The organism is Winogradskyella aurantia, assembly GCF_002266855.1.
GTDB lineage: Bacteria > Bacteroidota > Bacteroidia > Flavobacteriales > Flavobacteriaceae > Winogradskyella > Winogradskyella aurantia.
Window position 1 is genome coordinate 403,701 of the sequence record NZ_NGJN01000002.1, and the last position, 57,671, is coordinate 461,371.

Consider the following 57,671-nt stretch of genomic DNA (forward strand, 5'->3'; position numbering starts at 1 on the left):
TGTACTTACTGAATTTTTTGCCAATGCACTATCTAGACTTTTATTCAGAGCCGTTGGTGTAATGTTGTTGGCGATGTTATAGGCAATTTGTTTTTCCCGTCTGTAATTTGTTTCGTCAATCGTACGTTGCATACTTTTTGTAATCGTATCCGCATACATAATGGCTTTACCATTTAAGTTCCTTGCTGCTCGTCCTACAGTCTGTGTTAAGGACCTATTCGATCTTAAGAAGCCTTCTTTGTCGGCGTCTAAAATCGCAACTAAGGATACTTCAGGAAGGTCTAGTCCTTCACGCAACAAATTGACACCCACAAGAACATCAAAAATACCTTTTCGGAGATCCTGCATAATTTCTACGCGTTCCAAAGTATCAACATCACTGTGTATATAGCGGCAACGGATGGCAATGCGAGTCAAATATTTAACTAATTCCTCTGCCATTCTTTTTGTTAGAGTAGTCACAAGTGTGCGTTCATCTTTTTCTACCCTGTTTTGTATTTCCTCAATAAGGTCGTCTATTTGATTAAGACTTGGTCTGACCTCTATAACTGGATCAAGAAGGCCTGTAGGGCGAATGACCTGCTCAACATAAACGCCACCTGTTTTTTCCATTTCATAATCCGCTGGAGTTGCACTGACATAAATCACCTGATTTTGCAGGGCCTCAAACTCTTCAAACTTTAAGGGCCTATTATCCATGGCGGCAGGTAGTCTAAAGCCATATTCTACTAAATTCTCCTTACGACTACGGTCACCACCATACATAGCGTGGACTTGGGAAATGGTGACATGGCTCTCATCTACTACCATTAAGTAATCATCAGGAAAATAATCTAATAAACAGAATGGTCTTGTACCTGGCGATCTGCCGTCTAAATAGCGCGAATAGTTTTCAATACCAGAGCAGTAACCCAATTCGCGAATCATTTCTAGGTCAAACTCCGTGCGTTCCTTAAGGCGTTTGGCTTCGAGGTGTTTTCCAATATCCTTAAAGTAGTCGTGTTGCTTTACTAAATCATCTTGAATATCCTTAATAGCATTTTGAAGAACCTCAGGTGAGGTAACAAACATATTTGCTGGATATATATTCAGCCGATCGTAACGTTCCAATATTTCATTAGTCTGAACATCAAAGGCTTCAATTTCTTCGATTTCATCGCCAAAAAAATGTATTCTAAAAGCATTGTTTGAATAACCAGGAAACACATCTACTGTGTCCCCTTTGATTCTGAAATTACCATTCTTAAAATCCGCTTCAGTTCTAGAATAAAGGCTTTGTACGAGTTTATGCAGTAAAGCAGTCCTTGATATGACCTGGTCACGCTCCAGACTAATGACATTTTTTTGAAACTCTACAGGATTTCCAATACCGTAAAGGCAGGATACAGAAGCAACCACTAAAACATCACGACGACCAGAGAGCAGTGATGACGTTGTGCTTAAACGCATTTTCTCTATTTCCTCATTAATCGACAGGTCTTTTTCTATATACACTCCTGAAACAGGAATGTAGGCTTCCGGTTGATAATAGTCGTAATAAGACACAAAATATTCTACGGCATTTTCGGGAAAGAACTGCTTGAATTCCGAGTATAGCTGGGCGGCTAAGGTTTTATTATGGGCCAAGACCAAGGTTGGTCGCTGTACTTTTTCTATGACATTTGCAACCGTAAAGGTTTTACCTGAACCGGTAACACCAAGAAGTGTTTGGTACTTTTCGTTTGAAGAAATACCATCCGCTAGCTGCTGGATAGCTTCCGGTTGATCACCAGTAGGTTTAAAGCCTGACTCAATTTTAAATCGCATCATGCAAAGTTACGATAAACATGCGCTTAATTCAAGCTGCTTTTTTACCGTTTAATAGTAAAGTGCCCCTTTATTTGGAAAGATTGATCTCCACGCTTTATATCTGCGACAAACCAATAGTCACTTGAGGGCAGCTTGGTGCCGTTATAAGTGCCATCCCAACCGGGTGTGTCTGCGCTTATGACCTTTACAAGTTTACCATAGCGGTCAAATATATGAATTACTGTTCCTGGCAAGGTTTCAATACCGACAATATGCCAGGTATCAAAATAGCCATCGTTATTTGGTGTCATGAATTTTGGGATATCTACAACTAAGACTTCCTTTGTAACCTGGGCACAACCATTGAGGTCTATAATGGTTACTGTATGATAACCCATACTAACATTGTTGAATACATTTGATTCTTGGGGTACGCCTCCATCTAATTGATACAGGTAATTGCCAATTCCGCTAATAGTTACTGTTATGTTATTTGGGTCGGAAAAATCAATGATTTCAGTAGCTTCTATCGTCGCAGCTTCGGATTCTATAACCTCAAAAGTTTCCATATTTTCACAGCCAAATTCAGAGGTGATACGGACCCAATATGTTCCGATAGTTGTTATTACAATTTCGGGGGAAGTTTCACCTGTGGACCATTGGTAGCTGTCTGATGCATTGTTAGTGTTGGCCGAAACCAATAATGGAAGGTTATTCAAGCAAATTACCTGATCTCCGATGTCAATAATAGGTAAGGGGTTAATGACCACATTGAATAGGGTTGTATCATAACATCCAGTGCTATTATTTTCCAATCGTACGTATATGATTTCCCCATCGAATGCAAAATAATCCACATCTACTGGTGAATTGCCAGTATCTGCATCTTCCATGCTGTTATGATATGATACGGTGAGGCCAGATGCATCTTGGTTACCTAAAACCGTAGCATTTTGCAGGTTAAGATCAAACTGAAAAAGACCATCGAAATCATCATCACAAACTATTAAATCATTAGGTTGGTTAGCGGTCGGTAATGTATTGACAATCAAATTAAATTGATAAATAATAAAGCATTCTGTTTCTGTGAATTGAGCCCTTAAATACAGGATGTCAGAATTACTTTGATACGTGTAATCGAGATTTAGCGCATTGTTATTTGAAATCGCATCTGTTTCACTTGAGAAATAACTAAATACAATACCTGCCATATTGGTTACAGCAAAAGCACTGATCTCATTTAAATCGAAAAAATTATCATCATTAGCACAAATATTGTAGTTGACGAAATCAGTAATGATTGGTGGAAGATTAACAATAATGTCTATAGGTACCAGGGTGTAACAGTCAGATACGGTATTGGTAACCTTAACATAAACCGTTTGGGTAATACTGCTTGTAGTATAATTATTGGGGTCATTAATTGAATTCTGGTTTAATTCGGCATCTTCAATGGTTTCATAATATTGGATTTCAATATCATCTTGTCTTACGTCTAAAATATCAATGTCTACATCGGTTAAATTGACGGTAACGATAGCGTCATAATTATCGTCGCATACTTCAAGTGGTAAGGTCGGGTTTACAGTAGGGACCTGAATAACGTTCAAAACAAATGAGCTAATGGAATTACAAATAGTACCATTATCAATTTGAACGTAGATTTGTTGCGGATTGACTGTATTTGTAAAGTTTATAGGTAAAGGTTCGGTGCTATTTACAGCATCCGTTTCATTGGCATAAAACGAGATATTTTGAATATCCGGGAATCCGGCTTGGATTTCTTCAATTTTAGCCGATAGATTAAAGGTTTCTTGGCCATCATTAGACATGTCATCACATACAAACCAATTGGTAGGTTCATTAAATTCAGGATTGGTCCCTACTTCAATAGTAAAAGAAGATGTCATAAAACAACTTTCATCTGTGTCATTCTCAACCCTTATATAAATAGTTTGGGGATTGCTACTGTTCTCAAAAGCGTTTTCCTTATCTATGGGGTTTGTTTTGGTATTGGCCTCAGATTCGCTTAAATAGTAAGATACGTTCTTACCAGTTTGTCCATTGAGCGCCTCTGCATCTTTAGTTAGAAAGAAAAATTCACCTATACCATCACTTTCATTTTCACAGATGTTGTAGGCACTCATTTCATTATTCACAGTTCCTACATAGGGTAGGGTATTGACAATTATTAACAACTCCTCAACGGAGTAGCAGCCGGTATTATCATTTTCAATTCTGATGTATATAGTCTCAGTTTGAGCTTGATAATTGGTAATGTTGGATATGGCGTTTACATCTGAATTTGCGTCTGATAGGGAATTGTGCAACGAAACCGTTCTGTCTTCTGTTTGACTTAACGCTTCAGAGACCGAAGTTGACAGATCGATAACAGTTACGCCGTCCCTGTCTGCGTCGCATATTATTATAGTGTTGGGAGTACTACTCTCTGGGGCTAAAAGAACCTCAACCATAAAGGAGTTAATATCAGCACAACCTGTTTCGTCTGATGCAACCCTAGGATATAAGGTGAAGGGATTTGTGCTATTGTCGTACAAGTTGGGAAGGGCATTGGTATTATCTTCAGCATCAGCTTCTGTTAAAAAATAGGTTACACTATAATCTGAAGCTCCACCAGTGACCAAATTATCAAAATTAGAGAGTTCAGTGGTTGTTAGGCCATCTTGGTCGTCATCGCAAACTGTAAGCGTACCAACTGAAGTGAATTCTTGAATTGGGTTAAGAACAATTTGAATATCGGCTACATCGGTGCATGTGGGACTGGACAATCTAAGATATATAGTTTGTGGATTGCTCAGGGAACTATAACTCACACTTTGGTCGATGGCGTTGACTCCATTATCACGATCAGTTTCTGTCTCATAAAACTCAATAGTAATATCTGGAATATCCCTCATAATACGAGAGGCTATTGCCCCAAAATCAATTTCCTCCTCCTGATCATTGTCAATATCACAAATCGAAACATCATCAAGATTTGTGGCGGTTAGGAGCATGTTGGTATGAATTTCAATAGGCGTAACAGAAGCACAACCTGTTGCATCATTTTCAATCCTGATATATACAATTTGCTCATTGGCAATAATATTGCTGTAATCCGTATCATTAGCTATCGCATTAACTCCATTTAAAGCATCTTCATTCGTTTCATGAAATGTTACGCTAACACCGGTCAGGTTCCCTATTACATCTGGGATTATATCTGTTAAGTTGAATTGCGCAAACCCATCATAATCGCTATCGCAAGCATCAATATAATGGTTGCTTCGATCAATAGTAGGAATTTCCGATACTTCAATATTCAATGTTGTTATTCCTCTGCAACCGGTTTGTTGATTTAATACACTCACATAGACCACTTCATTAGGGTTTGTGTTTACATAAGGCATTGGCAGTGGATTGGCACCGGCTATAGCATCGTTTTCAGTAGCATGGTAATTAACCAGGAGATTGTTTTGGCTATCCGTAATTTCATCATTTTTAACGGTTAGGTCAATTGACGTGAAACCGTCAGCTTCTTGATCATCACAAACAACCAAGGGAGTAGGCTCATTGATTATAGGCACATTGTTTACAATGAGATTCACTGTAGAGAATAATAGACAACCATTGGTTATATCCTCAATTCTCACATGAATGATTTGCGGGTTAGATGTGTTTTGTATCGGATTGTTTATGACATTGATGCCACTTTCCGCTTCCGTTAGCGAATAATGATAAGAGATAACATAGTTTGATGCGGGTACTAAGGATAGTATTTCATCATCTTTCATAGATAAATCAAAAACCTCAATACCATCATTACTTAGGTCATCGCAAATCTCGTAATCAGAAATAAGAACTGAGGATTGTGTTGAGTTTAACTCTAAATTTATATCATCTTCAATAACGCAAACACCACCGGCCAGTGGTATTTCAATTTCCACTCTATAGTTTCCTGATTGTGTTGCATTATAAGTAGGACCCATAGCGCCTTCAATTAAGGTATTATTTAAATACCAAGTATATGAGGCATTTGGATTATAGATGTTGCCATCTAATTCTGCCTCAGGGGCACAGGTGGTGAAGTCTTCTCCTAAATTTACGGACGCATTGAAACTACTTCCCTGAATAAAAACGGCTGAGTCATAATTCTGATCGTTTTGATCTGCAATGACTAGTTTTATTTGATATTGTACATTGGGTTGTATAGCTGCCGTAGCAGAAAGTACGGTTGTTCTACCATTAAAATTGGTGTCGCCTAAATTATACCCATCGAAAAATTGCTCATTTGAAGCCTCACAAAAGCCAACAATCTCATCATGTACGGTAGTGGTGTTTACTGGTATTGAAGTACCTGGAACCAAAGCTATATTAACATAGGGGCTATTTGTACCGGCTTCCCGAATTAGAAATGCAAATCCATCAGAATAGTCGCAGGGAAAGTTTGCAAAATACTCCTCTGATGCCAAAATATAATTGAATTGTATGGTATTTGAAATAGAAATGACGTCAAACTCAATGGATGTAGCATTTAAAGTACCAGTGATTCCTAAGGTGCTTTCTAAATCTGCATCGGAACCCCAGTTCTCATTACCTTCATTTAAGGTGGCGTTGTTAATCCCATTTCCAGCAGAAAGCACGTTGCCAGTGGTGAGCACGATACCATCCTCAAAAGGAAAATTTGACGCGCCACGCTGAAAATAACCAAAGCTTGTTAGACCAACTGTTGATCCGTTAACTGGAGATGAAATGTTAGATACTTCTATACATCCTTGTATTAAATTATTCTCTATTAAATTTTGGGCAGATATTGAATTGTCGATTACAACCTGTTGACCATAGCTAATGCCTAAGAACGCTAAAAACAGAGTTATGAGGGAAAGTTTAATACAGTCCATAAGCTGGCACAAAGTTATAGGGATATAACGGATAGGTTTAGCTGATTATTAATTACTAGCATATCCCGAAGCGAAAAGTAAGTGTAAAGCGGATTAATTACAAATAAATCCGATGAAATGCTTAAAAACTTAACAAATTTACGATAAAGCGTTGTTCTATAAATAAAAAGACCTCCAAGGAGGCCTTTTTCCCAAATTGAATTTCTAAGATATTGGTTTAGAACAACCAAATACCTCTTAACCTAAACTCAATGGTTTGAAGTTATGAGAAGCCTTAGAAATTGACAAATAAATCAGTTGAATAGATAAAAACCTTAACATTTCTAGTAATTTACGTACACCCAACCTACCATTGGTCGATAGTCTGAATCATTGAGTTCCAATATGTAATAATAAGTTCCTACGGGAACAATATTTCCCACACCGGTAACCCCACGATTGATTTCTCCGTACCAAGCTTTATTGTTATTGCCTTCAAATACCAAAGTACCGTAACGATTGTAAATTCTTAATCGGTGTTCAATAAAAATATCATATAAGCCTCTGATATTGAACCAATCATTTGTGTTATCATCATTCGGTGAAAACCCTTGAGGTATTGTAGGTGGGCAATTATCAAAAAGTAGCTCAAATTGAAAAATTGCATAGCATGGTGCACTTTCCCTTCTAATGTAGATGGTCTGCGGTACTTCAGAATTAACATAGTTTTCAATATTCAAAATGGCATTTGTTTCAGTCTCAAGATCTTCTAGCGACTGAAAAAATGAAATGTTTTCTTCTGACAGATCACTATCGATGAGTGCGTCATATAGATTATAGGTTGAAATTCCAAAACCCTCATTACAGCCAATTAAACCGGGAAGTATTATGACATCAGGAATTACCAAAAGTTCGATGTCCGCGGCATTCAAATTATTATCTTCATTTGTTTCGTCCACAATACCAACCATAGCTCCTGTATCATCAACACTAGCCACTACGGTTACATTAGGCCCGAGTTCTTCAGGAATTGTTAGGCTGATACTGTTGGTCTCGCTTGATCCAATATCTATTGGGTTTAAGGTATGGCTTTGGCCAACCAATGTATCACCTACGTAAAATGCAATAGGTGTATTTGCAGGAAGTGTTTCCGTACTGTTGAGGTTAAATACGGTATAGTCGAGTTCAACGTTATCTCCACCACAAAAAACCGTTGTGCTATCTATAGAGATAGTAGCATCTGGTAGTCTGCTGTTGAGAACTGTAATGATGTTGTTTATAATAATTAAATCTGCTTGAAAGACACCATTTTCATCCAATCCACCAGTTGTTAGGCGAATTGAGGCCGAATTATCGCCTATATTGATGTTATTTTCGATGTTGTATACATCTAAATCAGCATTATAGAAGACATTTGAATTTGTAAATGTGTTGGTCCCATTAAAGGCATTATCGGCAAAATTTAGCGGAGGATTTGAAATGATGTTATTATTGATGGATAGCGATTCCCCAAAGTTGAGTGCGTTGTCACCTTCCCAAGCAAGAAAACCAATTTTTGCATTGTTGTTATCCAAAACATTAATATTAGATAAAGTAATGTCAAGGTTTTGTACGTTTCGATTAATAATTTCAAGCCCTTGAAACAAGCTTATTTGGTTTAAGGGGAGTGAGGCATCTTCATAAATAATATAAATACTCCAACCTCCAAAATTTGTTCTATTGGCACAGTAGCCAATGTCGGTTAGTAAAACAGTGTTAATATCTAAATCGGAAAACTCATAGAGACCGTTACCATTAGTATTTATGATTTCCGTAATGTCTGCATACGAGGAAAAATAGAGCATATCGCCAAACGTTGGCGAATTGTAGGTGACCGTGTAAGAGTCATCTGCCGTTACAGTATTACCATTTAGGGATACGGAGGCATCACCTGGTCCTGAACCAGCCCAATACAAATAGGCTTTGACTAAGGCATTGTCAGGATTGAGATTCAATTCCGCAGTAGAACTTTCCAACAGGGCGCAAAAATTGCTGCCGTTGTTTTCAGCTGGATTTAAGGTATTGCCAATGGCTAAGTAATCATATTGACCATTAAATTGTTCAAACAGGGTTATGGCCTGTGCAGACAACGCTATGTGCGAGCCAAACAAAAGAAAGCAACATATGTAAAATATTTTTTTCACTGCTTTAAGTTTGTGAAATATAAATGGCTTTAAGGTTACCGTTTTAGTGTGAAATGACTCGTAAAGGTTCTACCATCTTGAAGCGTGACTTTAAACCAATAATCACTGCTTGGCATTTTAGCCCCATTGTAGGTTCCGTCCCAGCCGGAGCTAAGGGGGTTGAGTTCCTTTAATAATTTACCATGCCTATCAAATATAAGAATGCGCGAGTTTGGCTGTATTTGTGATGTTATTCCTATAACTTGCCAATAGTCGTTATTACTGTCATTATTAGGTGTGAAAAACTTCGGAAAACCAATTACGGAAACCAAATCTTCAGATAGTCCACAATTATTTTTATCACGCACGTAAACGGTGTAGAGTCCTGGCCTGACATTTTCAAACGTATTACTATCTTGATAAGGGCCATTAATATCATCTAAGGCATATTCATAATTACCTTCTCCTGTCACATAAATGGAAATGGAATTATTATTATTAGCATCTACAATAGCTATGTCTGTAATTGTTGCGATATTAGAAGGCAGAACTGTTATAGTTCTTTCTTTAAAGCAGCCGTTAGTATTGCTGACTCTAACGGTGTACGTGCCAACTTCGTTCACCTCAATTTCAGAAGTGGTTTCACCAGTTGACCATTGATACAGATAATTATTAGGCAAATCATCTATGATGCCACCATCTAAAACAGTGGGTTCAGGAAAAAAGTTGAGGCAATAAAAGGTTTCCGACTCTGTTTCAACATTTGGTAATTTAAATACAGTTAAAGCTACCTCGCTAATGCCAAAGCAAGCGTTATTGTTTTCAACCCTAGAATAGATTGTTTGATTATAGGGAATGGTATTGGTGAAGGTTGGTCCAAGAGGGTTATTCTCTAATAAGGCATCCTCATAGGTTTCGTAGTACATTACATCTAGGTTTCCTGGAACACCTGCTAATACAGTAGCACTCGCATTTGTTAAATTAAAAGAGGCAAAACCATCTTCATTACTGTCATCATCACAAGTCTCGAGACTTGCATTATTTGTAGAAGTCGTGCTCACCTCGAGAGTAAGTTCACTAAAATTGAAGCAGTTGGTCAAGTCATTGGTAACCTTAACGACAAGGGTTTGTGGGTTAAAGAAATTGCTAAAGCTCTCCGTATTAAATCCACCAATATTATTTTCTGCATCGTTTTGACTTAAATAAAAGGTCACGGACACGTCATTAGCATTAGATGTGATATCTGGTATGGCATCGTTTAGATTAAACAATGTAAACCCCTCTGGAATGCCGTCTTCATCGCATTGAACGATAGTGACATCATTAGCGATTGGTGCAGGGTTAATCGTAAGGGATAAGCTATCAGTACTATAACAACTAGTATTTGAGATATTTTCAATTCTCACGAAAATAGTTTCATTAAACGGTGTAGTATTAAAATAAATTAGTGGTAGGGGCGAGAGCTTATTATCAGCATCGTCTTGGCTTGCGTGAAATGTCACGGTAGTTTCACTTTCGAGTTGTGAGCCTCTAATTGCAGGGATAATCAGGCCAAGATCTATTTCAGCAATACCGTCTGTAATATCAGCAGTGTTGTCGCAAAATTCAATGGGTTCTAATTGTTCAATGTTGGGTGTGTCGAAAACTTCAATTTGGAAACTAGTGATATCAAAACAATTGGGGTTATCTACATTATCAACCCTAACGAAGACCGTTTGTGGATTCGTTATATTTTCATAAGGAAAGACAATTTCATTTTCGAGGTTATTGGCATCTTCTATACTCTCAAAATATTTCACATTAAATTGATCAGGGTCTTGTAATAATAGTGCTTCGGAATCTTTATCCCTAAAGTCAAATGTAAAAACACCATCATTTCCTAGGTCATCACAAACGCTAATATCTGAGACGGAGTTGGCCAAAGGGATGTCAAAAACACCGACGACAGCACTACCTTCAATAGGGCATTCGCCATTGTTCGGTTCTATAAAAACTTCGTAAAAACCTGGAGTATCTACAAATAATTCAAATCCAGTTTCCGGTAAGGGATTGCCATTAAGTGACCATATATAATCTGCACCGGGAATATCATCCGCAATTAAGGTATAGCTATCTCCTATACACAATCTTAGTTCGGTTGTGCTAACACCGTTTCGTATTATGTCTATCTGCGAACTAAATAACGATTGAATAAATGGCGGCAAGCCAATTCTACTTAAATTTTGACCAAACCCGCTAATATCAACCAAAATGCCTTGTTCATCATAATTAACGGCTAAGCCCTGGGCCTCAGGATTGTTTATTACACCCAAGAAGCGTCCTGAGCTACTAAAATTACCAAAATCAACCTGAGCTCTGTATATTTTTCTATCGATACCCAGTTGTAAAGCACCTGCACTTAATTGATTAGATGTATGTATAACTTGTATAGAATTGGGTATATCTGTAGCTTCGAGATCCCATTGAAGGACCTGGCTAGTGCCATTACCACCAATCCCAAAACCTATAGTGGCATAGGCCTTTCTTGTTTCAGCAGAAAACTCAACACCATAGGGACTATTATTATTCTGAGGACTATATAATTCTAAATTATTTGAAACTATACCAGTTTCATTATCAAAGTCATAGAGATAAACTCCGCCGCCAGCGTCTCCTCCAGCTATCGTAGCAAAGCCGTAGTGGGAAACAATTAATTTTGAAGCGTCTGGAGATGCTTTTAAGTATCCTAGGGCATTTCTTCGGTAGCCTTCAATGGGAATGTACGGTCCAACCGTAGAAATTACAGGCGTTGGATTAACTCCAGTTTCCTCGATTTTAAAGGCATAAAAGGAATCTCCAAAATGCGTTATAACCCAAAAAGAGGAACAATCCTCTGCTCTAACGGCGGTTATTTTTTCAGAACATTTATATCTAATCTCAAGATCATCATTACTGTCATAAGTAACAAGTGGCACATTTTTTTCCGAATTGACCACGTCACCGAATCCATTATTTAGGGTCATGTCTACAAGTGAATAGTTGAAACCATTATTGAAGCCATCATCGGCTCCTGGTACAGTTCCACCTCCACTACTATAGTTTCCAGTGAACTGATTTGGATAAACAGCCGCATTTTCATGATGTGGCTCATCTACCGTGAAAATATAATATTGGTTAGGGGTGTTTGGTTTAGGCACAATTAGTCCTGATGAGGTACTAGATGGGTCGCCAAGTAAACCAGTATTGCCAAAATAATTGCCATTAGGCATTATTTGATGATTTCTACTCCAAACCGTTTGCCCATCAGTGTAGAATAGGAGATTTCCATTGTCATCAGAGATGGTGGTGCATCCTTCAAGTGTGTTCAGCTGACCGTCTGTTATGGCCGTTACCGCTCCAGTTTCGGAATCAAAACGCAAACCAGCATTTTGACCAAAATACCAAAACGAAGCTTCGTTTTGACCTTGAAGTATTAGTGAGAAAATAAAAAGTAGAAAGGTAAGTCCTGTATTCTTCATAATATCTTTAATATGCAGCCAAAGGAGCTATGTTCTTACACATTTAAGACTACATACTATTTATGTATGAGATGTAAGAATTTACATAGCAATTACTTTCAAAGATATTATAAATCTCTCTTTTTTAATAATCGGTAAGATAAAAAGATGAAAAGAGCGGACCAACCTAAAACGATGACGATTTCGTACCAGTGAACAGCATAGTCGTAAGCAATTTCTGTTTTCTCAGGAAACTTGGTCATCACAATGCGCTGAATAGGCTGATCGATAAGTTTGTACATAGATTCAAGAGGTAAAAAATTCTTTACTTTAAACGCAGTATCAGAGTTGCCAAAAACTTCATAGGCACCCCAAAAAATAAGCCATTCCACAATATATAATACTACCAGAAAGGCTAACGCAAAAGCAGAGCGCTTTACTAACATACCAAAGAATAAACACAGACTGAAGAAGCCCACTAGCTTAACAAAATAGGCCAATAAAAATTCCACTTCCCTGAAAATTATTGCAGCTTCAGTATAGCTGGAATAATAAAGTCCAATAAAAAATGTTGCCAAACCAATTAACAAGGTAGCACAAAGCGAAAAGAAGACAATAGTATAGAATTTAGAAAGTATAAATTCTTTCTTACTCAGGCCGTCTATAAGATTTTGTTTAAGTGTTTTATTGCTGTATTCGTTTCCGATCATACTCACTACAACAATAGCAAAGAAAAACTTAAAATAGGAGGCAAAAAATGTAGTAATATGCCAAATAATGGGAAAGTTAAAAATACCAAGCTCCCCAAGTTCTAGAGTGAAAAACCCAAAGAAATTAATTTTTATAGAAGAAAGTACCAAAACAGTAAATGGCAATATAAAGGATACAAATATTAATGCGCGACTAACTTTATTAAGCCATAATTTCTGTAGTTCTAATTGAATAAGACGTAACATAACGTGATTGGTTGTGCTAACCCATAAATAGGATTAAACTGTTTTTTGATTGATTTCTAAATTGTCAGTTAATTGTAAGAACTGTTCTTCCAAACTTTCCTTACGCTTGACCAGATGGGATAAAATAATATTTTTATCAAACATCATTTTATTAAACTCTGGTGATGACATGGGTTCATTTAAAAAGGCGGTTATAAGGTCACCCTCAACTTTCACTTTTCCAAAATTGGGGTTAGATTTTAATTCCTCAAGAAGGTCGTTGTGTTTTTCCGCCTTTAGCTCAAAAAAGCCATAGCTACTTATCATCTCGTCCACACGACCTGAATACAATTTTTCACCTTTACGCAAAACCACAACGTGCGTGCATACTTTTTCCACCTCATCCAATAAATGTGATGCCAATAAAATAGTGGTTCCATTATTAGCAATATCTTTTATAATTTGACGTATTTGATGAATACCTTGAGGATCTAATCCGTTGGTAGGTTCATCCAAAATTAGAATTTCTGGATCATTCAGTAGGGCAGAGGCAATAGCTAACCGCTGTTTCATACCGAGCGAATAGGTTCTAAATTTACTGTCTTTACGGTCTAAAAGACCTACGATTTCTAATTTTTCGGTAATCTTTTTGTACTCAACACCCTTTATTTTACAGACCAATTTTAAATTTTGCTCTGCCGTCATGTAAGGATAAAAGTTGGGACGTTCAATTATTGCACCAACCTGCTTTAAGGCGTTGTGGGTTGTGGTATTGCCATCAAACCAATGAAATTCACCAGAGGTTTTATTGACCACGTTTAAGACAATACCAAGTGTTGTAGACTTGCCACTGCCATTTGGTCCGAGGATGCCATAGACATTGCCTTTGTTGATAGTAAAACTTAAATCTTTAACAGCGGTTAGGTAACCAAACTTTTTAGTTAGGTTATTGATTGTAAGAATTGGCTCCAAGATGATTGGTTTTAGATTGATTATATAGGTAAGACGAGTTAGTCTTTTTTTTGTTACATCAATCTAGTAAAATCAGGTAAATGTAGAAAATTGAAGCTGTTAATTCCAATTCTCATCAAACTCTAAGTCATCGTAATCATCCATGTCCAAACCATCTTCAAACTCATCATAGTCATCTAAGTCGTCTGCTTCAAAAGATTTTTCAGGTGCGTTATCTGGGATTTGTCCATGAACGAACATGAGATTGGGATAGTCCGTACCTTCTGCTTCTTCAACAATTTCTGCAAGCTCAACATAAAAGGTCCACATTTTTAGGAAGTCGTAAACGTAGATTAGTTTTGTTGAAGCCTCATGAACTACATCCTTAATAATGGTATTGCTCATAACCTTTACCGGATTATCGGCCTCACTCATGTCAAACATCGCTATTTCTTCTCCTTGGTTCCATTCATCATCACTTATGTAAAACGAGGCCATTTCCAAACCATCAAAACCAAATGACTGGGTAATAATGTTATGTAGGTCTTCCATAGTGTCCGATTCGCGTATTTCTAAATCACGGAACACATCCTCTTCTGTATCATTATCTAATATGACTCTAAATCTAAATATCATGTTTTCTAATTCTTCGGCAAAGATACAATTTAAGTTGTTTCAAAAACAGCTGTAGTTTCTGCTCTTCTGCTACTTTCTAAAAGTATATAGAATTGAATTCCGATAAGTATCGTTGCAATAAGTAAATGAATAGGTTGGCTAGAAAACGGAAAATTAAAGTAATACATTGCAATGCCAGTTGCAATTTCAAGACCTATACAGAGCATAACTAAATTTATTTTTCGATATCCAAGTTGTAATTTTCTGTTCTGCCAAAATAGCCAAGCATTTATTGCGAGTACTACAATAGATAAACTCCGATGTACGTAAAAATTCAGAGGTGCTAATTCAGCGAAATCCCAGTTAAGGTAACCGCTCAATTTATTTTGAACATCGACAAATTGTCTCACTTGGGTTCCTAATATAATTTGAACTAGGGTTAATACTGTTGCGATCATTAGCAAATTCCTAAAGGATGCATGAAACTTTTGATTCTTAAAATGTGATTTGGATATAAAAATGAGATATAAAATGATGGCAACAATGACTAAAGCCATCACCATGTGGGTGGTAATCTTATATGGTGCTAGATTAGAATCTACAACAGTTTTTCCCAGCCATGCTTGGAACCCCATTCCAAAGACCACCAGTAAGGATAAAATTACAAAGCGTTTTCTGTCTTTCCACAGCCAAATAGACATCACAGTGAATAGGAGTATGGGCAATCCCGATAAGGCACCTAGCAATCTATTTATATATTCTACCCAGGTATGTAATGGATTAAAGATGGCATAGTCGTGCGCGGTGTAAGGTTCCCAATTCTCCAGATTTAGGTTTTCTGCCGAGATAAAATCTGTTTTAGCGACCTGCAATGCTTCGTTGACAATTATCACAACACCTTTTTCATAGGAATGGTTAGGCTTAAATTGTAAATCTGCTTTATCAGTTGGTGGAATATAATACCCAAAGCACTTGGGCCAGTCTGGACAACCCATTCCAGAGCCTGTCATACGTACAATAGCCCCGGCTGCTATAACTAAATACACCAATACCAAGGCTACTTTTGCCGTTTTTCGAAATCTTTTTTTCATTTAGTATTTGCTGTTTGTAATCCTAACTCCTTTCCTTTTTCTAACATCAATTGAAAGGCAGCGTCGTGCTCGTTAGGAATTTCGCCTTCTAAAATAGCTTCTTTTATGGCCTCTTTTATGACCCCTATTTCGCGTGAAGGTTTTAAATCAAAGGTTGCCATAATTTCTTCACCTGTAACTGGCGGCTGAAAATTCCTAATGTGGTCACGTGCTTCGACTTCAACTATTTTATCCCTTACAATCTTAAAATTGTTATGGTATTTTTTGAACTTTTTAGGATTCTTAGTGGTGATATCTGCTTCACAAAGTGTCATTAAGTCTTCTACATTATCACCTGCATCAAAAATCAAACGGCGCACGGCAGCGTCAGTTACATCAGTAGCTAGAACAATGGGTCTAGAGCTCATCAATACCATCTTCTGAACAAACTTCATTTTTTCATTTAAGGGCATGCGCAGCCGTTTAAATAGTTTATAAACCATTTTTGAACCCACAAATTCGTGCGCATGGAAGGTCCAACCAATCTTTTTATTGAATTTCTTTGTTGGTGCTTTTCCAATATCGTGAAGTAGGGCAGCCCAGCGCAGCCAGAGGTTATCGGTATGTTCAGAAATATTATCAACTACTTCTAAGGTGTGGTAAAAATTATCCTTATGCCGTTGGCCTTCAATTTTGTCAATACCCTTAAGTGCGGTTAATTCTGGTAGAATCAAATCTAAAAGTCCGGTTTTTTCAAGTAATTTAAAACCAATAGAGGGTTTGTCACTTTCCAATATTTTATGGAGCTCAACAACAATGCGTTCTTTGGTAATAATTTTTATACGGTCTTTATTTGTTGAAATGGCATCGAGTGATGATTTTTCTATTTTAAACTTTAATTGGGCTGCAAAACGAATGGCGCGCAACATTCGTAAAGGGTCGTCAGAATACGTTATATCTGGATTCAAGGGTGTACGAATGATGCCGTTATCAAGGTCCCCAATACCGTTAAAAGGGTCTAATAAATCACCAAAACTTGCTTTGTTAAGACTTAGGGCTAGTGCATTGATTGTAAAATCACGACGATTTTGATCGTCTTCAAGTGTACCATCTTCCACAACAGGATTTCTACTGTTTTCGTTGTAACTTTCTTTTCGCGCACCAACAAATTCAATTTCAATATCTTCATAACGCAACATTGCGGTGCCGTAGGTCTTAAAAACTTGAACCTTGGGTTGGTTGGGTAAGTTTTTGGAAACTTTTTGTGCTAACTCAATGCCACTTCCAATTGCCACAATGTCAATATCTTTCGCTTCTCCACGTTCTAATAAGTAATCACGCACAAACCCACCAATGACATAGCATTTTAAATCTAATTCCTCTGCGGCTTCAGCAATAAGTGTAAAGACTTTGTGTTTTAAGGCAATTTTATGATTCATTATTCCTGTAATCCTAAATAAAATGCAAAGATAAAGATTGCTTATAGATCTATCTAAAAAGACTTAGGGTTGTTTCTGTTAAAAGTCTTAGGTTTTTATTAAAACACCCTGATTCTATCTTTTTTTCAATACCATTATAGGTATTGTTGTATTATCTTCTCCAACCAAGGAATAGTGTTCAATTTCGAACAACTGAAAATAATTTTTATAATCATCGAGGTAGGCGTCAGTAATAATTAAATAGTAGCCCGACTTTAGGTTGTTTACTATTGTTTTTGGATAAAAATAACCCGGAAAAGAAAATCCAATTCGGTTTAAATTAATCGACTTATAGTCCCCCAAGAAATAAAAAGCTGGAGAGACACCACTAAGGTAAACAGTAGATTTCTGGGGTATTATATCCTTTAAAATACGTTTATTATTTTGCTGGATGTTGGAGTCTTCAATCTGATGCTTCATTTCAGAAACCAGCTTAAAACTAATCTTAACAACACCTAAAATCAAGACAACCAAAAATAAAGTTTTTGGAACCTCAATGCTCGAATATGTTAAGCCATGGACCAAAAGCAATAGAATATATGCAAATATATACTGGTAATAGTGATCGTAAGCACCAAATAAAAATGGACTTAATGAGCAGATTACCAATAAGCTATAAAAGAATAAATCTTTGTTTTTTTTTGTTTTAAAAAGGAGAATAGGGAGTAAGAATACTATGGGAATATATAAAAAAGCGTTTAGTAAATGTCTGAATTTAAAGGTAGCATTTAATCCTGTACCAGAGCCAGAATCTAGTTTAACCCCTTGACCTAAAATAAACTCTAAAAACTCAATAAATTCAATTCCAAAAGATACATAGTAGATATACATTAATGCAATTGGCAATAAAACCCCTAGTGTTAAAAACAAAATACTTTTGAAAAGTTGTTTTCCTCTCTGTTGCCATAAAAGATCAAGGCCAACTGGTAAAAGAATAAATAGACCGTACTGTTTAGAAAGGAAGGAACAGGCAATGCACAATCCCGTAATAAAGATTAAAACCTTGTTATGTGTTGTTTTGAACTTCAGATAAAAATAAAGTGCCATTAATTGAAAGAGCACTGAAAACGGCTCTAAGACTAAATGGTTACCATCGTATATAAAGCACAATGCAATAAATGATAAACTTAAGAAAAGATTCAAGGCTTTATTTTTATTAATAAGCCCCATGATATGATATAGCACAAAACTGCTTGACGCAATGGCCGATAGATTTATGAAAAGTGAAATTTCAAAACTATAAGTTGTACTAAAAAAAAAGGACAAACCCATTAAAACAATTGCCATCGGATTATAGGGGGAGGCGATTTCTTTAAAGTACAATTGGCCAGCATGCATTTCTCGCATCATACTTAAATAATAGCCTGAATCATACGAAACAAAAGGAAATACTAAAAAAACTACAGCGGATGTAACTAAAGCAATACCCAGAAAGATGGATAAATAATTTAGCTTAATTGTTTTGCTCATAGTTGATAATTAAATTGGCAATGTTTTCAGCTTCGGTGAGTTGCAAGTTGTAAAATAGAGGAAGTCTTAAAAGTCTGTTTGAAAACATATCGGAATTTTTCAAAGCTCTTCCGTCATGTTTTTCAGCATAGTAAGGGCTATCATGTAATGATAAGTAATGAAAAACAGCATGGACACCTTCACCTTTTAAATATGCAATTAGGTGGCTTCTGTGTTCTATACTTTTACAAACGATATAAAATAAGTGTCCGTTTTGCGAGGCGTAATTGGGAACTACAGGCAATTTAATACGTTCTAGATTAGAACTATCTAATGTGTTGTAGTACATATTCCAGATGGCTTTACGCTTGGTTTGTATAGCGTCTAAATTTTCTAGTTGTGCCCAAAGAAAGGCCGCAATGACCTCAGAAGGTAGGAAGGAAGAGCCAATATCCATCCATCCATATTTATTGACTTCGCCCCTAAAGAATTGAGCGCGGTTAGTACCTTTTTCCCAAATAATTTCTGATCTCAGTAATAGTTTTTCATCATTGATACATAGCATTCCACCTTCTCCAGAAATGATATTTTTGGTTTCGTGAAATGAAAAAGCGGCTAAATGTCCAAAACTACCTAAGGGTTTGCCTTTGTAGTAAGAGTCAATGGCCTGTGCAGCATCTTCAATAACAATGAGGTTGTGTTTTTTTGAAATAGCCATAATAGCGTCCATATCGCACGCAATACCAGCATAATGAACAATAACTATCGCTTTTGTTTTTGGCGTAATGAGTTGTTCTATCTGTTGAGGGTCAATGTTAGGATTATTCTTATAAGAATCGGCAAATATAATTTTTGCACCTTGTCTTACAAAGGCGACGGCAGATGATACGAAGGTATAGCTGGGAATAATTACTTCATCGTCAGTTGAAATATTCGCTAAAATAGCGCACATCTCCAGGGCGTCTGTACAAGACGTTGTGAGTAAACATTTTTTAAAACCAAATTTAGATTCAAAAAAAGCATGACATTTTTTTGTGAAAATACCATTGCCAGAGAGTTTACCACTTGCTACGGCATCTTCTATATATTGTGTTTCTTTTCCAGTTAGAAACGGTTTATTAAATGGAATCATAATTTTGTTTTAACCAAAAGTGTTGAATGATTTCTCGTTGTATAATGTTGTAGCCTAGCTTTTTATAAAAGCCTACTGCATTTTTATTTTGTCCTTGGGTTGGTATATTTAGCGTCGGAATATGTTGAGACGCACAATACATTTCAATGTGCGTTAGGAGTTGTTTCCCTAAGCCTTGACCCTGATACTGCTCATCTACCGCAATTAAACCGATTTGTCCTATAGAATCATTTAAATTTAGTGTCGCAAAAGCTATGGGCATCTGTTTGTCGACTATATAAAATACCTTGTGTCCAAAGGTCTTGTTAACACTATTTATAACCCAAGCCTGGTAAAGTCGTTCAAATTCAGAATCCTTAAAAAAGGCGTCACATTTAAATCGACTATATTTTCCGCTTTCATAAGCTAAATTAAATAATAAATCGGGTTTTATGGGTAGGTCATCCGTATCTAAAATTGCTTTTGATAAGAGAGGTGATTCAGAGTATTCTATACGTTTTGAAAATACGATTTTTTCTTCTGTATAGCGCTGAGTATAACCTAATATAGTTACCTCTGTTTTTTTGTCTTGTTTTACTACAATTAATTCAAAGTTGTAATCGCTATCAAGTGCAATCGGTGATTTTAAAAGTCCCTCGATGTGGATTTCACCAATCTTTTTATTAAAAAAATCACTTTCCCACTTTAATATTTTAGTCGTGTAACTCATCTACGATATAAAGTGGTCTGTTTTTTACCTGATTGAATACTTTTCCTAAATAAATACCTGTTATTCCTAATATGGTAATAATAATACCTGAAAAAAAGCAAATGCCTATAAATATGGAGGCGTAGCCCATGACTTCAATTTTATTGAAAATAGCTTGAAAAAAAACATAGATAGCCGCTAGAAATGAAAGCGTAGACACAAGAATTCCAAAGTTTAAAAAGAGACGTAAAGGCCTGTCGGAAAAGGATATTATGGTATTAAATGCCAGTTTAAACAATGTTAAATAGGAGTAGGAGGATTTACCTTCAATTCTCTCAGCATGTTCTACATGGATGGCCGTTTGTTTGTAGCCCACCCAATTAACGAACAGCGGAAAAAATGAAATTTTATCACCAATTTGAAGGACGTTTTTAATCACTTTTTTATGGTACACTCCAAAATTGGCAATTTCGTTGTCTATAGAAATTCCGGAAAAATAATTGAAAAATATGTAAAAAAGTTTCGACGTATACTTTTTTAAAAACGAATCTTTTCTTTTAGTTCGTTTTGCAAGAACAACATCGAAACCTTCCTGTGCTTTATTATAAAGTTTTATGATTTCTTTGGGTTGGTCTTGTAAATCGCAATCCATTACAACAATCCAATTGCCTTTTGCTTGAGATAAGCCAGCCATAATTGCCGGATGTTGTCCGAAATTTCGACTCAACCTAATACTTTTAACCTCTGGATTGGTTTTTGATAGTTGCTTCATTTTTTCCCAGGAGCCATCGGGACTTCTATCATCAACCAAAATTATTTCATAAACAACGTTGAGTATTTTTAATGTCTCCTTAAGTCTTAAAACCAAATCATCAACAATGTTTTCAGCTTTATAAACTGGACTCACAATAGATATTTCAATAGTTTCCGCCATGAGGATTTATTGGTTTTTTGGATTTAGACTTTTATATAATTTGATGGTTTTGTCTGCCATCACTTCAGACGTAAAATTTTCTAAAAGCAGGTCATAGGCCTTTTGCGTAATTTTAGACCTAAGCGTGTCGTCATCCATTAATCGTTTAATGTTCATCGCTAAATTTTTAAAATCTTTAGCTTCGGACAGCAAACCGGTTTCATTATGTGTAATTGCTTCAGGAATACCACCAACATTAGTGGACACTACAGGTACCTTATAATAAAATGATTCTAAAATACTCAATGGCAACCCTTCACTTTGAGAACTCATTAAAAATACGTCAAATTGAGAGGTGTATTTGTAACCATCTTTGATAAAACCTGTAAACGTTATAAACTTTTCTAAGTTATTCGCTTTAACTTGTCCCTGTAATGTAGAAGTAAAATCTGTAAACCTACCTATTTGTAAGGCATGTATGTTTTGTATGTTTAAAGTATTTACTAAATAATCTATAGTGTTTACAAAAGTAGTCAAGTCTTTGGCATTAACGTGGTTAGCAACGTTCCCAATTATAATGCAGTTTTTTCTAATATTAAAGGATTCGTAAATATCAACTTCTTTATGAACTTGTAATTCAGTAGGATTTAAACCATCCCTTAAAACCATGAGTTTATGATGGTTTTTTGAATATAATAAGTCCTTAAAACGCTCCTTAATCGCTTCTGTGACGCAGGTGACCTTAGCTATGCCTTTGTAGTTGTATTTAACTTTACTGAGCATACTAGAGCTAGTACTCATGTCTTTTTTAGAAAAAATACATTGACACGGTAAATTATATAATAAATCGGCGAGCATATAGGTAAGAACAAATTTACCATTATGGATATGTATGATATCTATATTTTTTTCAATCACAGTTTCCTTTAGAGCCTTTAATAAAGAGGGATTGTAGGCTTTCCGTTTTGGAACTGCAATAATTTCTCCTCGTATTTTTTCTTTATATTCGAGAAGAATAGACGTATCAAAACAAAATATATAATTTTCGATCCCTTTTTTTTCCGTTGCCTCAACTAAATAGATGAGCTGCTGTTCGCTGCCACCAAATTTAATATTGCTCGAAAGATGAAGAATCGTCATATTTTTATTTATAAAAGCCTAGTGCTTTTTTAATATTTTTAAAGTGAAAGCTCCAATATGATGAGATGTAATTAGAGAAACTTAATAGTTTCCATTGACTGCGTACTTCTAAATTTGTATTTACAAAACTTACTTGCGCTTCAGAAATTTGAAAATTATCGAGAAAAGTTGTTAGGTCTACCTGTCCAAAACCAGTAAATTCATTGACTTTGTTTTCTTGATGTATAATGGAGCACCACACATATTCGTCTTTTATTTGGAGAATACTTGTTTCTTTTTTCCAATGATTATGGGGTATGCTCCATATCGTATTAGGGTTGTCATTACGCTCAATTAAAGACAGAAAAGGATTGTACTGATGGAGTTTTTTCCCTAGTCTTACCTTAGGGTGAATCTGTAATGTAAAACCATTTATAAAGTCTACCGCCATAAAATCCTGGTTTTTGAATTTTTGTTGGACACTTGCAATGAAGTTACGACTTAAACAGTCGTCATTATCCATTCTAGAGGTAATAATATAATCTGTTTCACAATTACTGATATACTCTTTAATAGCGGGTAAAAAAGCATCCATACCATCAATAAAGAATGGTTTTAGATTTGGGATTTGCTTTTCAATAACTTTAATAATAGCTCTAAACTCATCTTTGGTAGAGCTATCAAAGAAGACCAGCCACTCAAAGTTTGTATTGGTTTGCGATGCTACACTTGGCACACAGAACTCATTAAATAACTGAAATCGGTTACGGTGCCAATCATCTGTTAACACGGCAACATTGTTTTTGTTGGTTACCCAGTCTGATTTTCTTAGGTTAAATCTCGTGATTAAAAAGTGTTTGTACATGCGTTGCGCTCAAACGGAAATGAAAAACCGTTGGGTAAAAATATTAAAACTAGATAAATTGCCCTACTTTTATCCGCGTTAAATACTTTTTCAAAATGCGTGCGAATATAGTTATTAATACAGACTCTAAATTAGCCAAAGAGGATGTGCTGCATATACTAGAGCGATTTGCAAACGAAGGTAAATTAATTGGTGATGGCAACAGAAATGTCATTAAGGTTTTGGAAGTTAATGGGGAACAGCTCAATATTAAGTCATTTAAAATTCCAAATATCATTAATCAAGTTGCTTATCGCTTTTTTAGAAAAAGTAAAGCGCAACGCTCCTTCGAGTACGCCTATAAATTAAGTGAGCTAGACATAAAAACCCCACAACCTGTGGCTTATGTAGAGTATACTTCTGGCACTACCTTTAAAAGGAGCTATTATATCAGCAAACAAATACAATACGATTTAACCTTTCACGATTTACTTCTTAATAGAAACTTGCCAGATTATGAAAGTATCATGAGGGAATTTACGCGCTTTACATTTCAGCTGCATGAAAAAGGCATACATTTTTTAGACCATTCGCCTGGTAATACGCTAATTCGAGTTAATGATGACGATTTTGAATTCTTTCTGGTAGATTTAAATCGTATGGAGTTTAAAATTTTAGACTTCAATGAGCGCATGAAGAACTTTGCACGTTTATCACCAAGAGATCACATGCTAGATATTATGAGTAACGAGTACTCCAAGTTATATCCCTTAAAATCCGAAGCAGAGATTAAGGAAAAGATGTATTTCTACTCACATCAGTTTATGACTAGTTTTGCCAAACGTGAGGCTTTTAAAAAAAAGTATTTTTTTTGGAGGGCGAAAAAATCTTAAGACTGACGGTACAACTCTCGTAATTTAATATACTTTAAAAAAGTAATATTGGCCGTTTGGACGCAGATGACTAAGCCATTAAATCCATCTAAAAAACCAAGTCTTAGGATATAAGACTTAAAAAATGCCCATGTTGGGTTCCAGATGATTTTCCAAACTGATGCTTTTTTTCCATTATCGAAATACGCTTGTGCCGCAATCGTAGAAAAATACTCTGTCTTTTTGTTGAATTCAGAATAACTTTGATAGGTTTTGTGCAGTATATCGCCTTTTAAATGACCAATTTTTGTATTTGCTTCATTAAGAGCCACGTAATCATGCGGATTAAGCCCTTGCCAATGGCCTTTTCTTCTGTCAAAAACGCGAAGTTTTTTATTAGGGTACCAATCAGAATGCTTGATCCATTGACCACAAAAGTTATTTAAACGGTTGCAATAGTATCCGTCGTAGCTCCAATTTTTCTTTAAATCAAGTATGGATTGTTGAAGTGTATTGGAAAGCGCTTCATCGCCATCTAAGGATACGATATGGTTATAACTAGCTTGGGATAGGGCAAAGTTTTTTTGCTCTATATAGCCTAAAAACTTTTGTTCTATGAATGTAGCATCGAATCGTTGGCATATAGCTTTTGTACCATCGGTAGAGTAGGAGTCTACTACAATAATTTCGTCCACCACATTAATTAAGGAAGCCAAACATTCAGCAATGTTTCGTTCTTCGTTATATGTAATTATTACACCGGATAGTTTCAGCATCATTCAATTCTAATACGGTAAAAATACTATTTTTGTCTTTATGCATTCCACTTTAAAAGCATCTGTAATTATCAGTACATACAACCAGCCGGAATGGTTAGATCTTGTGTTGCATAGTTATTCGACCCAAACCAATAAAGCGTTTGAAATTATTATTGCAGACGATGGGTCAGATGAACGTACAAAAGAGGTCGTAGATAATTTTAAGAAGTCTAAAGACTTGTTGGTTAAGTACATTTGGCAAAAAGATGAAGGATTTCAAAAAACGAAAATACTCAATAAAGCCATAGGTTTATCGGGAACTGATTACTTGATATTTACCGATGGGGATTGCATCGCGAGAAATGACTTCGTAGAAAACCATTTAAGGCGTAGGCGTAAGAATAATGCCTTATCTGGGGGTTACTTTAAACTGACGGAAGCTATTTCCTTTCTGGTAAATAAAGCAATCATAGATAGTCAAGAATGTTTTGATAAAAATTGGTTAATAGCGCACGGACAACCTAAGAGTTTTAAGCTAAATAAGTTGACTAGGTCAAAATTAAAATCAAGGGTTTTAAATATGTTCACACCAACCAAGGCTACATTTGATGGAATGAATGCCTCCTGCTGGAAATCTGATATTTTAGCTGTCAATGGCTTTGATGAACGTATGCAATATGGAGGTGAGGATAGGGAAGTTGGTGAACGAATGATGAACAATGGCATTAGGTTTCTGCAGGTGCGATATAGTACGATTTGCGTACATTTGCACCATAAAAGACCGTACAAAAATGAAAGTGCGGAGCGTCGTAATTTGGAAATACGAAAGGCGACAAAGAAACATAAAACAACATATACCAAATTTGGTATAAACAAAGACTAGTATGGCATTACCTCAAATAACCGTTATTATCGCAACCTATAATAAAACGGACTGGTTAGAGAAAGTTTTATACGGTTATAGCGTTCAAACCTATAAGGACTTTGATATTATCATTGCAGATGACGGCTCCACACATGAAACAAAGGCATTAATCGATGGCTTCAAAAAAGATTACCCTGTGAACATCACGCATTTATGGCATGAAGATAAAGGTTACAGGCGCCAAAAAATTCTTAACGAGGCTATTGTAAAAGCCAGCAATGAATACATTCTGTTTACAGATGGAGATTGCATCCCAAGAAAAGATTTTGTAGAAACCCATGCCAAGCATGCCGAAAAAGGCTATTTTTTATCGGGTGGTTATTGTAAACTTAATATGGATTTAAGTAAAACAATTTCAGAAGACGATATTAGGTCCCACAATTGTTTTGATGTAAAATGGTTGAAGTCTAAAGGTGAACTAGGAAGTAAAAACCAATTAAAATTATCCGTAAAAGATGGTTTGGCTAAGTTTTTAGATGTAGTTACACCAACTGGAGCTACATTTAATAATTGTAATTCTTCAGCGTGGAAGGCAGATTTGATAGCCATAAACGGTTATGATGAGCGCATGCAGTATGGCGGTCCTGATAGAGAGTTAGGCGAGCGTCTTATTAATAACGGTATAAAGACCAAACAAATTAGATATAAGGCCATCTGTTTGCATTTAGACCATGCTCGAGGCTATAAAACGCAAGAGTCTTTAGATCGTAACCTGGCTATTAGAGCCAAGGTGAAAAAAGAAAACATAAAGTGGACAGATTTTGGAATAAAAAAGGTTAACTAAGTCTTTTTAAAAATGCCTTTAAATCCTTTTCAAAAAATGAGGGCTTAAACATTTGATATAATTCTGAGACTCTAGATTTTAATACCTTGGGATGATCAATGTTTAAATAGGATTCTGTATCATAGTCTTTAAGGTGAACCGAGACATGTTTTTCGCCATCATCAAACATATTCCAGGCCTCTTTTTTAATCCAGGGTGAGAAAATTGTAAATGTCGGAACAAACAAAGCCTTTGCCATATTTATTGCTCCTCCTTCATTACCGATTAAAGCAGTGCAATGCGAAGTAATAGCTAAAAAATCACGCAGACTATTCCCAAAAACCTTAAAATAAACATGCTTTTGGGTTTCAGTAGAACAATGCTCTAAAATGGTCTTGGCCTCTGTTTCTTGCTTCGGAATATAATTAAAGAGAATTTGACTTTCTGGGTTTATTTTAATTATGGTGTCAATGACCTTTGCCATATAGTCAAATGGATAGGTTTTAATAAGGCTACTACCTAAAACCCCAATCATAAACAAAGGTTTATTTAGATTTACCCCGTTTTTGACTAAATAATCACGAGATGCTTTTCTTTCATTTTCGGTCAAATATATCTTCGGCCTTACAAGGACAGAGCTGTCAATGCCTAAAGGTTGTAGCAACTGCAATCTGTTTTCAATGGCTAATCCCGCATTGGTCAATGCCTTGGCTTTGTGTTTGAATCTATGCGTATAGATTAGAGCATTATGACCTTTATCAATAGATATTTTGGTTTTTGCATGAGATAGCAAACTTATGATGTTGCTCGATATTTTAGAATATACATCAATAACGACATCAAAGCTTTCTTTTCGTAATTCTTTTGAAAACTGGTAGAGCTTCCATTTACTTTTTTCGTGTTCTGGGGTAAAAAAATGAAATTTGTCTATAAACGGATTACGTTCAACAACAGGATAGGTATGTGAATTTAGCACGTAATGTAATTTAGCCTTAGGATGTTTCTGCTTGATAGCTTCAAACAAAACGCTCGTGGCCAAAACATCACCTATCATCTTTTGTTGTATAATAAGCACCTTCATTTACACGGCAACATCATATTCGCGCAAAGCATCGTTTAAAGAAGTTTTCTTATCTGTACTTTCTTTACGTTTTCCTATAATCAAGGCACATGGCACTTGAAATTCTCCAGCTTTGAATGTCTTGGTATAACTTCCGGGTATCACGACAGACCGTGCTGGAACAACACCTTTGGTTTCAACAGGAGTATCACCAGTAACATCAATAATTTTGGTACTCATGGTAAGAACGACATTAGCGCCTAAAACGGCTTCTTTTTCTACACGAACGCCCTCAACAACGATACAGCGGCTGCCAATAAAAGCACCATCCTCAATGATTACAGGAGCTGCCTGTAAAGGTTCTAATACACCACCGATACCTACACCGCCAGAGAGGTGCACATTCTTGCCAATTTGGGCGCAACTCCCAACTGTTGCCCAAGTATCCACCATGGTGCCTTCGTCAACATAAGCACCAATATTAACATAGCTAGGCATCATAATAACACCCTTAGATATATAGGCGCCATGACGTGCAACAGCGTGAGGTACAACCCTTATACCCTTATCAGCATAGCCACGCTTAAGTGGAATTTTATCATGATATTCAAAAATACCTACCTCATAAGTCTGCATTTTTTGGATTGGGAAATATAGGACCACAGCTTTCTTAACCCACTCATTAACCTGCCAACCATTGTCCGTAGGCTCAGCAACTCTTAACGTACCATCGTCAATTAAATCAATAACGCTTCGTATGGCATCAATAGTAACCGGGTTTGATAATAGAGAACGGTCATCCCATGCATTTTCTATAACTGCTTGTAATTGTTTCATAAAAGAGAACTTGATTTTTTTCAAAGATAAGCCCTAGTGAAGGCAACAAGAAAACAATTTTTGAAATTTTTGTGAGTTATTTTAGCTGTAATCAATCGAAAAAGTAGATGTGTCATTAATTTTAATTAGGAAACTAAAATTAAAACTGTAGTTGGGTTAGATTCAAGTACATCTTGTATTCCCCAGCGTTTTTTATTGAATGTATCGTACATTTGTCATTATGGGAAGAATTTTGGCTATAGATTATGGGACTAAGCGCTGCGGCTTGGCAGTAACAGATGAGCTTCAGATTATTGCATCCGGTTTAACTACCGTTGAAACCAAGCACTTGTTGTCTTATCTCAAGAAATATGTTTCATTTGAAAAGGTGGATTTATTTGTGGTTGGTCTTCCTAAGCAAATGAATAATTCAGCTTCCGAAAGTGAAGTTCATATTCAACAATTTTTAGTTCAGCTTGCTAAGGCAATCCCAAATATTCCCGTTCAAAGGGTAGATGAACGCTTTACATCAAAAATGGCTTTTCAAACCATGATAGATAGTGGGTTAAAGAAAAAACAACGACAAAATAAAGCCTTGGTAGACGAAATTAGCGCTACTCTTATTTTACAAAGTTATTTGACTTCAAAATCTTAAATAAGTATTGTACTTTTGCCTGTGTAAATAAACGTATTATGATTTTACCTATCGTAGCCTATGGTGACGCCGTTTTAAAGAGAAAGGCCAAAGAAATAGATAAGGATTATCCCAATTTGAAAGAGCTTGTTGATAACATGTATGAAACCATGTATGGTGCTTTTGGTGTTGGTCTTGCTGCTCCACAAGTAGGTTTGCCCATTCGTTTATTTTTGGTAGACACATCGCCTTTTGCGGAAGACGACAGTTTTACCGAGGAGGAACAGGAAGAACTTAAGAAATTTAAGAGAACCTTTATCAATGCGAAGATTTTGGAAGAGCATGGCGATGAATGGGCATTTAATGAAGGTTGTTTGAGTATTCCAGATGTTAGGGAAGATGTTTTCAGAAAGCCAATCATTAAAGTGCAATACCAAGATGAAAACTTTGTTACCCACGTAGAAGAGTTTGATGGATTAATAGCAAGAGTCATCCAACATGAATACGATCATATTGAAGGTATTTTATTCACAGACAGGCTTTCTTCTTTTAAAAAACGAATTATCAAAGGGAAATTGACCAATATCTCTAAAGGAAAAATAAAAATTGATTATAAAATGCGCTTTCCTATTATGAGCAGAAAGCGCTAAAAAAATAGCTATGGGTTTAGACAAAATACTTTCCATTTCAGGTAAACCTGGATTATACAAAATAGTGACTCAAACAAGAACAGGTGCCGTTGTAGAGTCTTTGATTGATAAAAAACGCCTTACTGTGGGTGCACATAGTAATATTAGCGTGTTAAGTGAGATAGCCATTTATACCTTAACCGAAGAGGTACCACTACGAGATGTTCTTAAAACAATAAAAGACAAGGAGGGCGGACAACTTACCTCAATTAGTCATAAAGATGGGAAAGACGTTTTAGAGGAGTACTTTTTTAATGTCCTGCCAGATTATGATGAAGACCGTGTATACCCATCGGATATAAAAAAGGTGGTACAATGGTATAACTTACTTCAAAAGAACGATCTTCTCCATACTTTTGACACCGAGGAAGAGGCCGATATCTCTGAAGAAGAATAAGCATGACGGATAAGTCTACCCAATTAAAGGCCTTTGAGCGCTTGTTAATTATTATGGATGAGTTGCGGGAGCAATGTCCTTGGGATAAAAAACAAACTATGGAGTCCTTGCGCCATCTCACTATTGAAGAAGTTTACGAACTCGGGGATGCTATTTTAGATAAGGATTTAGATGAAGTAAAAAGGGAATTGGGTGACGTATTGCTGCATATTGTATTCTATTCAAAAATAGGTAGTGAAAGTAATAATTTTGACATCGCTGATGTTTGCAACTCCATATGTGACAAGTTAGTTGAGCGGCATCCACATATTTATGGGGATGTGAAAGTAGACAATGAAGAGGATGTAAAACGAAATTGGGAACAATTAAAGCTAAAAGAAGGTAAAAAAAGTGTATTAGAAGGAGTCCCAAAAAGTCTGCCCGCAATGGTAAAGGCGAATCGTATACAAGATAAGGTAGCTGGTGTAGGATTTGATTGGGAAGAGCCCGAGCAGGTTTTTGAAAAAGTAGAGGAGGAGCTTTCTGAACTTAAGGAGGAGCTAACCCGTGGTAACCAAGATGCTATTGAAAATGAGTTTGGTGATGTGCTTTTTTCTCTTATTAATTATGCACGTTATTTAAAGGTTAATCCCGAAAATGCTTTAGAGCGCACTAATAAAAAATTCATTAAAAGGTTTCAATATCTTGAAAATAAGGCTAAACTATTAAACAAGTCTTTACAGGACATGACCCTTTCTGAAATGGATATACTTTGGGAGGAAGCTAAGTCTCTGTAGTATCCCTAGATTTATGTTCAATTTTTAATGGATATTGACACAACCCTGTTAAATGTTTCAAAAATTCCTGTTTAAAACATCCAAAGCCTATTTTAAGTCCGTAAATAAATTATAAAGGCTATAACGTTTTTATAATCTTAGTTGGAAATCTTAGTTATGCGAAGCGGTTGTAATTAAGGTTAATTTAGTTTAGTTAGGGCAAAACCCATCTGTTTTAAAAATCGGATGGGTTTTGTATTAGGTCTATTTTGGTTAGTACATATCACGAACCTTAGATAACTTGACTTTCCAAGTGTCTAACTCTTTTTTGTGGTTAGCTATATTCTTATGTACATCTTTAACCAATGGATTATCAGACTCAACATTGGAAAAGAATTGCAAGTTGTTTTCTAATTGGTTGATTTCAGACTTTATTTCACTAATCTTCTTACGAATGAAATTTTGTTCATTATCTAATTTTCTGGTATCATTATCATCAGTAGCAAGATTTTCTAACTTACTTTCAAACTTCACCATCTCAAGTTTGGATTTATCCATTTTTAGGGTATCGAATGTTTCATCGATAGCTTTATAAAACTTACCATCAATGTACCTTTTGTTCTGTGGTACATGACCAATGGACTTCCATTCCGCTATTTTATCTCTTAAAATTTTAATATTTGATTTAACATCGTCTTCCAGTTTTAAGGATTTCAATTCTTCTAGAAGTTTTACTTTTTTGTCAAAAGCGTCATATAGATGTTGGTGCTCTTCCTTCTTTTTGGCGTGTATTCTATCGAAATAGTGATTACAGGCTTTCTTAAATTGTTTCCAGATTTTATCACTATCCCGTCGTGGTACATGGCCAATCTTTTTCCAATCGTTTTGTATTTTTTTCATTAAGGGTGTCACCACTTCAAAATCATCACTATCCTTGTTGGCTTCCGCTATATCTATGAGCTCCTTCTTTTTCTGAAGGTTTTCATATTGACTTTTCTTTAAATTTTTATAAAACTGATTTTTACCGCGATTGAAACTCCTTACAGCGTCCTTGAATTTAGCCCATGTTGCTTCATTTACTTTAAGCGGTACCTTGCCAGCATTGAAAAAAGCCTCACGCAACGCTTCTATTTCCTTTATTTTTTTCTGCCAAGCACCGTGAGAATTAATTTTGTCCTCTGCTATAGTTTGTATTTGGGCTATAATTTCTTCTTTCTTTTCAAGGTTTTTCTCATAAGCTTTGTCAAGATCCTTGTAGTAAGCTTGACGTTTGTCATGAATGCTTTTAGTGGCATTGCTAAAACGCTCCCAAATTTCTTCCCTGTGCTCTTTGGCCACGGGGCCGAGCTCTTCTTTCCACATTTTATGCAAAACTTGAAGTTCTCTAAAAGCACGGTTAATGTTGTCATCTGCAGCTAATTCTTCGGCACGTTCAATAATTTTAAGCTTTTGTTCATAATTATGCTTAAAGTCCAAATCGCGCAGGTCATTGTTAAGATGCAAGAAATCATAAAACCGTTCTACATGATGGTGATAAGTGTTCCAAGCGTTATTGTATTTGTCTCTAGGAATCGGTCCAGAATTACGCCACTTTTCTTGTAGCTCCTTAAAGTGCTTATAAGTTGTGTTTATATTTTCTTCCACATTGAGCAAACCTTTAATCTCTTCAATTATCGCCAGGCGGTTTTCTAGATTTTGCTTAAGTGTTTGTTCTCTTTCTCGGTAATAGCTTTTAATATTTTGCCTGTATTCTTTATAGAGCTGATTAAAAAGTTTTTTGGTGTCATTCGTATAATAGAAATCTATTTCATTCCCACCATCATTGATGAACTCTTCTTTCTTTTCATCAAGCAATTCCTCGAACTTAGCATTAAATTCAGATTTTATTTGATTGACATGCTTGGAAATTGTTTGAATTTTGTGATGTTTCAATAAACGGTTAAGTTCATTTACTAGTTGGTCCATTGACATCGCATGATAATCCTTTTCCTCAACATCATGTCTTTCAGCATTAGACTCATCTTCAGCATCTTCAGCATTTGAAGCCTCAATTTCATCTACATGTTTATCATCTGATGGTTCTTCTTTATCGGTAGGTTCTTTATCCTCATTAATTTCTGAAGTTTTGGTAGCACTGGGTTTATGCTCGGGTTCTGATGGGTTAACTTTCTTTGTTGGAGCTAGGTCTTTAGAGGTTTCTTCAACGTTTAAGGTTGTTTCTTTTGTAGTAGTGTTGTCCTCTGTGACTGTTTCTTTTTTTCCATCTGCTTCTTGCAGGTTATCATTCTCAGACATTTGTCAATAAATTTTGTGTATGCGCTAAAGATAGTAACAACTCCAATAACTACAAAGGAAATAAGGATTTGGCTTTGTCTTATGACTTATTCCATATCTCCCAAGCCTTATCGGCTTGTAGTTTGAGCATTTCTAGACCGTTGATGGTTGTGGCGCCTTTAATGTCGCCACAACTTAAAAATTTTGTCTGTTCTGGGTTGTAGATAAGGTCATAAAGAATGTGCTGTTCTGTTATAGCCTCATAGGGTATGTCTGGGCACTCATTTACCTTAGGAAAGGTGCCTATTGGTGTACAATTAATAATAATGGGGTAGCTTGAGATGATTTCTTCAGTTAAATCAGAATAAAGAAATTTCACAGTTTCTTTTTCAACTCTTGAAACAAAGTCATAATCAATTTTCAGCTTCTTGAGTGCGTAGGCAACAGCTTTAGAAGCACCTCCGGTACCTAAAATTAATGCGCGATTGTGCATTTGTTTTAGATGTGGCTCTAGCGATTTTTTAAAGCCGTAATAATCTGTATTGTAACCAATAAGTCTTTGGTAACGGGTTATTCTAATGGTATTAACAGCTCCAATTTTTTTAGCGCGCTTGTTTAGACCATCAAGTAGTGGAATCACGTCTTCCTTATAGGGTATGGTTACATTTAAACCCTTTAGGTTTGGCGTACTTCTTATGATGTCATCTAAGGTTTCAATATGTTCTAGATCAAAATTAACATACGAATAGGGTAGATTTTCCCTTTTAAATTTTTCAGTGAAATAGGCGCGTGAAAAGGAGTAGGAAATATTTTTTCCTACCAAACCAAATTTAATCTTTAACTTTTCTTGTGCGTTGTCCATACCATTCAAGACCTAATACTATCAAAACTCCCAAGACAATATAAGCAATAGCTAAATAAGTTTCGCTGTTAAACTCGGGTAAAAAACGTTCGTAATTCTCAATAATTTGTTTTCCAGTAGAATCCAATACAAAATCACCATCCATATTGGTCTTATAAATGGTTTTTTTCCATGGCCAAACGACACCTAGAGAACCAATTATAAATCCTACAATAGTAGCAAGTGTTATATTTTTATAGTGGTGTAAAATATAATTGAGAATATGTGAAAAGGTAACCAAACCCGCTACCGAACCAAGTGTAAAAACAGCAAGTACCTTTAACATTCGAAGTCTAACCTGATTTTCTAAAAATGTAAAATCCCCACTTAGAAGTTCAAAAATTGTATCGTAAAGGGCATTTACCGAATCTACGAGAAGGAGAACGTAATTGCCCAATAAAATTAGGATAAAAGATCCAGAAAATCCTGGAAGGGTCATCCCTGAGACACTAATCATTCCACAAAAGAATACAAATAATAAATTGTCATTTTCGGTAGCTGGATCTAGAAAGCTAATACTAAGACCAACCACAGTTCCAAGAATTAAGGCTGTTATCGTTTTTCGATTCCAATCCTTAAAATCTTTGTTTATATAGTAAATTGAGCCTAGAATCATTCCAAAAAATGTGCTCCAGACATAAAGTTGATAGTTCTCAATGAGATAATCCAAAATTTTGGAAACACTAAAGTAACTCACTACCATTCCCAGAAAGAGCAGGCCTAAAAACTTCCCATTAATATAGCGATAAAAACTCTTGTATCTACCAGATACCAGCAACTTAAAGGCTGTTTTGTTGACGCGTTGAAGTGAATAAATAAATTCCTCATAGAAGCCTGCAACAAAAGCCACCACACCACCCGAAACGCCTGGAACTTTATTGGCTGCGCCCATAGCCAGTCCTTTGATGACCAAAAAAACACGATCTTTAAGACTTCTAGTGCTTTCCATTAAACCCTTTTTTTAGCCTTTCCTAAACTTTCGAGAATGAGGATAGTGGCAAATCCAATAACAACAAAAACCAAGGCTAGAAGAAGCTGATTATTACCTTCAAAAGCGTAGGGTGAAATACTTTTATCGAGCAGGGTAACTTCTTCTCCTTTTGAATTAATACGAGTTTTTAAAACTTGTTTCCAAGGCCATATTTTATTGAGAGACCCAATCATAAACCCAGTTAAAATGGCAAGGGTAAGATTTTTTTTGTGCTTAAACATCCAGTTTAATGCTTTGGAAAACACCTTAAGTCCTATGACCGCTCCAATGGCCAAAAGACAAAATTTGAGAAAAGCATCCTTAAAAAGTTCGAGGTTTCCGGTTGTAAGGCCTTCAACCAAATTATTTACAGTGTCAATCGCTGTTTGGTAAGCGCCTAATATGAGAAGAATAAATGCGCCCGAAACCCCTGGGAGTATCATGGCGATGATGGCTATAAAGCCACAGAACAGTAAATAGCTATAACTATCTGGTGATGCAAACGGTTCTGCAAGCGTAATAAAATAGGACAGAGCAGAGGTTATGATAATGGCAACGATTATCACTACGGTCCAAGATTTTATTTGTTTGGCAATATACAGTATGCTTGCCAAGACCAGACCAAAAAAGAAGGACCACAATAAAACAGGTTCGTTATTTAGCAACCACTTAATAAGTTTGGCTAAGGATAGGATGCTTATGGCTATACCACAAAATAGCACCAACAAAAAAGTACCATTAATGGATTTCCATGCGACTTTAAAACCGCCTTGTTTCCATAACTTAAAAAATCCGATATTTACCTTATCAATGCTTTCAATAAGTTCTTCATAAATCCCAGAAATAAACGCTATTGTTCCACCAGAAACTCCAGGGACAACATCTGCAGCTCCCATGGCAATGCCCTTTAAGGCGATGATTAAATAGTCTAAAAAACCTCTTTGCATTTCAAATTTTATAAGGAATGCTAAAATATGGATTTTTTAGTTGGATGTGTTTTTAGAATCCGAAATAATGGCCTTTACAACAGGTTTTTGCTTGATGTTTGGAAATAATTCCGTCAGGATAAAGTCGTAATCCTTGTTAAGGTGAAGCGCATTTTTGAGATGAAAGCGTCCTTTTTCAGCCAAATGGGTTGTAAAATATAGGCCCGCCAAACGATATTCTATTTCTGCATTTTCTGGATAAAACTCCGTGGCTTCGGTTAAATTTAAAATTGCAGCATGATATTCTCCCAAGGCAATAAGAATATCGGATCGATTCAGCCATGAATCCAACTCGTAATTACCCAACTGAAGGGTACGTTTATAACCGTGTTCAGCTTCTTCCAGGAAATTCAACCGCTTATTAACAATGGCATAAAGCTTCCAGTACAATACGTTATCACCATCAATGTTTACTGCGCTATTAATGTAAAAGAGTGCCTTTTGATAGTTGAGGCGTTTCATATAGAATTTGGTAATTGCAATCCAACCCTTATCTAGAAGTGGATCATCTTCAACCGTTTTTTTATAGAACTGAACAGCCAGGTCGTCTTTACTGAGTTTTTCATAACAGTGGCCTATTCGTAACAAAGCGAATGATGTCGGTTCATCTAAGGCCAAGGTTATTTTATAATTTTCTATGGCTTCTTCATAGCGTTTTAATTTCTCAAGTACTTTTCCTTTCTCAATATAGGCTCCAACAAACGTATCGTCTGAAATAATAGCGAAATCAAAAGCTGCATTAGCTTTTGTATATTCCTTTATTGTAAAATACTGTCTACCTAATTGATGCCAAGCCACTTCACAATACGGATTAGTATCAATAAAATTATTGAGGTATTCTATGGCTTCCGCATTCTTATTTAAAAAGTCATAGCAGTAAATAATATTGTGTAAAGCACTATAATCGGAGGTGTCTGCCTCAATACACTTTTTAAAATAAACAATGGCATTATCGAACTGGTCTAGAAATAAATATTCCATACCTACTAAGGCAAAGAGGTCAGCATCATCATCTGGGGTACCAGACATACCAATAGCAATGAGTAGGGTCTCAATAGCCAGTTCATGTTGGTCTTGTTTGGACAAAACATTGGCCTTTTGAATATAAATCTCTTCGTTATTAGGCTCTAATTCATTTAGTTTGTCTAAAATATGGTCTGCTTCCTCAAATTTGTTTTCTATAACAAATATTTCTACTTGGAATAGGCGTAAGTTAATAGATGAGGGGTGTTGTTCTAGTCCAAGTTTAATGGCGCGTTTCGCTAGAGCAATTTTACCATTTTCGAGATAGTGGTGGATGATGTTTTCAAATTCATTTGAATCAAAAAACAAAATATCATTTGTTTTAAGCATTGATTCAAATCTAGTAAGTGAGAGATTTTCGTCGTCGTGACTATATTTCATAAACAGTTATATGGTTCACTGAAATAAATTTACTGGTATCATTGCTGTTTATGAGTATTTTGGATTAATGTTTTTAACAAAATAATTAACATTAAACCGATACTTAAGACAAGTTGTGCAACTTACTAAGGCACATTGCTCTATGAATTATCAGAGTATATTAAAGCGAATCTAATATTGACGATAATATCGTACAACCCTCAATTAATTCTTCGTTAGAAATGGTTAAAGGCGGTGTTATCCGGATAGCCCTTGACTCAAAAAGAAGCCAAAATAGAATCAATCCTTGGTTTTGAGCAGCCAAAATTACTTGATTTGTTATTTCGGGATTATCAAGTATTAGGGCTAGCATAAGTCCCCTTCCTCTAATTTCCTTTATATGTGTATGTTGAAGATGTTGTCGTATAAGCTGCTCCTTTTGCAACGCTTGTTCCATCAAATTAGATTCCGTAATCTCCTTTAGAGTAGCCAGTGCAGCAGCTGCAATAACAGGATTGCCACCAAAAGTGGTAATATGTCCTAGCTTAGGACTATGGCTTAAATAGGACATGATTTCTTTAGACGTAGAGAACGCACCTATAGGCAAGCCTCCACCCAAGCCTTTACCGGTAACAACTATATCTGGTGTACAGTTGTAATGTTCAAACCCGAAAAGTTTACCCGTTCTTCCAATTCCTGGTTGTATTTCATCTAAAATCAACAAAGCGCCAACTGCCTTACACCGTTTTTCAACTTTGCTGAGATAATCTAGTTGGGGTTCTATAAAGCCAGCACCACCTTGAATGGTCTCAAGAATTACTGCTGCGGTTTTTTCCGTAATTTGGCGTAAACACCATTCGCAGTTAAAGGTAATATGCCTTATGTCAGGAACAAGCGGTAAGAAGGGTTGTTTACGCTCCTGATAGTCCATTAGGCTCAAGGCACCCATAGTATTACCATGATACCCATTTTTTGCTGCAATGATTTCCGATCGTCCAGTATATCGTCTGGCTAATTTGAGACTACCTTCGATGGCTTCTGTTCCTGAATTTACCAGATAGGTGGATTTAAGAGGAGCGGGTAAGTGGCTAGCGAGAAGTTTAGCAAGTTCTACCGCTGGTTTTTGAATATACTCACCATAGACCATAACATGCAAGTATTTGTCTAATTGTGATTTTACAGCATCGACAACTTTAGGGTGGACGTGGCCCAAACTGCATGCCGAAACTCCAGCAACAAAATCGAGATAAGCTTTACCATTTTTATCGTAAATGTAAGATCCTTTTGCATATGCCACTTCTACAGCTAAGGGATGTGGTGTGGTTTGTGCCTGATATTTAAAGAAATCTTCCTGCATCCTCTAATTTACTAATCCTTGTGTTGTTCGTTCAAGGAATCTTTTTTAATGATTTTTTTCTCGTCGATTACTTTTATTTTCCCAGGCTTTAAAGCCATGTTATTTGGGATTTTAGTGTTATTTGATTTTTTTGGTTTTGGCAAATTACGTGCAGCCTTGTTTGGCTTATTGGGCGTGCCTTTACCTGCCTCTTCAATGCGCTTACTTATACTGTCACCGATAAATTCTTTTGGTGGAACATAATCCTTTAAACCACTTATTTTTGTTAGTTCTAGTGGCGGGTCACCTATAAACAAATCTTCCACGGAATTTGGTCTTTCTGGTCCACGCCAATCAAATCCTCTAAGGTGTTTACCTGTTTCAGGAAACATGGATTCGGGATATAAATCACCGTCAATTTGATTAATTAATCGAATTTCTTGGATAGCTTGGTCCTCAATTTGAATATTTATGCTTCCAGATTTTGACTTATTAATGCCTACCAGCTGATTTTCTGCATTTCTTGAATAATAAATCACCTCCGCATTTTTTATTATATCAACGTTATAAAGTTCGTTATCCTTAAATAAGCCTATAAGTCGTTGCCCTTTTATCTGGTTATAAGCATCAGTACTAAGCGAATCTTCACTCACTAGAAAAGCATTATTGAATACTTTTAGAGAATCCAATTTTTCAGTTTTAACATTGGAAATAAGATGAATCGTATCTCCAGTCATTTGGTTACCCATATTCCAAAGCACAGGCTTACGTGCTGTAGCAAAGGCATCCGTTGGACCGAAACGACCTAGGTTTATCATTTGCGTAAGTCCTGTCTTATGGTTTACATGAATAGAATCTGATTTCCCAGCCAAGTCACTTTTATAAAGCCTTACGTTATAATAGGCTCTGGTAATACGATTATCTTCTCTACCTGTAAGCATTAAGGTGTCTGCGTGGATATAAACAGAGTCTTTTTCCTGCACTGTAATAGCCAAAGCCCTTTTGGTTATAAAAACCGAATCTTTTTCACGCCAGACCTCAGCATAATGTCCTTTTACAACACTATTATTTATAGTGTCGGTAACCGTAATATTATTAGTTGCAGAAGCAAAATTCCTGGCACGGTCAAAATACAAACTATCACCTTCTATTGTTCTATTATCATAGTCTATGCGAGCGTTCCTTTGAAAGTGCCCAGTATCATTATTAGTATCATAAAATCCACGTTCCGTGTAAACTTTACTGGTTTCGCCAATGATAGTAGACGGTCCAAATAAATAAGCGTGTCCATTATCGGTAAAAAAATCTAATCGATTGGTGTTTAATGTGTATTGTGGGTTAACCAATACGACATCCTTAATAAATTGATATTTCCTAGAATTCATGTAATAACGCCCTTCCTGACTGGTAATAGTGCCGGATGAGTCTCTTACCACTTTGCCGCGACTTTCATAAAAGGCTTGTTGCCTAACTCTATCAAAGTACAAGGTATCTGTAGTTAATACAGATTGAGGTTCTGTTAGCACTACATTACCACTTGCAAAAGCTAACTGCGTTTTTCCGCTATACTCCACATATTTGGCAACCATGTTAATAGAATCACCTTGTTTTACAATGACATTACTAAATGCCTCTATAAAATCTTGGTCTTCATAATAAATGGCCTTGTCGCACCACATATCAACACCCTTATGTATAAAATGAACCTGTTGGGACTTATCTCTTAAAAAAACCTTCGCCCCATCTTCAATATTTGGGTCTGTATAACCGGTTCCCGCATATTTAATAGTGATTACCTCACTTTTTTGGCTAAAACCAAAAAGTGATAACGAAATTATAAGAAGCGTGAGGCAATACTTTAAACGATTCAACGCGGTAAGTTTTTTATAAAATAACATTTAAAGCCCTGCTTTAGTATCAGTTAACAATATTTTTAACAGATGCCTTAGAGGTTTATACTGTTTTCCTCACAATAGTCTGCTTTCTATCAGGACCAACTGATACAATGGTTATGGGAATATCAAGCTCTTTTTCAAGGTATTCAATATAATCATTGAGTTCTAAAGGCAATTGTGTAGTTTCTGTCATGCCTGTTAAATCTGCTTTCCAACCTTTTAATTCGGTGTAAATAGGAGTAATATTATCTTCCTCGATATTATAGGGCAGATGTGTTATAGTTTCACCTTTGTATTTATAAGCAGTGCATACTTTTAAGGTTTTAAAACCGGAAAGCACGTCACCTTTCATCATTATCAATTGGGTTACACCATTTACTTGACAGGCATAACGAAGAGCGACTAAATCTAACCATCCGCAACGTCTTGGACGACCCGTGGTTGCGCCAAACTCATTACCAACACGTCCCATGGTTTCTCCATCTTCATCAAATAATTCTGTTGGAAATGGACCTGAACCCACCCGGGTTGTATAGGCTTTAAATATTCCGAAAACTTCTCCGATTGCACTGGGAGCAATACCAAGCCCTGTACAAGCACCTGCAGCGGTTGTATTTGAAGAGGTTACGTAGGGATAGGTACCAAAATCAATATCTAGCAATGATCCTTGAGCTCCCTCAGCCAAAATTGACTTTCCTGAGGCTTGAGCCTGGTGCATATATTCTTCTGAATCTATGAATTTAAGTGATTTTAAGGTTTCGATCGCATTAAAGAAATCAGTTTCTAATTCTTTTAAATCATACTGTATATCCACATTGTAAAAGTCAATCATAGCCTCATGCTTGTCTGCAAGAGCTCTGTATTTATCTTTCCAATTAGCCAGCTCAATATCACCAACGCGTATGCCGTTTCTTCCTGTTTTATCCATATAGGTAGGACCAATCCCCTTTAAGGTAGAGCCTATTTTAGCCTTTCCCTTTGCAGCTTCACTAGCCGCATCGAGCAAGCGGTGTGTTGGTAATATTATATGGGCCTTACGTGATATCAATAGGGACGCCTTATAATCCACATTTTGCTCATCTAACTTATCTAATTCCTTTTTAAAGATGACAGGGTCTATAACGACACCATTACCGACAAGATTTACTGTGTTTTTATGGAAAATTCCAGAGGGGATTGTATGCAGTACATGCTTTCTGCCATTAAATACCAGTGTATGCCCAGCATTAGGTCCACCTTGAAACCTTGCAACAATATCATATTTTGAAGTGAAAACATCTACAATTTTTCCCTTGCCTTCATCACCCCATTGAAGTCCTAGTAGTAAATCTACTGCCATTTTATATAATTAGTTAGTCGTTCTTGTTACGTTTACCGTATAAGTATAGTGAATGATTGGTTATCTGAATATCAAAAACCTCCTCTATCGTTTTTTTAATAGATTGAATACGTGGATCACAAAATTCAATGACCTCTCCAGTATCTGTAAGAATTACATGATCGTGCTGCTTATCGAAATAGGATTTTTCGTAATGTGCCTGACTTTGACCAAATTGATGTTTACGCACTAAAGCACATTCCAACAAAAGTTCTATCGTATTGTAAAGTGTTGCACGGCTCACACGATAGTTTTTATTTTTCATTTTGATGTACAGTGATTCGATATCAAAATGTTCTTCACTATCATAAATTTCCTGAAGTATAGCGTAGCGCTCAGGCGTTTTCCTATGGCCTTTTTCCTCTAGAAACTGGGTAAAAACACGTTTTACTATTTCTTGATTACTTTCTTCTGTGATTGCCTTCATAATTGTGGTGCAAATTTACACAAATTTTAAACTCTCTTAACCTTATCAATACCATTAATTTTTTTGAGTTTATCCATTAATTTTTTAAGCATGCTCTGGTTTTTTACTTGGACTGTAATTTTCCCTGAAAACACCCCGTCGTCACTTGAAAAACTTATACTTTTCATATTTACATGCATGTTTTGTGAAATGAGATTTGTTATGTCATTCACCAATCCCAGATTGTCAATCCCTGATAAGGTGATTTGAGAAGTGTAAACCTGCTGGGACGAATCTATCCACTTTGCAGGTATGATTCTGTAGGCGTAATTAGATTGCAGACTCACGGCATTTGGACAGTTTTTTTTGTGGACTTTAATACCATCGTTAATAGTTAAAAAACCGAAAACCTTATCACCTGGAATAGGGTTACAACAGTTGGAAAGGGTATAACTTAGCTTTTCTTCTTCCTTGCCGAAAACCAACATATCATACTTGGAAGTAATTTCATCCCGGTCAATATCCTTTGGTGTTTCTGGCTTTCGTATTTTGTTTTTAATATAGCTAACAAAGGCATTACTTCGCGACGACGCAAAAGCTTTTAACTTGGCATTATCTATAGTGCCTATCCCAACCCGATAAAATAAATCAAGAGAGGTGCTTAATTTAAAGTAACTCACTAATTCATTTACAGAATTTTCATTCAGCGCTATTTTTAACTGTTTGAGCTTTCTTCTCAATATTTCCTTACCTTCCTCAGCAATGATTTTGGTATCTTCTTTTAGGGCGGTCTTAATTTTGCTCCTAGCTCTAGCCGTTGTGGCATAGTCTAGCCAGTTAGCGTTGGGTTTGGCATTTTCGGAAGTTAATATCTCAATGCGATCACCACTTTGAAGCTCATGGCTTAAGGGCACCAATTTACCATTTACCTTGGCTCCTCGAGTCTTCATCCCCACCTCGGTATGAATACTAAAGGCAAAGTCTAAGGGAGTCGCTCCTTTGGGTAGGGACTTGAGATCCCCTTTCGGTGAAAAAACGAATATCTCCTTAGAATAAAGATTAAGTTTAAACTGCTCTACAAAATCAACAGCGTCTGCTTCGTTGTTTTCCAAAGCTTCCTGTAAACGATTAATCCAAAGGTCTAGACTATCGTCTTCGTCCTTTTCATTTTTGTATTTATAATGAGCAGCGTAGCCTTTTTCGGCTATTTCGTTCATTCGTTCACTCCTTATCTGTACTTCAACCCAACGACTTTTAGGACCCACCACAGTAATGTGTAATGCTTCATACCCGGTTGATTTAGGCGATGAAATCCAATCTCGTAGACGGATGGGATTAGGTGTGAAATGGTCCGTGACGATGGAATATATTTTCCAAGCTAAAAACTTTTCGTTCTCAAAATCAGACTTATAGATGATTCTTACTGCGAATTTATCGTAAACCTCATCAAAAGAAACGCCTTGTTTTACCATCTTTCTTCTAATACTGAAGATGGATTTAGGTCTGCCTTTTATTTCATAATTAAGCCCTTCCTTATTTAAAGACTCTTCAATAACCTTTGAGAAGGATTTTATATAGGCGTCTTGTTCCTCCTTACTCTCCTTCATTTTTTCGAGAATGTCATTATAGACTTCGGGCTCCGTGTATTTTAAGCCTAAATCCTCGAGTTCCGTTTTGATGTTATAGAGTCCGATTCTGTGCGCTAGAGGTGCATAGATATAAAGGGTTTCTGAAGCAATTTTCACTTGTTTATCGGCTCGCATGGATTCCATGGTTTGCATATTGTGCAAGCGATCCGCAATTTTAATGATGATGACCCTGACATCTTCATTTAAGGTTAATAACATCTTGCGGAAGTTCTCAGCTTGAAGGGATACATCCATATCTTTTTTTAGCGAAGAAATCTTCGTAAGACCATCAACTATTCTAGCTACGGTGTCTCCAAAAAGTTGCTCTATATCTGCAATTGTGTAATTTGGATTGTCTTCAACGACATCATGAAGCAGGGCAGAGGCGATAGAGGTGGCGTCCAAACCAATTTCTTGAGCAACTATTTTCGCAACCGCAATTGGATGGAAGATATAGGCCTCTCCAGACTTTCGTCTTTGGTCTTTGTGAGCATCAAGAGCCACCTCGAACGCATGACGAATCAATTTCTTATCGTCCTTGGTTAAGGTTTGGTAGCTTACCTTTAAAAGTTCCTTGTAAGCTTTTGCAATGGCGGCATTTTCTTTTTCTATCTCTACCTGAGTCATATATCTAAGGTAGTAAAACTAAAGTAAATGGGCAATGCGTTTAACCACAATAATTACTATAAAAGTTAATAGTTAAGCTCTTAAGTTTTTTACTCGCTGTACTAATGTTGGATGCGAATAATGCACAAAAACATAAGCTTTATGAGGTGTTAAATTACTCAAACTATTTTTAGAAAGTTTTTTTAAGGATGTAATTAAGGGTTCAGCCTTGTATGTTTTTTTAGCGTAATCGTCTGCTTGGTATTCAAAAACACGAGAGACATAATTCATTATTAAACCTGTTACTTCAGATATAGGTGAGTAAAGTAAACCAAAAGCAATGAGCCCAACATGAAAACTTGGAATCTCTACACCAAGCGCATTGGAAAGCAATGGATTGGAAATAAATATGGACAAAATATACAAGGTCAATCCAGTGAGTAAAACGGAGGTCACAAGATTAAAAATGATGTGTTTCTTTTTATAATGCCCAATTTCATGCGCTAAGACCGCAACGATTTCTTCTTCGTCTAAATCATTAACCAATGTATCGTATAGTGTCACACGTTTTTCACGGCCAAAACCAGAGAAGTAGGCATTGGCCTTGGTACTCCGTTTAGAGCCGTCTATTATGAAAATTTTATCTAAATTGAAGCCAACAGATTTTGCATAAGCCGCTATTTTATCTCGCAAATCGCCTTCTTCAAGAGGGGTCTGTTTATTAAACAAAGGAACAATCAGCCTAGCGTAAAACATATTCATAAACACTGTGAAAATGGTTACAATTCCCCACGCATATAACCAAAATTGATTTTCAGTAAGCTGATAAAACCAAATTATAAGTGCCATAAGGCCACCACCAATAAGAACCATCATGAAAAGTCCCTTGATTTTGTCTAATACGAATGTCTTTTTAGAGGTCTTGTTAAAACCAAATTGTTCTTCAATCACAAAGGTCTTGTAATATGAAAATGGTGTTGATAGAATATCGCTGGCTAACATAATTATACCAAAAAAAATCAAACCAATTACAATAGGGCTGTTAGAATAATTACGTGCAATATTATCTACATACTCAAATCCATCCAAAAAAAGAAACCCTAAAGTGAGAACTAAGGAAAATAGGGAGGACCATATGCCAAACTTGTAATTTACTAATTTATAGGCCTGAGACTTTTCATATTCTTCTGGATCAAACACGTCGTTAAGGGCATTTGGTATAGGGTCCTTATAATGCTTTGCGTTTAAAGCATCAAGTATGCTATCTATTATAAAGGTAAGAAGAATTATTCCGATTATGATGAAAAACAAGACAGATGCCGACATAAAAATTTTGATTTACCACATTTAAAAACGAAGTCTCAAAAATACAACAATGATAAAAAAGTTTTAAAAGAATAGTTTTACTTAAAGTTGCGCTGCCGTTTAGCTTCAAAAATAAGAATTCCTGCAGCCACAGATACATTCATGGAATCAATAAACCCTTGCATCGGTATACTAATGTTTTGTGTCGCTGCGTCGCGCCATTCTTTAGTTAAACCAGTTGCTTCGGCTCCAACCACAATAGCTGTTGGCAAGGTGAAATCTTGGATGTGATATGGTTGGGATTTTTGCAAAACTGCAGAAAAAATATTGAAACTGTATTTGTTTAAAAATGCAATGGATTCTGAAGTGGTGGCCATAGCTATCTGGGTTGTAAATACACAACCAACGCTAGAACGAATAATATTTGGATTGTACAAGTCGGATTTAGGATTGGCAATGATAACGGCATCGACATTTGCAGCATCTGCAGTACGCAATAATGCTCCCACATTTCCAGGTTTTTCTGGAGCTTCAGCGACTAAGATTAAAGGGTTTTTAGAGTTTAATATTAGAGTTTCAAGACTATGACTTTTTGAATTTACCACTGCAATTACTCCTTCTGTAGTATCGCGATGGGCCAATTTTTGAAAGACGTCTTTTGAAATTTCAATAATAGAAATACCATAGCTTCCCATGGCTTTAGCTTCACTTTCAGAGAATAAATCTGGAAAAAACAATAAGGTCTCTATTTGGTAGCCCCCTTTTATGGCAAGTGACACTTCACGCTTACCTTCAACTAAAAACTGGCCTGTTTTTTTTCTTACCCTAGATTTCTCCTTTAGAGAAACCAGTTGCTTGATTAGGGGATTATTGGAGCTTGTTATGGTCTTTGTCATCGATAACAAAAGTAATGCAATTTTGTGTGAGTTGAAGCATTAGAATTGGTTACTCAAAAGGAAGAGTTCGTCTGAGCTAAACGCCGCTTTTTCTATTTAGTCTTATATATGGTGTAGTGTTCATTCCATGTAAAATTTTGAATAGAACTAAACTCCAATTTAGATTCCAACATCTCTCTTTCAGTGGGATTCATGTAGATTATTGTCATTTGACGTGGATATTTTTGCAAGGACTGCTTAATATTATCAATCACTTTTTCAAAAACAATACCGTTAAAAGGATTATACATGAATATGACACTGTCCATTACGTCGAATTTGTGTTTAGTGGCATCTTTATTAATAATTTGTATACGTGCTGGATTACCCGTTTTAGTTATGAAGGTTTCAATATTTGATTCAGCTATACTACTTAAATTAGAGGAGAGTTCAATTCCTTTAATGGTTTTAAACCCGTACTTCGCAGCTAAGATTATTATGCGTCCTTTGCCAGAGCCAATATCAATAAAAGTCTGGTCTTTAGGCAGTTGGAGTTTTCTGAGAACTTTTTTAACAACTAAGGCACAATTGGGTTGATACTGTCCCGAATGTTTGGCTAAGTCATTTTCGGCTATTAAGTCCTTATGTGACACCCAAGTCTTCGTATCAATACCATACTTCCAGTCAAAATAATGCTCATAAATGTTAGAATACACAGCTTTGCTCGTTCGAACCAAACCATCTCGTTGTATTTTGCCTACCGTTCTTTTAAGGATAACAAAGGCTTTCATTTACGTTTCGTATTAATTCGGGTAATATACAATATTTAATATCACAGCATAATACTGGTTTAATTTGAAAGCTTTAGTGATTATACTTGATAAAAAAAAGCGAACTTTTCAGCTCGCTTTTTAATTTTAATTTTCAATCCCGTATTTTTCAGAATATCGTTTCCAAAGTTCCGTTTGGTGGGTTTCTAAACTTAGATTTCTACCATCGATAAAGGCATGGGTTAGTTTATTAGTCCGCATGTCTAAGGCATCACCTTCACTGATAAAAAGCGTTGCGCTTTTTCCAACCTCAAGAGTGCCATACATATTGTCAATACCCATTATTTTTGCAGGATTTTGAGTTATCAACTGCAGGGCCTGTTCTTTAGTTAAGCCATGCGCTACGGTAGTACCAGCATAAAATGGCAGGTTACGGGAATTCATTCGTTCCATTTGCCCACTAGGTTCTAAGGATACAAGGATACCAGCGTCGACCAGTTTTTTAGCTTGCTTAAATGTGTAATCATAATCATCATCTTCAAGTTCTGGTCTAGTATGCACACGTCTTAAAAACACAGAAACATCATTTTGTTTTAAAAAGCTTGCAATGTTTCCTGCTTGATAGCCACCAACTATGGTAATATTAGAAACCCCTTGAGCCTTTGCAAAGTTTACAGCATCCGTGATGCTCTTTTCATCATCAGCGTTTAGGTATAGACGTTTTGAACCATCAAAAAGACCTATAAGTGCTTCGAAAGGCAAATGACGTTCATTTTTTGGGCCAAGGTTGTAACTTTTGGCTTCTGTGAAATAATCTGATAATTCCTTCACCTGCTTTGGATAGTTCTTATTAGGCTTTAAGCCAGGATCCTCACCTAACCACCAGCGCCCACGACTAAAGGTGCTCGGCCAATTAATGTGAATACCATCATCTGTTTTAATCGCAGCATCCTCCCAATTCCAAGCATCGTACTGAACAATGGATGACGTTCCTGAAATGCGTCCACCCCTCGGCACCACATGTCCAAGCAATACACCATTTGGTCTCATGGATTCTACGATTTTAGATTCAGCATTATACGCAATGATGCTCCTAATATGAGGGTTATAAGTCCCTAACTCAGAAAGATCATCAGAGGCTTTTACAGCGTCGACTTCAACTAAACCTAAGGTTCCGTTAGACACTATAAAGCCGGGATAAACGTGTTTGCCTTTAGCATCTATAACATCCATGGCTTGTCTCGTAAGTGGAGTAGAAGCTTCTGGCCCAATAGTGGAAATTTTACCATTGCTCACCACGATAATACTGTTCTCTATTACAGTACCATTACCAATATGAGCCGTGGCACCAATAATGGCAAAATCTTTAGTTTGCTCAGGTGCAGGCGTTTGCTGTGCATAGCTTAATGTAATACACAACATAAAAAGTATGATATTTATTTTATTTGAGTTTTTCATTTTTTTTAATGTTTTTAGTTGTGCGAATCCATGGAATCGCAATGCAATAACACTTTTTCTTTTTTCTTAACAGGTTGTGTTTTTAAACCCTTATTTTTCTCTTGAAGCATTAAGTTTACAAGTTCGCTTTTCTCTTTTTTGATGGCTTCTCGCATCTTTCGATCTCGGTCTATATCGAAATAGGTTACACCCTCAATAATGGTTTTTTCAGCTATGGCATAAATTGATAATGGGTGATCTGACCATAGCACTACGTCTGCGTCTTTACCCTCCTTAAGGCTTCCAACGCGATCATCAAGATGTAAGAGTTTTGCAGGGTTAAGCGTTACAAACTTTAAGGCGTCTTCTTCGCTTACACCACCGTATTTTATGCTTTTTGCAGCTTCTTGATTTAGGCGTCTTGCCATTTCCGCATCGTCACTGTTTATTGCGGTGACTACTCCAGCTTTGTGCATAATGGCTGCGTTATAAGGAATAGCATCATTTACTTCATACTTGTAAGCCCACCAATCGCTAAATGTTGACCCTCCAACGCCATGGTCTTTCATTTTATCGGCAACTTTATAGCCTTCCAAAATATGTGTGAAGGTATTAATGTTGAAATTGAATTGCTCTGCAACCTTCATCAGCATATTGATTTCACTTTGCACATACGAATGACACGAAATGAAACGCTCCTTGTTAAGAATTTCAGCTAGAACTTCCATTTCAGCGTCTTCTCTATACGGTTTGCCACTTTTCTTTAATTGGTCGTAAGCTTTGGCTCTACTGAAATAATCCATATACACTTGTTCAACACCCATTCTCGATTGAGGGAAGCGTGAATTAGATCTACTGCGTGATTGTTTTACATTTTCCCCTAAAGCGAATTTTATAAACTTGGGAGAATTGTCATAGACTAAATTATCAGCAGATTCCCCCCATTTTAATTTTATTATCGCCGAGCGACCACCGATTGGATTTGCAGATCCGTGTAAAATCTGAATGGAGGTTACCCCACCGGCTAAGTTTCTGTAAATATCGATATCTTCATCATCGATAACATCTTCAATCGTTACCTCCGCAGAGGAGTTTTGGCCACCTTCATTAATTGAAGCTGCGGCAATATGAGAATGCTCATCAATGATACCAGCGGTGATATGCTTACCAGTGGCATCAATGACTTTAGCATTTTTCTGAGAAAGGTCTTTGCCAATTTTTGAAATTTTACCATCCTTGATTAACACGTCAGTGTTTTCTAAAACACCCTCGTTTTCATTTGTCCAAACTGTAGCATTTTTAAATAATAAGTTTTCTGGTTTTGGCTTTTCCGTAAAACCGAAAGCTAAGTTAGGATAGGTTATAGGACTCATGAATTCCGGTTTGGCCATGTCATCGTCTTTCTTTTTGTCTTCGGCTTTTCCCTCTTCATTTTCATCAATCTTATTGGCATAGAAGGACAACTCCTTGCCATTGGGCATAATGGCTTTACCATTTAAGCTTTGGCCATTTCCCGTGTTAGCGACAACTCTGATGTATTCCTTATTGGCGCTGTCTGCTGTTTTAAACGTAAGGTTTAACCAGTCTTCTGAATAACTTATTTTGGTCCCTAAGCTTATGGAATCCATTTCTATTTTAGCATCAGGTTTACTCATACTTTTTGTTATAGAAAGTTTGTATTCGTCCCCAGCTAATTTAAAGCTGTAATCACCATCAATATCCTTTACATTCATATCTGCGATGACATTTGGTGTGCCTTGCACCCAATTTTCGAAGAGCTTGGTTTTCTTCTCAAAAATATCACCATCCGTGATTAGAAAGTTCGCGTAGCTTCCCGCTTTTAATGTTCCTAAAACATCAGACTTTCCTAATAAACTTGCAGGCACGGTGGTTAATGCTTCTAATGCTTTTTGTTTAGACAAACCACTTTCAATAGCCTTCCTTAAGTTTGTGGAAAATGATTTCTTGAACTTTAAGCCATGTGTCGTTAAGGCGAATGTAATGTCATTTTCAGCTAACAACCTAGGATTGTGTGGCTCTTGGTTCCAAGCACGCATATCACTTAATGATAGTGTACTTGCCAAGAAAGGATTGTCTACATCATACGCCAGTTGAAAATCTATCGGTAAAATTAGAGTTGCATTAGTCCCTTTGACTTCATCAATGCGCTCATATTCATCGCCACCCCCTAAGATGGTGTATTGAATATTGAAGGCATCCCCAACTTTATCAGCCCTCATTAGGTTTGCTCTGGAGCCAGCTTCAAAAATTTGAAGCAACTCTTTATTACCGTTTAATGCCTCAAGGGATAAATCTCTAGTGTCTATATTTCCTGCTTCATACCATTTGGCATCATTATACATTTGGCGTAATAAGGCCATACTCCCCATAATTGAGGAAGGGTAGGATTGACGAGATGTCACACTTTTAGTGAATGAAAAATGTTGGGTGGTTTCACCATCAACAACGCGCATGGCGTTGTCGGCATCGTTGTTGAGTGCAATTAAAGCACCAGTGCCTCGCACAATGCCGTCTGGCATATGTGTATTAACGACACCAAATCCTAGTTTATGCATTTCAGAGGCGGTTTTGGTATCGTACTCAAAACTAGCCATTACGTCTTGCTCTGGCATGACATGGTCGTTCCAATAAAACCCACTTCTGCTTGGCCCGTATTGTGGACCATTTCCGCTGCGTTTTGGTTTTTCAACACCAAAGGTGGTATATAAATCAATAAAGGATGGATAAATAGTTTTTCCTGAAAGATTAATTTTAGTAGTGTTCTTGGGAATATCCAATGATTTCCCAACGCTAACAACTTTTCCATCCTTTATAAGAAGTGTCGCCTCTTCTATCACCTCAGTCGGTGACACATGAATTGTTGCATTCGTGAATGCCGTGTAGTTTGTGTTATTTGCTATAACACCAGAATTACTCGGAAAGTAATCCTGAGCAAAAAGTGTAAAACTGCACATAACAATGCACAGCTTCATATAATTTTTAATCATAAAAAGAGTTAGTTAAAATTCGAAACGAAAGATAGGAATATAAGTATTTGTAGAGTTGCCTCTTAAGAATTTTTAACGTTTTAGAGGGGTTGTTCCTTGTAATAATTAACCAGCAAGGCAACGACATAACTATAACTTTTCATCCCATCAGATTGGTTGTTGACTTTTAGAAAATTGTCAAAAGTTGTTTTAAAAAAAGGTTCTAAGGGGTTTTCATAACTCAACCAAAATTCCTGAACCTCCTGGTAGTTTTTAATAATACCTTTATTAATCGTTTTAAGGATAAGGTAATACGATTCCTTATCTCTTTTAAAAATCTCATTGAGACAATAACGCAAGGCAAAGGTATAGCCCGCATATTGAAAATAGATATCCTCATTATGGATAGCCGCTAAACTACCAATAAAATTGGCTTCATTCTCCGCAGCATAACCAAGTTGGTGTGCTATCTCATGACAGGTGGTTGTCGGAAATTTGTATGTTGGAATTAAAGCATCGACCTGAGCCTCATTAGTGAAAGGATTTAAGTAACCGGAAAAGCCCATATAGGTTAACGGTAAGCTATAAATTGATTTCTTTATACTTCTTGGCTCATAATTCCATTGTGGATAGACTTTAGATAACGCATCGTAGCCATGAGTTGCTTTATTAATGATATCATCTTTTGTGTAGGGTATTTTAACGCTTAAGGTATCACTTTTGCTCAAATTATTATGGATAGTATTTGATTTAGTGACGAGTTTTTTTGTGAAGTAAATCAATTCTTCTGTGGTATAATCAGCCTCAATTTGTAAAGACCTATAAAGAGGTGCGCGATAATAGTTAAAAGCCCAAAGTACATGAAAGGCGAAATAAGCTATTGAAACTGCTGACAGAACATCTAAAGCCCACTGAACAAAGTCTTTGTACATGCGTTTCCTTTGAAGGAATAACCACCTCAAACAATAAACTACAGCTATTGTGTATAGGATATCACCAGCCGAGAAACTTAACCAACCAAAGGTAAAGCGCATCAATCTGGAGATGAGTACATATAATCCATTGCTGTAATATGACTCTACAAATTCCGGAAAATGCTTTAGTATGGAAATACAGAGAATTTGAACTCCAAGGAAAATGGCCAGTATACCTTTTTTGTTATTCAGCATGACCCAAATATAGATAAAAACCTGGCATATGTAGGCTAAAAAAGAGCGCTCTTTCCCTTTGTCTCTCGCAGACCTATTGTTCTAAAACTAGATTGAAACGATATAGGATAGTGGGATGTATTTTGTAATTTTGTTAACCTAAATTATATACAAAATGAGTTCAGAAATTAGAGCACTAGAGCCAAAAGCACTCTGGAATAAATTTGCCGATTTAAATGCAGTTCCCAGACCTTCAAAACGGGAAGAAAAAGTTATACGCTTTATCAAGGATTTTGGAAAGAATTTAGGTCTTGAGACCATGGAAGATGAAGTTGGCAATGTTATTATTCGAAAGCCCGCATCTCAGGGTATGGAAGATAGAAAGCCTATTGTGATGCAATCTCATTTGGATATGGTCCATCAAAAAAATAACGCTACGACTTTCGATTTTGAAACCCAAGGTATAGTTATGTATGTTGATGGTGATTGGGTAAAAGCCAAAGGAACCACTCTAGGAGCAGATAACGGTCTAGGTGTTGCAACTATTATGGCTATTTTAGAAAGTGAGGACATTGCACATCCCGATTTAGAGGCCTTGTTTACTATTGATGAGGAAACGGGTATGACAGGAGCCAAAGGATTGAAAGGCGGACTCCTGAAGGGACAGATTTTATTAAATCTAGATACTGAGGAAGACGATGAAATAGGTGTAGGCTGTGCAGGTGGCGTAGATGTTACAGCAACAAGAACCTATTCTGTCTCAAGGACACCAGAACATAGCTTGGGATATCTTCTTGAAGTTAAAGGTTTACAGGGCGGTCATTCCGGCATGCAAATCCATGAAGGTTTAGGGAATGCAAACAAATTGATGAATCGCATACTTTTTGATTGTTATGAGAAATATGGCTTGCGTATCTCTGAGATTGATGGTGGTAGTCTGCGTAATGCTATTCCTAGGGAAAGTAAGGCGACTGTGTCAATCTTAGAATCTAAAATGATATATTTTGAGGCAGAAATTAAAAAACGTATCAAGAATATAAAGGGTGAATATAAGTCTTTAGAACCCGATTTAGATATTACGTTTTCTAAGACCCATGCTCCAACAACGGTCATGCCAACAGACGTACAAGAAAATTTAATAAGGTCGTTGTATGCCGCTTGCAATGGTGTTTATAGAATGAGCCCAGATATTCCAGACTTGGTAGAAACCTCTAATAATATAGCTCGGGTTGTTGTAAAAGAAGGACACATTAAAATAGGATGTTTAACACGTAGCTCTGTAGAGAGTTCAAAATGGGATTTGGCCAATGCCTTGCGTTCTGCTTTTGAATTGATGGACTGTGAGGTAGAGTTTTCTGGGGATTATCCTGGTTGGGCTCCAAATATGGATTCGGCTATACTTAAAGTTATGGTACCTATCTATGAACGCTTAAATAATGGCAAAAAACCACATGTTGCTGCTTGTCATGCAGGTTTGGAATGTGGTATATTAGGACAGAATTATCCAGATATGGATATGATAAGTTTTGGTCCGAATATTAAAGGAGCTCATTCACCTGATGAACGCGCACAAATCTCATCCGCACAAAAATATTGGAGATTTGTTTTAGAGATATTAAGGAATATTCCGAAAGCTAACTGATAATATATAGCAAAAAAAAGCCGAAACTTGAGAATCTCATGTTTCGGCTTTTACTATTTTTTATTTAACACTGACTAATTCAATATCAAAAACTAAGTTAGTTTTTGGGGGGATAACAGGCGGTCTGCCAGCTTCACCATACCCTAAGTAATAAGGAATAAAGACTCTAGCTCTATCGCCTATTTTCATATTTAACATGGCCTCCCTGAATCCAGCAACTAATCCTGCAGTTTCATTATATGGCATTTCGAAAGGAGCATAGCCACCACCTTGGTCTTGTCTCTCGTCGTATTTACCATATTTTTTTGCGATATCTTTCCATGTGGTCCAGAATAGCTCACCATTTTCAAAATAGCCCGCACAGTCAATATTGACACGTTGGGATGGGTCTGGTTTTTCACCCTTACCATTTTTGGTAAAAATCATTGCCATTCCCGTTGGCGACTCTATTCGTTTGCCATCGAGATCTTTATTATTTTCCAACCAATCTTGGCATGCTTTTTCAGCTTTCATCTTAGCTTCTTTCATGGCTTCTTCAGCTCGTCGTGCAGCTTCAGCCTTTTGTTCTTCAATGATTTCCTTAAGTCTTGGTAATTCATCATTAAAGACTTTAGGGGCATCAAATTTTTTAGCTTCAGCACCCTTTCGTATGATATTCAATTGTAGAATGACCACATCTTCAATAGGTTTGTTCCTCCCGGGCGCAACTTCAACATTGGATATGGAATCTTGTACTTCTATACCTTTAACCAACTCACCAAAAACAGCATGGCAACTTACACGTGGCTTATCACAATCTTTTAAGGTGCCATCTGGATTGTAGGAGTCTAAAAATGGTGTAGCTTTCTCGGTGATAAAAAATTGTGAGCCATTGGTATTTGGACCCGAGTTGGCCATTGATAAAATCCCTGGTTTATTATGTTTTAACTGCGCAACAAATTCATCTTCAAATTTATAACCTGGATCGCCACTTCCAGTTGCCGTTGGGTCACCCCCTTGAATCATGAAATTATCAATAACCCGGTGAAAGGTAGTGGAATCATAATAGCGTTTTCCTTTGTATTGTTCTGAGACTAAGGGGTGGTTGCCCTCTGCTAGTGCTACAAAATTGGCTACTGTTACGGGTGCCTCTTTATAATACAATTTAGCAACCATTGTATCCTTATTGGTTACAAATTCGGCATAAAGGCCGTCTTCTAAATCAGGATAGCGCTCTTGGCAAGAACTGCTTACTAATGCTAAAAGCACAGATAATGATAATAGTGTTTTCTTAATCATTGTTTTTTATTATTGAATTTAAAGTTACTTCACAAATTAAGGGAATATTGGTCCCTATTTTGTTATCGTCGCCGTAATATCCAAAGGCTTTTTGTGATGGAAAAATAAAGGTTATCCTCTCATTTGGTTTCATCAACTTAAGCCCCTCTCTCAGTCCAGTGAACAGTTCTTCCTTATCCATGATATAAGTTTTGCTGGAGTTCCCATATATTTCTGTTCCCTCAAGATTTGAGACATTGTATTCAAAGTCAACGGTGTCACCAAATTGTGGGTAATTGGCTTCGTTTTCAATTTTCTCGTTATAGAAATACCAGAATCCGCTTTCTGAGGCAATATACTCAATGTCAGGATTATTTTTTATGATATTTTCTATCAGCTTTTGTTCAGTGGCATTTAGCTTTTTGCTGCGCTCAGCGGATTCCATCAAGAAAGAACCCGACCTAACGGACTCAGGCATTCGTGCCTCGGGTGATTTACAACTAGCGCATAATAGAACGCTTAGAAGAAGTAGATTTAGGTGTTTCATTTTTGGGACAATTCTGTTTTATAATGGGGTAATATACTAATAAATTTATCAATTGTACTTTTGAGGTCGGTTGTACTGCGCCCTCCAGCTGCATTAATATGACCACCACCATTAAAATGCTCACGTGCAAATTCGTTAACAGAGAAGCTACCTTTGCTTCGAAAGGAGATTTTAATGATACTTTCTTGCTGGTTTTCAATAAAAATTGCAGCAAAAATTACTCCCTCCAAAGAAAGCGCATAATTAACAAAGCCTTCGGTATCCCCTTTCTTAAAATCAAATGCATTTAATTCGTCTTGGGACAATGAAATATAGGCCGTTTTATATTCGGGTATAATTTTGAGGTTTTGCATCGCTCTTCCTAATAGCTGTAAACGCGCGTATGAATTGGTGTCGTATACACTATTATGTATCTCGGAATTGTCAGCTCCTTTTTCAATTAAATCTGCAATGACGCGATGCGTTGTGCTTGTGGTCGATGGAAAACGAAATGATCCTGTATCGGTCATTATACCAGCATAAAGACAGGTCGCAATAACTGCATCAATTTTATTGGTGTAACCAAGCATCTCTATGAGGTTATAAACCATTTCTGAAGTAGAGGACATGTGTACATCAGAATACATATATTGGGCATAATCGTCCGGTTGCTGGTGATGGTCTATCATAAATTTAATGGCATTGGACTTTTCCAATACCTCTTTTAACTGATGCCCGGCCCTTTGTAGAGCATTAAAATCTAGGGTAAAAATAACATCTGCTTTCTCTATG

Annotated in this window: 45 protein-coding genes (2 of these 45 cut by a window edge); 8 read left to right on the plus strand and 37 right to left on the minus strand. The window is 36.5% G+C overall.

Annotated elements, in window-relative coordinates:
* From uvrB to CA834_RS05320, 15 genes are all read right to left on the minus strand, one after another.
* Positions 1–1,806 carry the 5' portion of an excinuclease ABC subunit UvrB gene (gene uvrB, locus CA834_RS05250; protein ID WP_094967616.1) on the minus strand. It extends 201 nt beyond the left edge of the window, so only the first 1,806 of its 2,007 coding nucleotides appear in the window; its start codon is at positions 1,804–1,806; the stop codon falls past the left edge of the window.
* A gap of 44 nt (positions 1,807–1,850) precedes the next feature.
* A complete protein-coding gene (locus CA834_RS05255) occupies positions 1,851–6,689 on the minus strand; it encodes a T9SS type B sorting domain-containing protein (RefSeq protein ID WP_094967617.1) in 4,839 nt (1,612 codons plus the stop codon).
* 323 nt (positions 6,690–7,012) lie between these two features.
* Positions 7,013–8,851 carry a T9SS type B sorting domain-containing protein gene (locus CA834_RS05260; RefSeq protein WP_240507482.1) on the minus strand — a complete coding sequence of 613 codons (1,839 nt, stop codon included), beginning with the start codon at positions 8,849–8,851 and terminating at the stop codon, positions 7,013–7,015.
* A 35-nt stretch (positions 8,852–8,886) separates the two neighbouring features.
* The gene (locus CA834_RS05265) at positions 8,887–12,327 is read right to left on the minus strand and encodes a T9SS type B sorting domain-containing protein (RefSeq protein WP_094967618.1); all 3,441 of its coding nucleotides are present in this window, start codon (positions 12,325–12,327) and stop codon (positions 8,887–8,889) included.
* 107 nt (positions 12,328–12,434) lie between these two features.
* Positions 12,435–13,262, minus strand: coding sequence for an ABC transporter permease (locus tag CA834_RS05270; protein ID WP_094967619.1), 828 nt, complete (start codon positions 13,260–13,262; stop codon positions 12,435–12,437).
* A gap of 33 nt (positions 13,263–13,295) precedes the next feature.
* Entirely contained in the window at positions 13,296–14,213 is a 918-nt protein-coding gene (locus CA834_RS05275) for an ABC transporter ATP-binding protein (protein WP_094967620.1), read from the minus strand.
* 99 nt (positions 14,214–14,312) lie between these two features.
* The gene (locus tag CA834_RS05280; protein WP_094967621.1) at positions 14,313–14,828 is read right to left on the minus strand and encodes an IS1096 element passenger TnpR family protein; all 516 of its coding nucleotides are present in this window, start codon (positions 14,826–14,828) and stop codon (positions 14,313–14,315) included.
* A gap of 29 nt (positions 14,829–14,857) precedes the next feature.
* Positions 14,858–15,898, minus strand: a complete 1,041-nt coding sequence (locus CA834_RS05285; protein ID WP_094967622.1) for a COX15/CtaA family protein — start codon at positions 15,896–15,898, stop codon at positions 14,858–14,860.
* Positions 15,895–17,316: a CCA tRNA nucleotidyltransferase gene (locus CA834_RS05290; RefSeq protein WP_094967623.1), complete on the minus strand. Its 1,422-nt coding sequence runs from the start codon at positions 17,314–17,316 to the stop codon at positions 15,895–15,897. The genes CA834_RS05285 and CA834_RS05290 overlap by 4 nt, the downstream gene beginning before the upstream one ends.
* A 114-nt stretch (positions 17,317–17,430) precedes the next feature.
* Positions 17,431–18,825: an ArnT family glycosyltransferase gene (locus CA834_RS05295; RefSeq protein ID WP_094967624.1), complete on the minus strand. Its 1,395-nt coding sequence runs from the start codon at positions 18,823–18,825 to the stop codon at positions 17,431–17,433.
* Positions 18,809–19,936 carry a dTDP-4-amino-4,6-dideoxygalactose transaminase gene (rffA, locus tag CA834_RS05300; protein WP_094967625.1) on the minus strand — a complete coding sequence of 376 codons (1,128 nt, stop codon included), beginning with the start codon at positions 19,934–19,936 and terminating at the stop codon, positions 18,809–18,811. Before rffA ends, CA834_RS05295 begins: the two co-directional genes overlap by 17 nt.
* On the minus strand, positions 19,923–20,645 hold the full coding sequence (locus CA834_RS05305; RefSeq protein ID WP_094967626.1) for a GNAT family N-acetyltransferase: 723 nt from the start codon (positions 20,643–20,645) through the stop codon (positions 19,923–19,925). Before CA834_RS05305 ends, rffA begins: the two co-directional genes overlap by 14 nt.
* Positions 20,629–21,558 (minus strand): glycosyltransferase family 2 protein, encoded by a 930-nt coding sequence (locus tag CA834_RS05310; protein ID WP_094967627.1) that lies wholly within the window; start codon positions 21,556–21,558, stop codon positions 20,629–20,631. Before CA834_RS05310 ends, CA834_RS05305 begins: the two co-directional genes overlap by 17 nt.
* Before the next feature lie 6 nt (positions 21,559–21,564).
* Positions 21,565–22,677, minus strand: coding sequence for a glycosyltransferase family 4 protein (locus tag CA834_RS05315; RefSeq protein WP_094967628.1), 1,113 nt, complete (start codon positions 22,675–22,677; stop codon positions 21,565–21,567).
* A 4-nt stretch (positions 22,678–22,681) separates the two neighbouring features.
* Entirely contained in the window at positions 22,682–23,521 is an 840-nt protein-coding gene (locus CA834_RS05320; protein WP_094967629.1) for a glycosyltransferase, read from the minus strand.
* A 95-nt stretch (positions 23,522–23,616) separates the two neighbouring features.
* Between CA834_RS05320 and CA834_RS05325 the strand changes: the two genes are divergently transcribed.
* A complete protein-coding gene (locus CA834_RS05325; RefSeq protein WP_094967630.1) occupies positions 23,617–24,393 on the plus strand; it encodes a lipopolysaccharide kinase InaA family protein in 777 nt (258 codons plus the stop codon).
* On the opposite strand, the gene CA834_RS05330 is transcribed toward CA834_RS05325, so the two are convergent.
* Positions 24,390–25,151, minus strand: coding sequence for a glycosyltransferase family 2 protein (locus tag CA834_RS05330; protein WP_240507484.1), 762 nt, complete (start codon positions 25,149–25,151; stop codon positions 24,390–24,392). The genes CA834_RS05325 and CA834_RS05330 overlap by 4 nt on opposite strands.
* A 37-nt stretch (positions 25,152–25,188) precedes the next feature.
* Between CA834_RS05330 and CA834_RS05335 the strand changes: the two genes are divergently transcribed.
* A complete protein-coding gene (locus CA834_RS05335; protein ID WP_094967632.1) occupies positions 25,189–26,013 on the plus strand; it encodes a glycosyltransferase family 2 protein in 825 nt (274 codons plus the stop codon).
* Position 26,014: 1 nt separating this feature from the next.
* Positions 26,015–26,839, plus strand: a complete 825-nt coding sequence (locus tag CA834_RS05340; protein ID WP_094967633.1) for a glycosyltransferase family 2 protein — start codon at positions 26,015–26,017, stop codon at positions 26,837–26,839.
* On the opposite strand, the gene CA834_RS05345 is transcribed toward CA834_RS05340, so the two are convergent.
* Both CA834_RS05345 and CA834_RS05350 read right to left on the minus strand, forming a co-directional pair.
* Positions 26,832–27,899 carry a glycosyltransferase family 9 protein gene (locus CA834_RS05345; RefSeq protein WP_094967634.1) on the minus strand — a complete coding sequence of 356 codons (1,068 nt, stop codon included), beginning with the start codon at positions 27,897–27,899 and terminating at the stop codon, positions 26,832–26,834. The two genes, CA834_RS05340 and CA834_RS05345, sit on opposite strands and share 8 nt — an antisense overlap.
* Positions 27,900–28,715, minus strand: coding sequence for a 2,3,4,5-tetrahydropyridine-2,6-dicarboxylate N-succinyltransferase (locus CA834_RS05350; protein ID WP_094967635.1), 816 nt, complete (start codon positions 28,713–28,715; stop codon positions 27,900–27,902).
* Positions 28,716–28,935: 220 nt separating this feature from the next.
* Between CA834_RS05350 and ruvX the strand changes: the two genes are divergently transcribed.
* The 4 genes from ruvX to mazG are packed head-to-tail and all read left to right on the plus strand — an operon-like array spanning position 28,936 to position 31,190.
* Positions 28,936–29,349, plus strand: coding sequence for a Holliday junction resolvase RuvX (gene ruvX / locus CA834_RS05355; protein WP_094967636.1), 414 nt, complete (start codon positions 28,936–28,938; stop codon positions 29,347–29,349).
* Between the two features lie 38 nt (positions 29,350–29,387).
* The gene (gene def, locus CA834_RS05360; protein WP_094967637.1) at positions 29,388–29,978 is read left to right on the plus strand and encodes a peptide deformylase; all 591 of its coding nucleotides are present in this window, start codon (positions 29,388–29,390) and stop codon (positions 29,976–29,978) included.
* A 10-nt stretch (positions 29,979–29,988) separates the two neighbouring features.
* Entirely contained in the window at positions 29,989–30,414 is a 426-nt protein-coding gene (locus CA834_RS05365; protein WP_094967638.1) for a DUF5606 family protein, read from the plus strand.
* Positions 30,415–30,416: 2 nt separating this feature from the next.
* Positions 30,417–31,190: a nucleoside triphosphate pyrophosphohydrolase gene (gene mazG / locus CA834_RS05370; protein ID WP_094967639.1), complete on the plus strand. Its 774-nt coding sequence runs from the start codon at positions 30,417–30,419 to the stop codon at positions 31,188–31,190.
* A 252-nt stretch (positions 31,191–31,442) separates the two neighbouring features.
* On the opposite strand, the gene CA834_RS05375 is transcribed toward mazG, so the two are convergent.
* The 16 genes from CA834_RS05375 to CA834_RS05450 form a co-directional block, all read right to left on the minus strand.
* Positions 31,443–33,464 (minus strand): DUF349 domain-containing protein, encoded by a 2,022-nt coding sequence (locus CA834_RS05375; protein ID WP_094967640.1) that lies wholly within the window; start codon positions 33,462–33,464, stop codon positions 31,443–31,445.
* Positions 33,465–33,543: 79 nt separating this feature from the next.
* Entirely contained in the window at positions 33,544–34,305 is a 762-nt protein-coding gene (locus CA834_RS05380) for a shikimate dehydrogenase family protein (RefSeq protein WP_094967641.1), read from the minus strand.
* Entirely contained in the window at positions 34,274–35,293 is a 1,020-nt protein-coding gene (locus tag CA834_RS05385; RefSeq protein WP_094967642.1) for a DUF368 domain-containing protein, read from the minus strand. Before CA834_RS05385 ends, CA834_RS05380 begins: the two co-directional genes overlap by 32 nt.
* A complete protein-coding gene (locus CA834_RS05390) occupies positions 35,293–36,261 on the minus strand; it encodes a DUF368 domain-containing protein (RefSeq protein WP_094967643.1) in 969 nt (322 codons plus the stop codon). Before CA834_RS05390 ends, CA834_RS05385 begins: the two co-directional genes overlap by 1 nt.
* Positions 36,262–36,297: 36 nt before the next feature.
* Positions 36,298–37,704 carry a tetratricopeptide repeat protein gene (locus CA834_RS05395; RefSeq protein ID WP_094967644.1) on the minus strand — a complete coding sequence of 469 codons (1,407 nt, stop codon included), beginning with the start codon at positions 37,702–37,704 and terminating at the stop codon, positions 36,298–36,300.
* A 160-nt stretch (positions 37,705–37,864) separates the two neighbouring features.
* On the minus strand, positions 37,865–39,040 hold the full coding sequence (locus tag CA834_RS05400) for an aspartate aminotransferase family protein (RefSeq protein ID WP_094967645.1): 1,176 nt from the start codon (positions 39,038–39,040) through the stop codon (positions 37,865–37,867).
* Between the two features lie 11 nt (positions 39,041–39,051).
* Entirely contained in the window at positions 39,052–40,917 is a 1,866-nt protein-coding gene (locus CA834_RS05405; protein ID WP_094967646.1) for an OstA-like protein, read from the minus strand.
* A 55-nt stretch (positions 40,918–40,972) separates the two neighbouring features.
* On the minus strand, positions 40,973–42,253 hold the full coding sequence (locus CA834_RS05410) for an adenylosuccinate synthase (protein ID WP_094967647.1): 1,281 nt from the start codon (positions 42,251–42,253) through the stop codon (positions 40,973–40,975).
* Positions 42,254–42,266: 13 nt separating this feature from the next.
* Entirely contained in the window at positions 42,267–42,719 is a 453-nt protein-coding gene (locus CA834_RS05415; RefSeq protein WP_206186846.1) for a Fur family transcriptional regulator, read from the minus strand.
* A 26-nt stretch (positions 42,720–42,745) separates the two neighbouring features.
* On the minus strand, positions 42,746–44,953 hold the full coding sequence (locus CA834_RS05420) for a RelA/SpoT family protein (protein WP_094967648.1): 2,208 nt from the start codon (positions 44,951–44,953) through the stop codon (positions 42,746–42,748).
* Positions 44,954–45,025: 72 nt separating this feature from the next.
* A complete protein-coding gene (locus CA834_RS05425) occupies positions 45,026–46,258 on the minus strand; it encodes a M48 family metallopeptidase (RefSeq protein ID WP_094967649.1) in 1,233 nt (410 codons plus the stop codon).
* A 77-nt stretch (positions 46,259–46,335) separates the two neighbouring features.
* Positions 46,336–47,133 carry a TrmH family RNA methyltransferase gene (locus CA834_RS05430; protein ID WP_094967650.1) on the minus strand — a complete coding sequence of 266 codons (798 nt, stop codon included), beginning with the start codon at positions 47,131–47,133 and terminating at the stop codon, positions 46,336–46,338.
* A 92-nt stretch (positions 47,134–47,225) separates the two neighbouring features.
* Positions 47,226–47,903, minus strand: coding sequence for an SAM-dependent methyltransferase (locus tag CA834_RS05435; protein WP_094967651.1), 678 nt, complete (start codon positions 47,901–47,903; stop codon positions 47,226–47,228).
* A 126-nt stretch (positions 47,904–48,029) separates the two neighbouring features.
* Positions 48,030–49,340 carry an amidohydrolase family protein gene (locus CA834_RS05440; RefSeq protein ID WP_094967652.1) on the minus strand — a complete coding sequence of 437 codons (1,311 nt, stop codon included), beginning with the start codon at positions 49,338–49,340 and terminating at the stop codon, positions 48,030–48,032.
* 14 nt (positions 49,341–49,354) lie between these two features.
* Positions 49,355–52,312: an amidohydrolase family protein gene (locus CA834_RS05445; protein ID WP_240507487.1), complete on the minus strand. Its 2,958-nt coding sequence runs from the start codon at positions 52,310–52,312 to the stop codon at positions 49,355–49,357.
* Positions 52,313–52,407: 95 nt separating this feature from the next.
* The gene (locus CA834_RS05450) at positions 52,408–53,475 is read right to left on the minus strand and encodes a DUF3810 domain-containing protein (protein ID WP_094967654.1); all 1,068 of its coding nucleotides are present in this window, start codon (positions 53,473–53,475) and stop codon (positions 52,408–52,410) included.
* A 154-nt stretch (positions 53,476–53,629) separates the two neighbouring features.
* Here CA834_RS05450 and CA834_RS05455 point away from each other — a divergent pair, with 154 nt between their 5' ends.
* Positions 53,630–55,096 carry an aminoacyl-histidine dipeptidase gene (locus tag CA834_RS05455; RefSeq protein ID WP_094967655.1) on the plus strand — a complete coding sequence of 489 codons (1,467 nt, stop codon included), beginning with the start codon at positions 53,630–53,632 and terminating at the stop codon, positions 55,094–55,096.
* Between the two features lie 60 nt (positions 55,097–55,156).
* Here CA834_RS05455 and CA834_RS05460 read toward each other — a convergent pair whose 3' ends face one another.
* The 3 genes in view from CA834_RS05460 to CA834_RS05470 are tightly spaced (each overlapping or abutting the next) and all read right to left on the minus strand, a layout consistent with a single transcriptional unit that may run on beyond the window.
* Positions 55,157–56,374, minus strand: coding sequence for a peptidylprolyl isomerase (locus CA834_RS05460; RefSeq protein ID WP_094967656.1), 1,218 nt, complete (start codon positions 56,372–56,374; stop codon positions 55,157–55,159).
* Entirely contained in the window at positions 56,367–56,900 is a 534-nt protein-coding gene (gene gldI, locus CA834_RS05465; RefSeq protein ID WP_094967657.1) for a gliding motility-associated peptidyl-prolyl isomerase GldI, read from the minus strand. The genes CA834_RS05460 and gldI overlap by 8 nt, the downstream gene beginning before the upstream one ends.
* Positions 56,897–57,671, minus strand: the 3' portion of a protein-coding gene (locus CA834_RS05470; RefSeq protein WP_094967658.1) for a DHH family phosphoesterase. Its footprint extends 248 nt past the window's final position; 775 of the gene's 1,023 nt are visible here — the last part of the coding sequence; its start codon lies off the right edge, out of view; it ends in the stop codon at positions 56,897–56,899. Before CA834_RS05470 ends, gldI begins: the two co-directional genes overlap by 4 nt.

Bases quoted from the DNA above. Each gene is read 5' to 3' on its own strand.
- CA834_RS05255 (WP_094967617.1), bottom strand. From the start codon at position 6,689: ATGGACTGTATTAAACTTTCCCTCATAACTCTGTTTTTAGCGTTCTTA.
- CA834_RS05265 (WP_094967618.1), bottom strand. From the start codon at position 12,327: ATGAAGAATACAGGACTTACCTTTCTACTTTTTATTTTCTCACTAATA.
- CA834_RS05270 (WP_094967619.1), bottom strand. From the start codon at position 13,262: ATGTTACGTCTTATTCAATTAGAACTACAGAAATTATGGCTTAATAAA.
- CA834_RS05280 (WP_094967621.1), bottom strand. From the start codon at position 14,828: ATGATATTTAGATTTAGAGTCATATTAGATAATGATACAGAAGAGGAT.
- CA834_RS05285 (WP_094967622.1), bottom strand. From the start codon at position 15,898: ATGAAAAAAAGATTTCGAAAAACGGCAAAAGTAGCCTTGGTATTGGTG.
- CA834_RS05290 (WP_094967623.1), bottom strand. From the start codon at position 17,316: ATGAATCATAAAATTGCCTTAAAACACAAAGTCTTTACACTTATTGCT.
- CA834_RS05295 (WP_094967624.1), bottom strand. From the start codon at position 18,825: ATGAGCAAAACAATTAAGCTAAATTATTTATCCATCTTTCTGGGTATT.
- rffA (WP_094967625.1), bottom strand. From the start codon at position 19,936: ATGATTCCATTTAATAAACCGTTTCTAACTGGAAAAGAAACACAATAT.
- CA834_RS05305 (WP_094967626.1), bottom strand. From the start codon at position 20,645: ATGAGTTACACGACTAAAATATTAAAGTGGGAAAGTGATTTTTTTAAT.
- CA834_RS05310 (WP_094967627.1), bottom strand. From the start codon at position 21,558: ATGGCGGAAACTATTGAAATATCTATTGTGAGTCCAGTTTATAAAGCT.
- CA834_RS05315 (WP_094967628.1), bottom strand. From the start codon at position 22,677: ATGACGATTCTTCATCTTTCGAGCAATATTAAATTTGGTGGCAGCGAA.
- CA834_RS05320 (WP_094967629.1), bottom strand. From the start codon at position 23,521: ATGTACAAACACTTTTTAATCACGAGATTTAACCTAAGAAAATCAGAC.
- CA834_RS05325 (WP_094967630.1), top strand. From the start codon at position 23,617: ATGCGTGCGAATATAGTTATTAATACAGACTCTAAATTAGCCAAAGAG.
- CA834_RS05330 (WP_240507484.1), bottom strand. From the start codon at position 25,151: ATGATGCTGAAACTATCCGGTGTAATAATTACATATAACGAAGAACGA.
- CA834_RS05335 (WP_094967632.1), top strand. From the start codon at position 25,189: ATGCATTCCACTTTAAAAGCATCTGTAATTATCAGTACATACAACCAG.
- CA834_RS05340 (WP_094967633.1), top strand. From the start codon at position 26,015: ATGGCATTACCTCAAATAACCGTTATTATCGCAACCTATAATAAAACG.
- CA834_RS05345 (WP_094967634.1), bottom strand. From the start codon at position 27,899: ATGAAGGTGCTTATTATACAACAAAAGATGATAGGTGATGTTTTGGCC.
- CA834_RS05350 (WP_094967635.1), bottom strand. From the start codon at position 28,715: ATGAAACAATTACAAGCAGTTATAGAAAATGCATGGGATGACCGTTCT.
- ruvX (WP_094967636.1), top strand. From the start codon at position 28,936: ATGGGAAGAATTTTGGCTATAGATTATGGGACTAAGCGCTGCGGCTTG.
- def (WP_094967637.1), top strand. From the start codon at position 29,388: ATGATTTTACCTATCGTAGCCTATGGTGACGCCGTTTTAAAGAGAAAG.
- CA834_RS05365 (WP_094967638.1), top strand. From the start codon at position 29,989: ATGGGTTTAGACAAAATACTTTCCATTTCAGGTAAACCTGGATTATAC.
- mazG (WP_094967639.1), top strand. From the start codon at position 30,417: ATGACGGATAAGTCTACCCAATTAAAGGCCTTTGAGCGCTTGTTAATT.
- CA834_RS05375 (WP_094967640.1), bottom strand. From the start codon at position 33,464: ATGTCTGAGAATGATAACCTGCAAGAAGCAGATGGAAAAAAAGAAACA.
- CA834_RS05380 (WP_094967641.1), bottom strand. From the start codon at position 34,305: ATGGACAACGCACAAGAAAAGTTAAAGATTAAATTTGGTTTGGTAGGA.
- CA834_RS05385 (WP_094967642.1), bottom strand. From the start codon at position 35,293: ATGGAAAGCACTAGAAGTCTTAAAGATCGTGTTTTTTTGGTCATCAAA.
- CA834_RS05390 (WP_094967643.1), bottom strand. From the start codon at position 36,261: ATGCAAAGAGGTTTTTTAGACTATTTAATCATCGCCTTAAAGGGCATT.
- CA834_RS05395 (WP_094967644.1), bottom strand. From the start codon at position 37,704: ATGAAATATAGTCACGACGACGAAAATCTCTCACTTACTAGATTTGAA.
- CA834_RS05400 (WP_094967645.1), bottom strand. From the start codon at position 39,040: ATGCAGGAAGATTTCTTTAAATATCAGGCACAAACCACACCACATCCC.
- CA834_RS05405 (WP_094967646.1), bottom strand. From the start codon at position 40,917: ATGTTATTTTATAAAAAACTTACCGCGTTGAATCGTTTAAAGTATTGC.
- CA834_RS05410 (WP_094967647.1), bottom strand. From the start codon at position 42,253: ATGGCAGTAGATTTACTACTAGGACTTCAATGGGGTGATGAAGGCAAG.
- CA834_RS05415 (WP_206186846.1), bottom strand. From the start codon at position 42,719: ATGAAGGCAATCACAGAAGAAAGTAATCAAGAAATAGTAAAACGTGTT.
- CA834_RS05420 (WP_094967648.1), bottom strand. From the start codon at position 44,953: ATGACTCAGGTAGAGATAGAAAAAGAAAATGCCGCCATTGCAAAAGCT.
- CA834_RS05425 (WP_094967649.1), bottom strand. From the start codon at position 46,258: ATGTCGGCATCTGTCTTGTTTTTCATCATAATCGGAATAATTCTTCTT.
- CA834_RS05430 (WP_094967650.1), bottom strand. From the start codon at position 47,133: ATGACAAAGACCATAACAAGCTCCAATAATCCCCTAATCAAGCAACTG.
- CA834_RS05435 (WP_094967651.1), bottom strand. From the start codon at position 47,903: ATGAAAGCCTTTGTTATCCTTAAAAGAACGGTAGGCAAAATACAACGA.
- CA834_RS05440 (WP_094967652.1), bottom strand. From the start codon at position 49,340: ATGAAAAACTCAAATAAAATAAATATCATACTTTTTATGTTGTGTATT.
- CA834_RS05445 (WP_240507487.1), bottom strand. From the start codon at position 52,312: ATGAAGCTGTGCATTGTTATGTGCAGTTTTACACTTTTTGCTCAGGAT.
- CA834_RS05450 (WP_094967654.1), bottom strand. From the start codon at position 53,475: ATGCTGAATAACAAAAAAGGTATACTGGCCATTTTCCTTGGAGTTCAA.
- CA834_RS05455 (WP_094967655.1), top strand. From the start codon at position 53,630: ATGAGTTCAGAAATTAGAGCACTAGAGCCAAAAGCACTCTGGAATAAA.
- CA834_RS05460 (WP_094967656.1), bottom strand. From the start codon at position 56,374: ATGATTAAGAAAACACTATTATCATTATCTGTGCTTTTAGCATTAGTA.
- gldI (WP_094967657.1), bottom strand. From the start codon at position 56,900: ATGAAACACCTAAATCTACTTCTTCTAAGCGTTCTATTATGCGCTAGT.